Raw genomic sequence first — 56,461 nt, 5'->3', positions numbered from 1 at the left:
CAGCCGGACGATCTCGCCGACCGCCGGCGCGTCCATGCCCGGTTTGCGCAGCACCAGCGGCGTGTTGCCGATCGCGGCCGCATCGGGCGGATCGGCGTTGTTCAGAAGCCGCACCGCGACCGTGCACATCGAGCCGGCGAATTCCGATTCCGTCACTTCGCCGAACAGCATGTCCGAAGTGCCCGACATGCCCTCGCGCGACGTTCTTTTCAGCGCGATCTGCTCCGGCCGCAGCATGATGCGGGCAACGTCGCGGCTGTCGTTGGTGTCGACCGCGATGCGGCCGAGCGGCGAGCTGGCGAAGCCAGCGGATATCTTTGCCGGCAGGATGATGGCGTCGCCGAGGAATTCGGCGATCATCCTGTCCTTCGGCTTGAAATAGAGTTCGCGTGGCGTACCGATCTGCGAGAACTTGCCGTCGCGCATCACCGCGACCTGACTGGCGAAGGACAGCGCTTCGGCCTGGTCGTGCGTCACCAGGATGGTCGTGATGCCGGCGGTTTCCAGAAGCTCGGCCACCGCCTTGCGCATCGAGGCGCGCAGGCCGGTATCGAGCGCCGAGAACGGCTCGTCAAGAAGCATCAGCCTGGGCTTCATCGCCATGGCGCGGGCCAGCGCAACGCGCTGCTGCTGGCCGCCGGAGAGTTCGTGCGGGCGGCGTTTGAGGATCGCCTTGTCGAGCCCGACGATATAGGCGAGCTCGACGATGCGCTCGGTGCGCTTTTCTTCGCCACGCGCCATGCCGAAGCCGATATTGTCGCCGATGGTCAGATGCGGGAACAGGGCGCCGTCCTGCGCCACCACGCCGATGCCGCGGCGATGTGCCGGCACGGCACCGTCACCATTGGCCAGAACCTCGCCGTCGAGCATGATGCGGCCCCGATCCGGGGCCTCGAAGCCGGCGATCAGCCGCAGCAGGGTCGTCTTGCCGCAGCCCGATGGGCCGACAATCGCCGTGCGGCTGCCACTGGCGACGCTGAGGTCGACGCCAGCAAGCGCCGCGACCGGGCCGTAATGCTTGTGCAGGCCGCTGATCTCGAGAAAGCTCATCGTCCGGCCATCCGTTTCGACTGGACATAAAGCAGCCAGGTCAAGGGAAGCGACATGGCCACCATGATGAAGGCGTAAGGTGCCGCAGAGGCATAATCAATCTCGCTGCTGTAGGACCAGAACGCCATCGCCAGCGTGCGGGTGCCGTTCGGCGCCAGCATCTGGGTGGCGGTCAGTTCGTTCATGATGCCGAGTGCCACGAGCGCCATGCCGGCTGCTGCACCTGGCGCCGACAGGCGGATCGTGGTCGACCACAGCGCCTGCAGCGGCGGCCGGCCGAGGCTGGAAGCTGCCCGTTCGAGTTCGACAGGTGCCTGCGCGATCGACGCGCGCAGGCTGACCAGCGCGCGCGGCAGGAACATCAGCGCATAGGCCATCAGGATGGTGAACAGGGTCTGGTAGAGCGGAAACGCGATGCGCACGGTGATGGTGACCAGCGCCAGCGCAATGACGACCCCCGGCAACGAGCCGACGATGTAGTTGCAGCCCTCCAGCAGGCGCTGCAATGGCCCCGGCGCGCGGATCGAGATCCAGGCCATCGGCATGGCGGCGACCGTGGCGAGCAATGCGCCGGCGAGCGCCAGGAACAGCGTTTGGCCAAGCGCCAGCCCTATCTCGTCGAAGCGCCAGACAGCCGCGCCGCCGGCGGCAAGCCAGCCGCCAATGGTGACGAAAGGCACGCCAAGCGCCAGCAGCGTGGTGACGACAAGCAAGGCCAGGCAAGGTCCGGTGGCCCGTCCGAGGCTTGTGCGCTGCTGATAGCGCGCGGCGCCCGAGCCGACGCGGGCATAGCGCTCCTCGCCGCGCACCAGCACTTCGAGGCCGAGCAGCACGAAACAGCAGCTTACCAGTACGCCGGCCAGCATGTTGGCAGCCGGCCCGTTGAAGGTCGACTGGAACTGGTCGACGATCGCCGTGGTGAAGGTGTCGAAGCGGATGAAGACATAGAGGCCGTACTCAGCCAGCAGATGCAGACCGACCAGCAGCGAGCCGCCGCAGATCGCGAGCCGCAATTGCGGCAGCACGACACGCCAAAACACGCGCCGGGGCCCAAGGCCGAGTGCGGCGGCGGCGTCCTCGAGGGCGGGATCGAGACGGCGCAGCGCCGCCGACACCGGCAGATACAGGAGGGGGAAATAGGCGATCACGGAAATCAGGACGCCGGCCCACAGGCCGTGCAGTCCTGGCACCATGGTGATCCAAGCATAGCTGTGCACGAAAGCGGGAATGGCGAGCGGCGCCACGCACAGCCACGCCCAGAACCGGGCGCCCGGCAGGTTGCTGCGCTCGGTCAGCCAGGCCAGTGCAACCGACAGCACGATGGTGATCGGCACGCAGAGCAGCACCAGCAGGACAGTGTTGACCAGAAGCTCGCCGACACGTGCCCGGAAGACCAGCGCCGAGACGGTTTCCCAGCCGGTCTGCACTGCGATCCAGATGATGAAGGCGAGCGGCAGCAGCGCCAGCAGCGCAACGAAGATAGCGACGATGACCAGCCAAAGCGGTACGCGCCGCCGAGACCTTCGGCCTGTGCCCGAAGGCAGGCCCGAGCGCGCAAGATCGACCGCAGACTGCATCAGGTCAGACGCCACGCCGTTGGCGTCCAGCGGCAGCAATTGAAGGACCGCGATCGCGGTCGGGAACACAGCGTGTCGTCATCGACGAATGCCATCTCGAAAAACAAAATCACTCCCGCGGAAGGCGAATTTCCGCGGGAGCGTGGTCGGTTGTCCTTTTAGGAGGAATGTCAACTAAAGCAAGCCGGCTGCCGTCATCAGGTCGGTGACCTTCTTGGAGTTCAGCCTCGTGGCATCGACCTTTGGCGCCTGCAGATCGGCGAGCGGTACCAGCTTCGGGTTGGACTCCGCACCCTTGCCGACCGCGTATTCGAAGGAATCGCCGGTCTTCAGCACGTCCTGGCCGCCCTTGCCGGTCACCCATTTCAGGAAGGCCTGGGCTTCCTTCGGATGCTTGCTCGAAGCCAGCACACCGCCACCGGAGATCGAAACGAATGCGCCCGGATCCTGGCTCTTGAAATAGTGCAACGCGACATTCTTGCTGTTTTCGCCGGTCTTGGCCTGATCGCCGAAATAGTAATAATGGTAGATCACGCCGCCTTCGATTTCGCCGGCGTTGACCGCCTTCATCACCGTGCTGTTGCCCTTGTAGGCGGTGAAGTTGGTCTTCATCGCCTTCAGCCAGTCCGCCGTGGCGGCCTCGCCCTTGAGCTGCAGCAGCGCACTGACGATGGCCTGGAAATCGGCGCCCGATGGTGAAGCGGCCCAACGGCCCTTCCAGCTCGGATCCGCGAGGTCAAGCATCGACTTGGGTAGCTGGTCGGCGCTTAGCTTGGTCTTGTTATAGGCAAAGACCGTACTGCGCGCCGCGACGCCGACCCATTTGCCGCTGGCCGGCTGATAGTCCTGGGGAACCTGGGCCAGCGTGTCGGCTTCGACCGGCGCGAACAGGCCGGCATTTTCGACCAGCACCATGGCTGGCGAGTTTTCCGTCAGGAACACGTCTGCGGGCGAAGCAGCGCCCTCGGCGACGATCTGGTTCGAGAAATCGCTGTCGCCGCCATTGCGCACGGTTACCTTGATGCCGGTCTCCTTGGTGAAGCCTTCGGCCCACGCCTTGGTCAGGCTCTCGTGCTGGGCGTTGTAAACAATGATGCCATCATCTTCCGCCATCGCCGGACCGGCGAGCAGGATGATTGCCAGCGCGGTGGCGCCGACGAGGGTGGAAAGGGCGTATTTCATGGCATGTCCTCGTTCTGCGGGTCTTCGGTCTGTCAGGGCTGCACCTATCGATACCTGACCGGGATAGTCAACATTGCTTTGCTGATTTTGATCGAGCGCCTGCAAAGTTTCGTGATTTGCCGCTAGTTTGGCTTGGACATTATTTCGCCGGCCACGTAACAAATCAGCGCCGAGACGCGAAAATCGGGGGAGTGAACTCTTGTGAGCGGCAAGAACGAGGCCGAGCTTTCCCGGCTGATGCGGGCCGCGATCGCGGGAGATGAAAGGGCCTATGCCGACTTTCTGCACCGGATTGCCGCGCTGGTGCGCGGTTTTGTCAGGCGCAAGATCGTGCAGGGCGGGGTCGATCCCGAGGATGTCGTGCAGGAAACGTTGCTGGCCATTCATGTGAAACGACATACCTGGCGCCAGGACGCGCCGGTGTTGCCGTGGATCTATGCAATCGCCCGCTTCAAGCTTATCGACGCGTTCCGGCGGCGTGGACGGCGCATCGAGATCGATATCGACGATATCGCCGAGACATTCGCCGAGCCGGAAACGGAAACCGTCAGCGAGCGCGACATCAACCGGGCTTTGGATGGCCTGTCGCCGGCACAGCGCTCGGTGGTCTCAGCCGTATCGGTGGAAGGCCGCTCTATCGGAGAGACGGCGGCAAGGTTCGGTATCAGCGAGACGGCGGTGCGTGTGTCGCTGCATCGGGGACTTGCCGCGATAGCCAAGCGATTCGGGCGGGAATGACATGAGGACGGACGATCTCATCAAGGCGCTGGACGCCGATGCCGGTAGCAAGGCGATGCCGTTGCAATCGGCCTGGTGGATGGCCGCCGGTGCTGCAGCGGTGATCGCCGCCGTCGTTTTCCTGCTGACCATCGGCCCGCGCCCGGACTTCATGGCGGCCGCGCATACGATGCGCTTTCTCTCCAAGTTTGTTTTCACCATCGTGCTTGCCGTCAGTGCCTTTGCCCTGATCCGCGACTTGTCGACGCCGGGAGCTTCGACGCGTCGGGCAATGGCTTGGATGGCCGCGGCGCCGGTGCTGGTAGCCGTGGCGGCGGTTCTGGAGCTTTTCATGGTGCCGGAGGCGCTGTGGGGCACAAGGATGGTCGGCTCCAACATGATGATCTGCATGACATTCATCCCTTTGATCGGGATCGGACCGCTTGCCATCTTCCTGTGGATGCTGCGCTACGGCGCGCCGACACGACCGGTGCTTGCAGGCGCGGTCGCGGGCCTGCTCGCCGGCGGGCTGTCGGCGACCTTCTACGCCGCCCATTGCTTCGACGATTCGCCGCTTTTCGTTGCTACCTGGTACACGATCGCGATCGCTGTACTGGCGCTGCTTGGTGCGCTTGGCGGGCGGTTTTTCGTGCGCTGGTAGTGCGTCACCGCGAACACGGCACGTGCTCACCAATCCTTGATCATCCCGGCAACTGTTTGTCGGTCTCGATCAGAACCGGTCCCGAAAAGAGCCTGCTGCTGACGCGAATCTGATCAGCGCGTCGGAACGGGATGCTCGCCGCGATAGTCGTAGAAGCCGCGCCCGGTCTTGCGGCCGAGCCAGCCGGCCTCGACATATTTCACCAGCAGGGGGCAAGGACGGTATTTCGAATCCGACAGGCCGTCGTGCAGCACCTGCATGATCGACAGGCAGGTATCGAGACCAATGAAATCGGCAAGCTGCAGCGGCCCCATCGGATGGTTGGCGCCGAGCCGCATGGCGGTGTCGATGGCGTCGACCGAGCCGACACCCTCATAGAGCGTGTAGATCGCTTCGTTGATCATCGGCAGCAGGATGCGATTGACTATGAAGGCCGGAAAATCCTCCGAGACCGTGATCGTCTTGTCGAGCTGCTTCACAAAGGTCTTGGCCGCCTCGAAGGTCCGGTCCTCGGTGGCGATGCCGCGCACCAGTTCGACCAGCTTCATCAGCGGCACCGGGTTCATGAAATGTATGCCGATGAACCGCTCCGGCCGGTCGGTTTGCGCGGCAAGCCGCGTGATCGAGATCGACGAAGTGTTGGTCGCCAGGATGGCTTCGGGATTGAGCTGCGGACAGAGCTGGGCGTAGATCTTGCGCTTGACGGTCTCGTCCTCGGTCGCCGCCTCGATCACCAGATCGGCGCCGGCAAGATCCGCCATCGCTGGCGCGGAAGAGATGCGCGCCATCGCTTCGTTGCGCACCTTCTCTTCGAGCTTGCCGGAACCCACCTGGCGGGCCATGTTGCCGCTGATGGTGGCGATGCCCTTCTCGATGCGGTCGGGCGATATATCGTAGATCAGCACCTTGTAGCCCGAAAGCGCGGAGACATGGGCGATACCTCCGCCCATCTGGCCCGCGCCGATGATGCCGATCGTCTCGATCTTGCTCATTACACCGATCCCGTCAAAATGCCTTTGCGGCCTGCTTTTTGTGCGGTGCAAACTAAAAGGGCGGGGCGACTTCGTCTACCCCGCCCTCACTATTTAATACGCTTTGGCAGAAAGCGTCAAAGCGCCTTTTGCAACTCCGGCAGGATGACGAAGAGATCGCCGACGAGGCCGTAGTCGGCAACCTGGAAGATCGGCGCCTCCTCGTCCTTGTTGATGGCGACGATGACCTTCGAATCCTTCATGCCGGCGAGGTGCTGGATGGCGCCGGAGATGCCTACCGCGATGTAGAGATCGGGGGCGACGACCTTGCCGGTCTGGCCGACCTGCCAGTCGTTCGGCGCATAGCCGGCATCGACGGCGGCGCGCGAAGCGCCGACGGCGGCACCGAGCTTGTCGGCGACCGGCAGGATGACTTCCTGGAACTTCTCTGCCGAGCCGAGAGCGCGACCACCAGAGATGATGATCTTGGCCGAGGTCAGTTCCGGACGGTCGGTCTCCGAAAGCTTGTTTTCGACGAAGGAGGACAGGTCGGGATTGGTCGCCGCCTTGACGGTCTCGACCGCCGCCGAGCCGCCTTCGGGGGCAGCCTGGAAGGAGGCGGTGCGGACAGTGATCACCTTCTTGGCGTCGCTCGACTGCACCGTCTGGATGGCGTTGCCGGCATAGATCGGCCGCTTGAAGGTGTCGGGCGATACCACTTCGATGATTTCGGAGACCTGCGCGACGTCGAGCAGGGCAGCCACGCGCGGCGCGACATTCTTGCCCGACGAGGTCGCCGGCGCGATGATGGTGTCGTAGGCGCCTGCCAGCGACACGACCAGTGCCGCTGTCGGTTCGGCGAGACGCTCGGCGAGTTCGTCGGCTTCCGCGAGCAGCACCTTGGTGACGCCCTTCAGCTTGGCGGCAGCATCGGCTGCGCTCTTGGCGCTCTTGCCAGCCACCAGCACATGCACGTCCGAACCGATCTGCAGGGCCGCCGACAGCGCCTTGGCGGTCTGGTCGGAAAGGGTGGCGTTGTCGTGTTCGGCAATCAGAAGAATAGCCATTGATGATATTCCTGACTTTCGTTTCGCGGCTCCCTGAAATCCGGTCAGGCCGAGTCGAAAACGGTTGGTTTCGAGAACCGGAGCGGAGCGTACTTCAGTACGTGAGCACCGGAAGCGGAGAAACCGGCCGTTTGCAGGCCGGCCTCATCGGATTTCCTAGAGCACGCCGGCTTCGTTCTTCAGCTTGTCGACCAGTTCGGCGACGCTCTTGACCTTGACGCCCGCCTTGCGGCCACCTGGCTCCTCGGTCTTGATGACCTTGAGGCGCGGCTTGACGTCGGCTCCGTAGTCGGCGGGCGATTTCTCGTCGAGCTGCTTCTTCTTTGCCTTCATGATGTTGGGCAGCGAGGCATAGCGCGGCTGGTTGAGGCGAAGGTCGGCGGTCACGATCGCCGGCATCTTCAATTCCACGGTCTGCAGGCCGCCATCGACTTCGCGCGTCACCTTGGCCTTGTCGCCGTCGAGCACGACCTTGGAAGCGAAGGTGCCCTGCGCCCAGCCCAGAAGCGCCGCCAGCATCTGGCCGGTCTGGTTGGAATCGTCGTCGATCGCCTGCTTGCCGAGGATGACGAGGCCGGGCTGCTCTGCCTCGACCACGCCCTTCAGCACCTTGGCGACGCCGAGCGGCTCGGTCTGCTCGTCGGTCTTGACCAGAATGGCGCGGTCGGCGCCCATGGCGAGCGCGGTGCGCAGGGTTTCCTGCGCCTGCTGCGGGCCGATCGACACGACGATGATCTCTTCCGCCTTGCCGGCTTCCTTCAGCCGGATTGCTTCTTCCACAGCGATCTCGTCGAACGGGTTCATCGCCATCTTGACGTTGGCGAGTTCAACCGCCGAACCATCGGCCTTCACGCGAACCTTCACATTCGCATCCACAACCCGCTTCACGGGCACAAGGATCTTCATTTGCCTGTCACCTCTCTTGAGATAGTTGGGCGCGCCTATAGCAGCCTGCGCCCCTGCTGAGTTGTCGAAAGCCGACATTCCGGATGGAAATTCTGGTCTTTGACCGCCTTAGGCTGCGGCGGAGACGTTTCCGTAGTTGCGGCAACCCTGCACGTCAATACGCCGCAAGCTGCTCAAATCGGTTCAGTCCGAGCTGGACGCGTTTCCTCGCCCCCAGCGCGGTGTCGCGGCGGGTGGGTCGGGGATCAGCGGTTCCGTAGCAACCGGCTGTTGGGTGGGAGCGCTGGGCGCGACATCTTCGTCAGGGCCTGCAAACAGCGGCACACCGCGGCTGCGCAATATGAGCACCAGAACGGCGCCGGCGATGATGCCGCCGATGTGGCAGGCCCAGGAGATCTGATCCTCGCCGCCGGCGGCAAACATCACCACCTGGAACAGCACCCACAGAATGAGCGGGATGAAGGCCGGAATGCGCAACGGGATGCGGGCAAAGGCCAGCACCCAGACCTTTACTCTGGGATAAAGGATCAGATAGGCGACGACCACGCCGGCGATGGCCCCGGACGCGCCGATCAGCGGCACCTGCGAATCCCAGGCGACGAGCCCCTGGAAGGCCGCTCCCGCAACGGCGCACAACAGGTAGAAGATGAGATAGCGGACGTGGCCGAGCGCATCCTCGACATTGTCGCCAAACACCCACAGGAACAGCATGTTGCCGCCGAGGTGGAAGATGTCGGCGTGCAGGAAGGAATAGGTGAGATAGCTCAGGCTTTCGGGGATGACGACAAAGCGCGGGTCGAGTTCGGCGGTGTCATGCACGACCGAGGGGATGAAGCCGAGGCCAAGCACGGCGGCATTGGAGAAATTCTCGCCGCCGATCGCAGTGGCGAGGTAGACCAGGGCGTTGACCGCGATCAGCCCGATCGTCACATATTGCAGCCTGATGTGCCGCAGCCTGTTGGTATCGTAGAGCGGGATGAACATGCCGCAGGCCCCTTCGGCTTTCGACAATCAGCGGTTCTTGCCCGGAACCCATAACACGTCGGCGTTTCCGTTGTCATTGACCGCCCGGGCGGCGACAAACAGGAAATCCGAGACGCGGTTGATGTATTTCAGTCCGTCGCTGTTGACGTGTTCGTTCGGGTCCTGGGCCAGGGCCACCATCAGCCGTTCGGCCCGCCGTGCCACGGTGCGGGCGAGGTGCAGGGCGGCGGCCGCCGGTGTGCCGCCATTGAGCACGAAGGATTTGAGCGGCTGGAGCCCCTTGTTGAGCAGGTCGATCTCCTTCTCGACCCGATCGGTCTGCACGGCGACGATGCGAAGCGGCTCATAGCCCAGCGGCTTGCCGTCGTCGGGCACGGCGAGATCCGCGCCGAGATCGAATAGATCGTTCTGGATGCGGGAGAGCATGGCGTCGATCGCGGGGTGGCTCGATGCCGTGTGGACCCTGGCGATGCCGATGCAGGCATTGGCCTCGTCGACGGTGCCGTAGGCGTCCACCCGCAGATCGGATTTCAGTCGCCGTTCGCCGGTGCCGAGACCCGTGGTGCCGTCATCGCCGGTGCGGGTGTAGATCTTGTTGAGCTTGACCACGTCGCCTCCCGGCAGCCGATATCTCACTTGCGGGTGAAATACACCGCAAGCAGGATCAGCGCCAGCGCCACGGCCTGCAACAGAACGCGCGTCTGCATCAGCTTGTTCGAGGTGAAGCCGGAACCGCCTCGCATCATGTTGATAAGGCCGCGAACGAGGACGATCACCACGGCGACCATGACCAGGATGGCGAGGATGTTGAAGACGGATGCCATTATTGCGTTTCCAGTTGTTTGGCTTCAGGCTCGCTTGGCGAGCAGGCGATAGAGCATCGAAGCGGGCAGGATGCGTTTGAGCGCCGCACCGATTCTGGCCGGCACTGTTACCACATAGTGCGGGCGCGGGCGCCGCGACAGAAGTGCATGGCGCAGCGCCGCATGAACCACCTCCGGTCCGGGTTTCAAGGCCGATTGACTGCCGCCGGCCCGCAGCCGCTCCAGTTGCGCCGCATAGTCGAGGCGGTGGACTGAAGTCTCGTGCTCGATGTGCTTCAAGAACCAGGGCAGCGCGTTGCTGGCGATTTTCGACTTTACCGGCCCGGGCTCGATCAGAGAGACATGGATGCCGCTGCCGGCCAGTTCCTGGCGCTGGCAGAGCATCAAGGCCTCCAAGGCGTGTTTCGATGCCGAATAGGCGCCGCGAAAACGCACTGGCATCAAACCGAGGATCGACGAGCAGTGGACGATGCGGCCGTGCCCCTGGCGGCGCATCACCGGCACCAGCCGGCGGGTCAGGTCATGCCAGCCGAAGAAATTCGCCTCGAACTGCTCCTTGAGCGCGGCAACGGGCAGATCCTCGACGGCGCCGCCTTGCGCATAGGCGCCATTGTTGAACAGGGCGTCGAGCCTGCCGCCGGTGCGGTCGAGCACCGCCGCCACCAGCGCGGCGATGGAATCCGGTTCGCAATAATCGAGATAGAAAGCCTCGATACCGTCGATCTCGAGGGCGGCGATGTCCTGCGGCTTGCGCGCGGTGGCGAACACCCGCCAGCCTTCCGCCTTTAACGCACGGGCGCAATACGCACCAATTCCGGAAGATGCGCCGGTGACGATGATCGGGCGCAACTCTTGCGTTGAACTGTTCGTGGTTTCGCCAAGGGTTGCCATTTGCCGCAATCCCTTCCCATATTCCCGGCGTGGAGACAATTGGAGGGCACGGTTCTTGTTGCGGAAGATCGTTGCACTCAAACGGGTCCTCTACGACGCGCTTGGCCATTTCAACACCGATGACGGCTGGGCGATGGCCAGCCATCTGGCGATCACATCGTTGATGGCCCTGTTCCCATTCCTGATCTTTGCCACGACGCTGGCGAGCTTCCTCGGCGCGCAGGCGTTCTCAGACACGGCCGTGCACCTTGTGTTCGACACCTGGCCCGAGCAGATCGCCAAGCCGATCGCGCGCGAAGTGCTCAATGTGCTGACCGTCAGGCGCACCGATCTCTTGACCTATGGCGTGCTGCTTGCCGCCTACTTCGCCTCGAACGGCATCGAGGCGCTGCGCACGTCGCTCAACCGCGCCTATCGCGTCTCGGAAACGCGCGGCATCATCTACCGCCGGGTGCAGAGCATCATCTTCGTGCTCATCGCAACGGCCGGGTTTCTGGCGATCAGCGTGCTTCTGGTGTTCGCGCCGCTGCTGGCGCGGCTCGCCGAAGCCCATATCGACTGGATCAAGCCCTATATGGGCACCATCACGCTGTGGCGTTATGTGATCGCCTCGGCGGTCATCGTCGGCGGATTGTTCGCCGTCCATTTCTGGTTGCCGGCGGGCAAGCGCCGCCTGGTGTCGATCGTCCCGGGCATCATCTTCACGCTGTCCGGATGGCTTGTCGGCTCGACTGTCTTCGCCACCTATCTCGACCACTTCTCGTCCTACGTGACGACCTATGCCGGCCTCGCCTCGATCATGATCGCCGTGGTCTTCCTCTACATGGTCTCGGCGATCTTCATCCTTGGCGGCGAGCTCAATGCCGCGATCAGCCGCTATCTGGAGGCCCGCGCCCGGGTTGGATGACGGCTGAATTGGAGGATTTGGGAACTGGAGAATTGAAGAATTGAAGAATTGAAGAATTAAAGAAGTGGCACCCAGCACCGGATGGCCCCATTTTCCTCAATTCCTCAATTCCTCAATTCCTCAATTCCTCAATTCCTCAATTCCTCAATTCCTCAATTCCTCAATTCTACAATTCCACCCTTTGTCTGCCGTGCCCGTTGCCAGGCCGACGCCGAATGTGGTGATCGCCATGCCGGCAATCTGCAGCACGTTGAGTTGCTCGTCGAACAAGGCCCAGGCGATGATGGCCGTCACCGCCGGCACAAGATAGAACAGCGAGGCCACTTTCGACATCTCGCCGTCGCGGATCATCACCATCAGCAGGAAGATGGCGCCGAGCGACAGCACCAGCACCAGCCAGGCCATGGCGAAGATCAATTCGCCGTTGATGACGACCGAATGCGTCTCGAAGGCGAGCGAAGCCAGGAGCATCAGCGAGGCGCCGCCGACATATTGCCACATGGTCGCCGCGACGAGGTCGCCGCCGGATGCGAAGCGCTTCTGCCAGATGGTGCCGGCGCTCATGCCGAGCACCGAGACCAGCGAGGCGGCCAGTGTCGCCGCTGTTACGCCGCCGCCGAGCGCGCCGAGCTTCGGCCACAGCACGATGACGATGCCGACGAGGCCGATTCCAAGGCCAAGCCAGTGGCGTGGCAGGATCGCCTCGCCGAGAAGCTTGCCGGCAAGCACCGCCGTGATCAGCGGCTGCAGGCCGACGATCAGGGCCGAAAAGCCGGCCGGCATGCCGTGGTGGATGGCCCAGAACACGGCACCGAGATAGACGCCGTGCATCAGTATGCCGGCGCCGGTGGCATGCAATGCCTCCTCGCGGGTGGCTCTTTTCGAGCCCAGCACCAGCATCAGGACGGCCAGCAGGACGGCGGCGATGACGAAACGCGCGGCAAGGAAGGTGAACGGCTCCGCCCATGGCATGGCATAGCGCGCGCCGATGAAGCCGGTCGCCCACAAGACGACGAAGGTGGCGGGAATGAACCGCTTGATGCTGTGCATGTTCCGGAGACCGCCGTGCTGGGGAGAAGTTGAACGTGGCGCTGCTCTACTGCGCTTCAATGCGACGCGCAAAGTGAAACCGTTGATCCATACATCATCGGAATTCAACGGCCGGCGCATTTTGGCAGGCCGTTCTCTGGTCTCGTCGGGCTCAAAGCCCGACCATCCGCCTGATGTCTTCGGGTGATGCGCCGGCATGGCGCAAGGCGGCAAGGCCGGTATCGCCGAGGCTCTTGGACAGCTTTCGTCCATCCGGCCCGAGGATTAGACGATGATGGAAATAGGCAGGCTGCGGCAGCCCAAGGAGTTCCTGCAGCAGGCGCTGCACGGCGGTGGCGGAAAACAGATCCTGCCCGCGCACGACGTGGCTGATGCCTTGCAGCGCATCGTCCATGACGACGGCGAGGTGGTAGCTGGTCGGGATGTCGCGACGCGCCACGATCACGTCGCCCCAGTCCTGTGGGCGGGCTTCGATAGAGCGTGCCACAAGCAGCGTCTCGTCGGAATACTCGGTCCATGACAGGGCCTTGCCGACACGCGCCATGGCCGCGCTGACATCCAGTCGCCAGGCGAAAGGCGTGTTTTCGGCGATCCGCCGCTTGCGTTCCTTCACCGGCAGCGCCTTGTCGGCGGCGGGATAGAGCGGTACGCCGTCGGGATCGCGCGGCCAGTCGCGTCCGTGCTTTTCGCTGTCGGTGATAAAGGCGCGGATCTCGCCGCGGCTCATGAAGGCGGGATAGACGAGTTCTTCCGCGATCAGCCGGTCAAGCATCGCCTTGTACTCGGCGAAATGCTCCGACTGGCGGCGCACCGGCTCTTCCCAGGCGAACCCCAGCCATTTCAGATCGTCAAGCACGCCGGCCTCGAATTGCGGCGTGCAGCGCGTGGTGTCGATGTCCTCAATGCGCAGCAGCAGGCGGCCGCCAGCCTGTGTCGCGAGCTTCTGGTTGAGCAGCGCCGAATAGGCGTGCCCGAGATGCAGTTCGCCATTGGGGCTCGGCGCGAAGCGGAATGTCAGGAGTGTCATCTCTTGGGCGGCAATCGGGTTGTGCGGCGGTTTTGCCAATTGCTACCGTGCAGCCGGTCGAGGAACAAGAAAGCATGCAGCGTATCGTGACATCGGACGACATTGCCCGGGGGCTCGACGCGCTTTGCGTGATCGACCCACGCCTGGAAAAGGTGCGCGGCATGGCCGGCGAGGTGCCGCTGCGGCTTTCAGAGCCGGGGTTCCGAAGCCTGGCGTCGATTGTCGTTTCCCAGCAAGTGTCGCGCGCCAGCGCCGATGCAATCTTCGGTCGGCTGACCAAGCTCGTCGATCCGCTGACGCCGCAGGCTATCCTGGCTGCCGGCGAAGACATGTTTCGCGAGGCCGGCCTGTCGCGGCCGAAGCAGCGTGGCCTGATCGCAATTGCGAAAGCCGTGGTCGACGGCCTCGACCTGCATCACCTCTATTGGCTCGATGCCCAGGAGGCGATCACGACGATGACGGCGGTGCCGGGCATCGGTCCGTGGACGGCGGAAGTATACCTGTTGTTTGCCGCCGGGCATCCCGACATCTTCCCCGCGCGCGACGTCGCCTTGCAGAGCGCGGTCGGCCATGCGCTTGGCATAGACCCGCGTCCGCCGGAGAAAACACTGATCCAACTCGCCGAATCATGGAGCCCGTGGCGAGGTGTCGCATCGCGGCTTTTCTGGTCCTATTATCGCGAAACCAGAGGGCGGGACGCCGCACCACCGGCCTGAAACCGCAAAAAAGCATGAAAATCCTATCTTTTTGCTGCTTCGACGACGCGACAATCCGCTTCACATCCCTGTCATGTCGGGCTTACAGTATCCTCGCCGTTCGGTTCTAGAACCAAGGAGGTAAACACGTGACGGTTGCCGTATCTCCGGATGGGCTTCCAGCACTGGTGCTGAATGCGGATTACCGTCCGCTCAGCTATTACCCCTTGTCGCTCTGGTCCTGGCAGGACGCGATCAAGGCGGTGTTCCTCGACCGGGTGAACATCGTCGCCGAATACGAGCACGCCGTCTCCTCGCCGACCTTCTCGATGAAGCTGCCGAGCGTGGTCAGCCTGAAGGCCTATGTGAAGCCGTCAAGGCATCCGGCCTTCACCCGCTTCAACGTCTTCCTGCGCGACCGCTTCCAGTGCCAGTATTGCGGCACGCCGGAGGACCTGACCTTCGACCACGTCATCCCCCGCCACCGTGGCGGTGCCACGACCTGGGAAAACGTCGTTGCCGCCTGCTCGCCCTGCAACCTCAGGAAAGGCGGCATGATGCCGGCGCACGCCAAGATGTGGCCGCTGCAGAAGCCTTTCCAGCCGACAGTGCATGATCTGCACAATAACGGCCGCCTGTTCCCGCCCAACCATCTGCATGAAAGCTGGATGGATTATCTGTACTGGGATGTCGAACTCGAACCCTGAGATCGTTCGAGAATTCAGGAGGCCGGCCGTCTGGAGCGATTGTCTGCGCTTCCGATGCTCACGGACCCAAATGTCCGCTCCGCTTCGGTTCTCGACAATCACTCCATACGACTCAGCCTGCCGAATTCTTTGAACGATCTCGCGTCGGCGCTATCGCGCTACATCAGTCGCGCGTGAAAGCGCCGCGGAAGGCGACGGCGGCGAGGATCAGGCTGGCGATGGCGTTCCAGCCGGCCAGCGACAGGCCAAGGATGCGCAGCGCCGCCTTGTCGCAGGATGGCGGCACGAATTTGTCGAGTGCGTCGAGCACGCCCTTGCCGCCGGTGTCGACCGGTCCGGCACCCGCGGTGCAATCGGTCGGGCCGGCCCACCACTGCCATTCGACGCCGGAGTGATAGACGCCGAGATAGAGGCCATAGAGCATCAGCAGGCCGCCGACAGCCAGCAGGCCGCGCGTCAGCCAGGCCGGTGCGTGCAGCATCGAGGCAATCGCCGCCAGCACCATCAGCGGCACGCCGATATAGTAGGGTGTGCGCTGCTCCAGGCAGAGGTGGCAGGGAATGTAGCCGCCGAGATACTGGAAGCCGAGTGCCGAGCCGACGGTGGCGGCCATGGCGACGGCGAGGAACAGAGCCGTGCGCGTCCGCTGGCGCCCGGCGTCGGCATTCATGGTCGCTGTCATCTCAATCGGCTCCGTCCGGCTCGCAATGGCTGTCTTCAGAGGGCGTATTTGACGGTTATATAGAGCAAAATCAGGGCGGCCGCCGCGGTGCCTGCAATCAGGCCGAGGCGCTTTTCGATGAAATCGCGGATCGGCTCGCCATAGCGGCGCAAAAGCCAAGCGAGCAGCAGGAAGCGACCACCGCGCGCCACGATCGCCAGCACGGTGAACAGCAGCAGATTGACGCCGATGACGCCCGACAGGATCGTCACCACCTTGATCGGCGGCAAATGGGCCGCGCCCGAAGTGATCAGCATCAGGATGATGAAACCGACACCCGCGCCCGCGCGCAGCGTCTCGAACTCGTCGTATTTGCCGTAGAATTCGAGGATCGGCCGCGCCACCGCGTCATAGGCATAGTGGCCGATAAACCAGCCGGCGATGCCGCCCAGCACCGAGGCGACGGTGGCGATCAGCGCATAACGGTAGGCGCGATCCGGCCGCGACAGCGCCATCGGCAGATAGAGCACGTCGGCCGGCACCAGGAACACCGAGCTTTCGACGAAGGCGATGAAGGCCAGCCACCATTCGGCGGATTTGCGGGCCGCCAGCGACAAGGTCCAGTCGTAAAGTCCGCGAAGCATCGCCACTCCTAACGCATGTCGCCCAAAATTGCGCAGCGAACTTCTCCGGCAGCCGCGCTTTGATGCGCCGCTTGTCTAGAAAGATTTGCCGCACTGCACAATGGCAGCGCCGTCACGAAATCGAAAGACGCAGTTTGGTCGCATCCGGCATGCCGGAGAATTCATGCCGGAGAATTGGCCAGCCGGAGAATTGGCCAGTTGACGAACAGGCCCCCAACCGTATAGTCCCGCGCCATCCAGGCCGCCCGGCCTGAGCCCCTATGGCGGAATTGGTAGACGCGCTCGACTCAAAATCGAGTTCCGCAAGGAGTGCTGGTTCGATCCCGGCTAGGGGCACCACTGCCTTTTCGAACAACCGGCGTTGCAATCCGAAAAATTTGACCTTCAGCGATCAAGACGCTTTGCGCACTCCGGCGGGATCGCCGTCGTTGGCCGCGCTAAGCTCACCGGTCGCCAGCAGGTCCAATTCGTCGAATGCCCGTTCGAGATCGGCACTCACATCCGCGGCCGGTCCGCTGTGCCGGTCCTGGCGCGTCTGCGTTTCCAGCCTGTGTTGAAGCTCGCGGTTCTCATCGCGGCAACGGGCATGGGTGAGCTCGTCGGTCATGCCACGCAAGCGCAGGTCCGCGAGTTGAACCCTCACCGCGGCATAGTCCTTGCGCGCCGCGTCGCGCTCCTCGCGTAATTTCGCGATCTCGGCTTGCGAAGCGCGGCGCCAATACTCGGCTGCTTCCCCGGCACCGTCCCCGACATGGCTCGTCGGTGCGCGCACCACGGCGTGATCGACGAGCAGAGTCGTGGTCCGGCGCTGGAGCGAGCGCAATTCTCTCTCGAATCCCGCGGCCCGCTCTTGCGCGGCGGCGGCGCAATCGTTGAGAACGCCGCGCTCATGCTCGGCCGTGGACAGCCGCGCTTGCAGGTCTTGCTGCACCGCCATCTGCCGCGACAGTTTGCCGGTCAGTTGCTCGTTGAGGAGCTGGTAATCCGCGACCTTGGCATGAAGCAACATGGCCGCCTGTTCCAGGCCGGCAAGCCGCGATGCAACGTCCTCACGCGCCCGCTCGGCGGCTTGCCTGGCCATGATCTCATCGGCAAGCTGCTCGGAGACCCGCGCCAGATTGCGTCCCAGGCGCTCGACCTCGACATTCGCCTTGAGGAACCGCGCTTCGCGCTGGTTGGCGTGCCTGTCGGCCTCCGCAATGGCCTGACGGGCCCTGTCGAGTTCGACCTTCAGGTCGGCGATGGTCGCGCTCGCGATCGACAGCTCGCGCGATTTCCGCTCAAGTTCTTTCGAGGCGCGATCATGCAGGTGTTCGAGCCTGGCCGTCGCCCCTTGCAATTCCCATGTCTCGGTATCGAGCGCGTCGGCATGGCGCGTCCGCGCATCGAGCCTGACCAGATAGTCCTGCAGGGAGGACCATGCTTGACGCGACAATTCCAGCCCTTCCGCCACGCCTTTCAAATGGGCGGCCAAATCGTCACCGGAATGCAGAATCGACTGATGGCTGGACAAGGGGGAGGAAAGGTGCCTGCCCTGGCCCGTCTGAATTGAAGCGGGGGAAGCAGCCAGCGGATCCGACTGGGCCAATCTGTTGGGCTTCTCTTCGAAGAAAGGCGAAGCCGTGCCGGCTTGAATGCTTCGGATCAGCTCTTCCAGCGCGTCATCGTCGCGTCTTCGGACAACGGCACTGGCCTCTGCACTGATGTGCCGGGCGCCGTTGGCCTCATGATTCAGCGACATTTTTCTCTCATCGCTACCGAATCACTGAAGTATCGCGGATCAACAACAAGATTGCGAGTAGATTTTGCCGGCAGTCGCTGAAAAAGTGCTGTCGAAAAAATCTCGTTTTTTTATGAACAGACGTCAATATTACCATCGACTGTTGGGAATCGAAGTAAGTTCTCGGCCACCTCTATCAATTATCCACGGCTTGCAGCGAAATATGCCGTTCTCTCGGGACCGCGCCTGGCCGCCTACCGCCGTCCCAGCAAGCTCTTCATGCGGTTGCGCAGCAGGCGGGCCATGTTGCGGGTCTCGCGGTAGAGGTGCAGCTGCGAGGCGGCCTGGCGGGTGAGGCGGTCGGCGTCCGGCGTCAGGCCGATCACCAGCGTGCCCATCGGCTTGCGCTCGGCCCACAGCCGGCTCATCACCGGATGGTCGGGCACAGCGCAGGAATCGGTCATCATGATGTTGGGATCGTCGAGATGCTGCCTGGTCACCTCGATCGTCAGCAGCGTGCCCGGCGAATAGGCGGCCAGCGTCTCGTCATAGGCCGTTTTCCAGGTGTAGGCGACGCCGGTCTCGACGAACACGATCAGGCAGGCGATGGTGCGGCCGTCGAGCGTCAGCGAATGGATGCGGCACATGTCCTGCTCGGCCAGCCGGTGCACCGCCTCGCGGGCGAAGGCGGCGCGGTAGCGGTCGATCGCCATGGCGGTGCGTTCGCGGCCCTTCCAGCCGGCCGCTTCCAGCGTCAGGAAGCTTTCGATGGCGTGGCAGATATCTTCGGGTCCGCGCGCCACGACATGCTCCAGCCTGCCGAGGTTGCCAAGCCGCCGCTTCAGCCGGCGGAACTCGCGATAATGGTGCGGGCGCAGCGAGGCCTTGAGGTAATCGTCGCCGTCGGCTTCGCTCTCCAGCGCCGGGCGCTGCGTCTGGCCGGTGGTGACCAGCATCAGGCCGCGCGTCTCGGCCACGGTGGCAATCAGGCTCGCCGCCGGGCCGTCGAGCCGGATGTCGGGCAGGACGAACACTTTCGGCAGCTTGAGGTGCGGGCGCGACAGCATCGAGAAGAAATCCTCGACGACGCCGACCGGATCGTCACGGTCGACCAGCGGCGTGCCGAGCGGACCGAACGGGCTCGACCATGTGCGCATGACCGGCACGCCGAGCGGCATGGCCGGCCGCTCCACCGAGAACGGCACCAGGAGGCGCAGCCGGTTGCGGTATTCATCGCCGTCGCGGATGACCGCCAGCCGCACCTCGCGATCCTCCAGCCGCGGCATTGCGGGTGCCAGGAAGCGCGGGTTGAAGAAGACGTTGGGCTCGACCGTGCGGGCGCAGAGATAATCCAGTTCCTCGACCAGGTCGAAGCCGGCCGATGCCGGATAGATGGCGAGTTTGCGCTCGGGCCGGTTGTTGGCGAGGATCTCGATATGGGCAGGGTCGGGGTCGCGGGCCAGTCCGGCAAGGCCCGACACCATGGCGCCGGCGGTGCCGCCGCTGGTTTCCTCAAGCAACGGGATGGCGGCCATCACGCGGCTCCTTTCGCAGGCACGAAGATGAGCATGACGATGCCGAGCTTGCGCCACACCGTGAAGGACAGCGCGCTGGCTTCGAAGATCATGGCAAAGGCGGTGGCCATGGCCGCGCCCCACAGGCCGAACATCGGGATCAGCACGACGTTGAGGCCGATGTTGAAGGCCAGCGTCATGGCATAGACGGCGGCGCAGATGTTCTGGTTGCCGCTCATCGTCAGCAGGCTTTCGCACGGGCCGACGGCGGCGCGGGCGACGACGCCGAAGACGAGCAGGAATAGCAGGGGATAGCCGCTGCTGAATTCAGGGCCGAACAGCACCAGCATCGGCTCGCCGAGCGCCAGCACCAGCAGCGCCATCAACAGCGATGGCCAGAACGTCCACGACACCGTCTCGCGGGCAAAGGCGGCGAGCCTTTGCGGGTCGCCATGGGTGAACTGCGCATAGCGCTGGGCAACGCCGGCCTTGACGGCGAAATAGACGAAATGCACCAGCGCCAGCGTCTTCACCGTGGCGAAATAGACGGCGACGTCGTTGGGATCCATATAGGCGCCGACCATCAGCACGTCGGCATTGGTGAGCAGGAAGAAGAAGCTTTCGACCAGGAAGATCGGCAGCGAGACGACGAACCATTGCGCGAAATGCACTTTCATCGGCCCGGCCGGGATCTGCCGTTCCATGCGCTGGGTGACGCCGAAGAGCTGGCCAAGCGTGGTGGCGTAGGTGGCGGCGATCGAGGCGAAGATCGCCGTCCTGGCGTCGGGCGAATAGCCCGCTAAAAGCATCAGCGCCATGAACAGCAGGATCAGGATGGGTCGCACGAGATAGGTCGGCGACAGGGCAAACAGCGCCCAGCTGTTGGCGCGTGCCAGTCCCGACAAGAGGTCCGACATGGCGATCATCGGCAGGCAGATGACGCCGAGGATGAACGGGATCACATAGTAGTTTTCGATCCAGGGTGCCGCCAGCCAGACGCCGAGCGCGCCGAGCCCGGCGATGAGCGTGGAGGCGATCAGCACGAACAGGCGGCTGGCCAGCACGATGCCGCGCAGTTCGTCCATCAGGCCGCGCTCGCGGTATTCGGGAATGAAGCGGATCACCGAGGTGTGGAAGCCGAGACAGGCGAGGTTGCCGACGATCACCATCGTCACCCAGACGAGGACGAAGATGCCGTATTCGAACGAGCCCATCCAGCGCGCCATCAGCACCTGGCTGATGAAGGCGATGACGGCGCTGACGATGCGGATGGAGAAGGCGATGACCGACATGCGGCCGGCCTCGCCGCGCTCGTCGGCGGTGAACAGCACGGCATCGATGCGGCCAAGCAGCGGCCGCATGCGCAGCGCCCAACGCTGCGGCAAGAACCGCCCGGCAGTCGTGGCCGCGGAAAAGCGCACCCCGATTTCTCTCCGTTTTCCGCTTCTTTTTCAGGGTTGGGTGTAGCGGAGACACATTAAGAAACGGTTGGGTGGGGAGTGGTCCGCGCAGCGGACGAAAAGCCAACGATTTGGCTTTTCGAGCGACGAACGCCCGGAGCCATAGTGAAGGGCCGGCAAAGCCGGCGGTCCACCACACGCGTATACGTCATGCCGTTGCCATCGCCATCACGATCTGCATCGCGTGCGCTTGATGCCAGTCATGTTCCCTACCGTTCGGGTTAACCGGCCTGTCAGTACCGTATTCCCGATATTTTCCTTGCCATACCCAACGGAGCGGCGGCGTGATATCCCCAAAGATCATGTTTGTGGCTTTAGGGTATCGCGATGGCATCCATCCCCGACTTTTCGGTTCGCGACCTGAAACTGCAGGAGATCACGAAGCTTGCTCATGAAAATTGGGAATTGCCAGACATAAAGTTGCCGAGCTTAGTGCCAGTCGCCAAGGCGTTCAGAGCAAATATTGCACGCGTTCGATTTCTTATGTTGCTCCCGACTTCAATAGCCGGAGGAATGGCTCTGACCCAAAGAGTCAATGACATTGCCGAGTTCGAAGTGACGGGCTCTGTAGTGCAAGACGAGTCCTCAATTGCCTCCAACGTAGCAGTCAAAATAACAAAACGCCGTTCGGAAATTCTCGGCGCCCACAACGCCGCAACATTAGCAAGAATGGGTCAGTCTGATTGGGATGAAAAAGCAGGAGAATTTCATTTCGCCGCTGCAAAATCGCTAGATGGACTTACTGAAACGCCAATTGGCGCCTATGGATTTCTCGATATACTGGTTGCCCATACGACAGGGACATGGACAGCAATCGAGACAATGCTCGGCGACCTGTGGGAGGCCGCACTAAACGCTCATCCAGATGTTCTATCGTCGTTAAAAGGAAACGCGACGCGGACTAACTCATCCTCCAAGGGAGCCTTTGACCAGAGCAACGCAAAACTCGAACTAAAATCCATTCCGCTAAGCCTAGTTGAGAAGCATAGGTTCGATCTACGTTCCAGTATGGGTTCGATTTTCCGCCAGCAGCGCCGTTTCGAATTCACCAGGCTTTCGTCCATCAGAGAGGCATACGCCAGCGCGTTCAGCGAAAAGTTTGGTCGCATCGACAAGGCGCTCGGTAACAAGGCGCTTGATGAACTGAGCGCTGTCAGGAACGTTATGGTTCATAGAGCTGGCTTTGCAGACCCAGAATATATGGGCAAGTTGCGACGCCTAGATATCCCGAAGAGTGAACTCGGTAAGCCTGTTCTATTGGATGGAGAGAATGTTTCTAAACTAATACGCAACGCGATAGGGACCAGCAAGGATCTTATGATAGCTGTAGAGGATTGGATTACTCGGTATTAACAGGCAACGAGGCGATCAAGCGCTTTGCGACAAAGCACAGGATCTTTTCTCCATGTTCGGTCATCACGACTCCAGTGTCACCGCAATTTAATCTTTGCCGCGTTTCCAGAAATCACAGCCTGTATGGGGTTTGACGATTTTTCGCGCTGGTGTCGACGGCGGAGGCTGCATCGGCTGTAAAGCATTGTCTGCCTTTGCTGGCAATATGTCCTGTTCGAGCAGCCGCCCGGATAGGGTTTCTGTCTTCTCATCTCATTTCCAGCTGGTTCTTAAGATTGGCTAAGCAACGAACACAGCAGAAATAGCAACGTAGAGTCGAAAGAAGTTTTTAAAGTGATAAAATACCTTGCCAATACGCGGCAAGGCGTATTTTAATCAATCTGAGATCGGCTAATTGCCCGTCACTCGCCTGCCGGCACCTTCTCCCCGTGAACGGGGAGAAGGGAAAGAGGCGGCCGCGCTTACGCGAAGGCGCCGTGGCAGTGCTTGTATTTCTTCCCCGAACCGCAGGGGCAGGCTTCGTTGCGGCCGACCTTGCCCCAGGTGGCAGGGTTGTTGGGGTCGCGGTCTTCGGGGGCGACGATGGCGGTTGTCTCCGGGCGGACCAGCAGCGCCGTCTCGCCGCCTTCGAAGTCGTTCTCGCCGGTGGTGCCGTCGATATGGGTGCCGAACATGTCGGGGGCTTCGGGCGGCGGCGCTTCGGCGGCCTGGCGGACCAGTTCGACGCGCATCAGCTGCGCGGTGACGGCCTGGCGCAGATTGCCCAGCATCGCCTGGAACAGCTCGAACGCCTCGCTCTTGTATTCCTGCAGCGGATCGCGCTGGGCGTAGCCGCGGAAGCCGACGACCGAACGCAGATGGTCGAGATTGACGATGTGCTCGCGCCACAGATGGTCGAGCGTCTGCAGCACCACCGAACGTTCGACATAGTTCATCACCTCCGGGCCGAAGCGCTCGGCGCGCTCCCTGGCGGCGGCGTCGGCGGCCTGCGCGATACGCTCGCGGATGTCGTCCTCGGCGATGCCCTCTTCCTTGACCCACTCTTCGATCGGCAGGTCGAGGTTGAGGAATTCGGCGGCCTCGGCCTTCAGGCCGGCAACATCCCACTGCTCGGCATAGGCGTTTTCGGGAATGGCCTTGGCGACGATCTCGTCGATGACGCCCTCGCGCATCTCGGCGATGGTCTCGCTCAGGCCTTCGCCGTCCATCAGCTCGATGCGCTGCTCGAACACCACCTTGCGCTGGTCGTTGGAGACGTCGTCATATTTCAGCAGATTCTTGCGGATGTCGAAGTTGCGCGCCTCGACCTTCTTCTGCGCCTTTTCCAGCGCCTTGTTGATCCACGGATGGATGATCGCCTCGTCTTCCTTGAGGCCGAGCTTCTGCAGCATGCCGTCCATGCGCTCGGAGCCGAAGATGCGCATCAGGTCATCCTGCAGCGACAGGAAGAATTTCGAGCGGCCGGGGTCGCCCTGGCGACCGGAGCGGCCGCGCAGCTGGTTGTCGATGCGGCGCGATTCGTGGCGCTCGGTGGCGAGCACGTAGAGGCCGCCGGCGGCCAGCGCCTTTTCCTTCAGGCGCTCGACGTCGGCCTGGATTTCCTTTTCGCGTGCTTCGCGCTCCGGACCGGCCGGCATGTCGCCGAGTTCCTCTTCGATGCGCATCTCGGCGTTGCCGCCAAGCTTGATGTCGGTGCCGCGGCCGGCCATGTTGGTGGCAATGGTGATGGCGCCCGGCTTGCCGGCCTGGGCGACGATCGCGGCCTCGCGCTCGTGATGGCGGGCGTTGAGCACCTCGAAACCGGTGAAGCCTTCCTTGCGCAGGCGCTCGGCCAACTGCTCGGACTTTTCAATCGAAGTGGTGCCGACCAGCGTCGGCTGGCCCTTGGCACTAGCCTCGCGGATCTCCCGGACGATCGCCTTGTATTTCTCCTCGACCGTCCGGTAGACCTCGTCGTCCTCGTCGATGCGGATGACCGGCAGATTGGTCGGGATCTCGGTGACGTCGAGATTGTAGATGTTGCCGAATTCCTCGGCCTCGGTCAGCGCCGTGCCGGTCATGCCGGAGAGCTTCTTGTAGAGGCGGAAATAGTTCTGGAAGGTGACGGAGGCGAGCGTCTGGTTCTCCGGCTGGATCGCCACATGCTCCTTGGCTTCGAGCGCCTGGTGCAGGCCCTCCGAATAGCGACGGCCCGGCATCATGCGGCCGGTGAATTCGTCGATGATGACGATCTCGCCGTTGCGCACGATATAATCCTTGTCCTTCTGGAACAGCCGGTGCGCCTTCAGCGCGTTGTTGACGTGATGGACGATGGCGACGTTCTCGACGTCGTAGAGCGACTCGCCCTTGAGCAGGTCGGCGTCGCGCAAAAGGTTTTCGAGCTTCTCGGTGCCTTCCTCGGTGAAGATCGAGGTCTTCTGCTTCTCGTCGATCTCATAATCCTGCGGCTGCAGCTGGATGATGAAGGTGTCGATGGTGTTGTACATTTCCGAACGGTCCTCGAGCGGACCGGAAATGATCAGCGGCGTGCGCGCCTCGTCGACCAGGATGGAATCGACCTCGTCGACGATCGCGTAATTGTGACCGCGCTGCACCATCTGGGCGCGCTCGTACTTCATGTTGTCGCGCAGGTAGTCGAAGCCGAGCTCGTTGTTGGTGGCGTAGGTGACGTCGGACGCATAGGCGATGCGGCGTTCCTCGTCGGACAGGCCGTGCACGATGACGCCGACCGAGAGGCCGAGGAATTTGTAGACGCGGCCCATCCATTCGGAGTCGCGGGTGGCGAGGTAATCGTTGACGGTGACGACATGGACGCCGTTGCCGGCGAGCGCGTTCAGGTAGACCGGCAGCGTCGCCACCAGGGTCTTGCCTTCGCCGGTGCGCATCTCGGCAATGCCGCCATTGTGCAGCACCATGCCGCCGATCAGCTGGACATCGAAGGGTCGCATGCCGAGCACGCGGCGCGCCGCCTCGCGCGCAGTGGCGAAGGCTGGCACCAAAAGGTCATCGAGCGTGGCGCCGTTGGCGATGTCCTGGCGGAATTTCGCGGTGCGGCCGACCAGCTCCTCGTCGGAGAGCGCCCGCATCTCGTTTTCCATGGCGTTGATCGCCTCGACACGGGGCCGGGTCGATTTGACCCGACGGTCGTTGGAGGAACCGAAAACCTTACGGGCGAGACCGCCGAGACTGACCATCCAATGGTCCTTTCGATAGAATTCTCAAACATGAGATGAGCGCCGGCCGGCCCCATCAACTCCACGTGAACGTGGACAAACGCAAAAAGCGCCCGGAAAACGGTTCTGGACGCAAAGTCGTTGGACAGATAAGAGGGGGCTCAACTGATGTCAACGCCGCGCTGGGCCTGCCGGGCGCGCCAAATTCCGCCACAATCTGGCTGATCTGGAAGCCACCCGTCCTTACAATCCCCACCGGAGTCGTCTTATGTCCTTGTTGTTCCGCCGTGCGTCGCTTGCCAGCCTTGGCTTGGCCTTCGGCCTGTCGGCCCTTTCGCTGTCGCCGCTGATGGCGCAGCAAACCGCTCCCGCTCCGGCGGATGCAACTGCGCCGGCCGCGGCACCGGTCGATCCGAATACGGTTATCGCCACGGTCAACGGCCAGCCCTTGACCGAGGCCGACCTGGTGCTTGCCGAAGGCGAGCTGTCGCAGCAGTTTGCACAGCTGCCGCCCGAACAGCGCCGCGCCGCCGCTCTTTCGGCCGCCATCGAAATCCGGGTCATGGCCGCCCAGGCGGTCACGACAGGGCTCGACAAGGATCCCGACTTCCAGCGCCGCATGGCCTTCCTGCAGCAGCGCGCGCTGCATGGCGAGATGGTCGAGAAGGGCGTCGTCAACAAGGTCACCGACGCCGAGGTTCGCGCCCGCTACGACCAGGAAATCGCCAACACGCCGCCCACCAACGAGGTGCATGCCCGCCATATCCTCGTTAAGACCAAGGAAGAGGCCGATGCCATCATCAAGCAGCTCGACGGCGGCGCCGATTTCCAGAAGCTCGCCAACGAGCACACCAGCGATCCTTCAGGCAAGACCAGCGGCGGCGATCTCGGCTGGTTCGGACCCGGCCAGATGGTGCCGGAGTTCGACAAGGCGGCCTTCGCGCTCGAGGTCGGCAAATACACCGAGCAGCCGGTGCAGTCGCAGTTCGGCTGGCATGTCATCAAGCTCGAGGACAAGCGCACCAAGCAGCCGCCGGCCTTCGACGACGTCAAGGACCAAGCCAAGCAGGCGGTCATCCGCGACAAGTATTTCGCGCTGGTCAAGTCGCTGCGCGCCGGCGCCAAGGTCGAGATCCCCGACGCGAACCTGAAGAAGGCGGTCGATACGCTGGAAAGCGCCAAGTAAGCCTGCAGGAAGTTTTTTGAAGAGGGGCGCGGCAGCCAAGGGTTGCCGCGCCCTTTTTTCGGCCAGCATCGGCCGATTTTACCTTCCGGGCGCCGCTATGCCTCGCATGATGTAACCGACTGCCTTGCGTATGGTCGCTTCGTCCTCGTCGAGCCGGTTGGTCAACAGATCCTTCCAGGCAAAGGAGGCGATCAGGTCGGCGACAACAGCCGGATCGATTTCGGCCGGGATTTCGCCCCTTGCCTTGGCGCGTTCGACGATCTGACCGGTATGGGACCGTCGGCCCAGTGCATAGTCGCTGAGCGCAGCCGCCGCCGTATCATCCGACTGAGCCTCGGCGATCAGCGACCTGAACACGCTGCCCGACGATGTCTCGCGCCAGTGGGCGAACAAATTATTCACGAAGCCGACGAGATCCTCCTCCAGTCGCCCGGTATCGGGAACATCGACGCGTTTCTGGCGCTGGTAGACTTCGAGCAGCAATGCCGCCTTGCTCGGCCACCAGCGGTAGATGGTGGGTTTGCCGGCGCGGGCCCGCCGCGCCACCGCCTCGATCGAGAAACCGGCGTAGCCGGCCTCGACCAGCACGGCCTCGGCGGCCTCGAGAATGGCATCGGCGCTGTCGGGGTTGCGTCGCGCACCGATCGATCTGCGCGCCGGATCGGCGTCCTCGGCCATTTCTGTCGTCCTCGCCACCAAGTTTGCCGGCAGCATAGGTGACCTGGCGCTCAAACGAAACGCCGCGTTTTCAAACTTCTGGACGGCGGTGATGGTCGCGCCAGGCAACGAACCCGCGTTAACTTTGTCCCTTGAAGCCCCTACGTGTTGGGCGGAGAAGCTCCTAACGCAAAACCCGCCTGCGCGGCGGGTCACTGGCGCAATCAGCACCATGGCTGAATATCTAGCATAGCTGCCCTCATGGGTCAAGGAAAAAATTCCTATCTGGATGATGGGGAGAACTCGCCGATGCTATGTTCGAATTCGCGCTTGGCGAGGTCATTGCCCTCGATGACCTCATAACGCCATAGCTCCCGGCGACGCCAACAGATTTGAAATGCACGCTTAATCCCGAGTTGGCCCGTCCTGCAAAGCGAAGACAACGCCCTTGCGCCCGCGCGGCGTATCGGGCAAACCGGCCTTCCCTTGCGATTTTTGCCGCCCGAGGTCTGCATGTCCACGACGATTTCGCCGCTTGCGCCGAAGAAGTACCCCAAAATGCCGGCCATTGAGGGGGTGCGCATCGCCACCGCCGAGGCGGGGATAAAGTACAAGAACCGCACCGATCTGCTGACCATGGTTTTCGATGAAGGCACCGCGGTCGCCGGCGTGTTCACGAAGTCGAAATGCCCCTCGGCGCCGGTCGATTTCTGCCGGCAGAATCTCAGCGCCGGCAAGGCGCGGGTGCTGGTCGTCAATTCCGGCAACGCCAACGCCTTCACCGGCAAGAAAGGCCGCGAATCGACCGCATTGACGGGCGAGGCGGCGGCCAAGGCGGCCGGCTGCAAGGCAAGCGAGGTTTTCCTGGCGTCGACCGGCGTCATCGGGGAGCCGCTCGACACCAGCAAATTCAGCCATCTGCTGGCGGGGCTGGTCAGCAACGGCAAGCCCGACCTGTGGACCGAAGCGGCCAAGGCGATCATGACCACGGATACCTATCCGAAAGTGGCGACCGCGACCGTCAAGCTCGGCGACACCGACGTCACCATCAACGGCATCTCCAAGGGCGCCGGCATGATCGCGCCCGACATGGCAACGATGCTCTCCTTCGTCGCCACCGACGCGCCGATCGCCGCCCCTGTTTTGCAGGACCTGTTGTCGCGCGGCACGGCGAAGACCTTCAACGCGGTCACCGTCGACAGCGACACCTCGACCAGCGATACGCTGCTGATTTTCGCCACCGGCAAGGCCGCCAAGCGCGGCGCGCCTGATATAACCGATCCCAAGGATGCCCGCCTTGGAGCGTTCCGCCGGGCGCTCGGCAAGGTGCTGAAATCGCTGGCGCTGCAAGTGGTGCGCGACGGCGAGGGCGCCCGCAAGCAGGTCGAAGTCACCGTCACCGGCGCCAAATCGGCGCGCTCGGCCAAGCGCATCGCGCTGTCGATCGCCAATTCGCCGCTGGTCAAGACGGCGGTCGCCGGCGAGGACGCCAATTGGGGCCGCGTCGTCATGGCCGTCGGCAAGGCCGGCGAGCCCGCCGATCGGGACCGGCTGTCGATCTGGTTCGGCGACAACAGGCTGGCGCATGAAGGCGAGCGCGATCCTGCCTATTCCGAGCAGGCGACGTCAGCCTACATGAAGCGCGACGATATCCGCATCCGCGCCGATATCGGCATCGGCCGGGGCAAGGCGACGGTGTGGACCTGCGATCTCACCAAGGAATACGTCGCCATCAACGGCGATTACCGGAGCTGATGGTCTTGGGCTCCAGGCATCCGGCAAGCATGCTCGCGATCGTGCGCCGCTACGAGGCGGCCGGCTTTCGCGCCTGGCCTGCAGCGGCCGTCCACTATGACGGCACCTGGGTGGTGCGGCTGACCGCCGGCCATCCGGCCAAGCGGCTGAACTCGGTCAACCCGCTCGATCCCGGTGACACCCAGCACATTGCCGACCGTATCGGCCGGGCCAGCCGCCGTTTCGATGCCTATGGCAGGCCGCTGACGTTTCGCATGTCGCCGCTGTCGGGTCCCGAGCTCGCCATCCATCTCGACAAGGAAGGCTGGAGCCGGTTCGACGAGTCGCTGGTGATGCGGCTGCCGCTGGCCGACGCGCACCTCGACGCCGCCATGGACCAGATTCCGCTGAAAGACATCAGCCGCTTTATCGGCGCCTCGCTCAAGGTCAGCGGTTCGGATGTGTCGCTGCGGCCTGGGCTGTCGGAGATCATCGGTGCCATCCAGCCCGAGGCCGGCCTGTTCGCGCTCGAAGATGGAACCGAGTCGCTGGCAACGCTTATCTGCGTGCATGACGGCGATCTCGCCGGCCTGTTCGAGGTCGCCACCGACAAGTCGGCGCGCAACAAGGGCCACGGCCGCAACCTGATCCTGTCGGCGCTGAAATGGGCGCGGTTGCGAGGCGCACGGGAAGCCTGGCTGCAGGTCGAGGCCGGCAATGTGCCGGCGCTGGCGCTCTACCATTCGCTCGGCTTCGACGAGGTCTACCGCTACCACTACCGCCGGCCGCCTGTTTATGGGTGAAGGTGGCATGGGTGAAGTTGGTCATGAGTGATGTGATGATCGCCGGCAAGCGCATGCTCCTGGTCGCCGCCTGCGCGCTGGTCGATGCCGACGGGCGCGTGCTTTTGGCGCAGCGGCCCGAGGGCAAGCAACTTGCCGGGCTGTGGGAATTTCCAGGTGGCAAGGTCGAGCCCGGCGAGACACCCGAACAATGCATCATTCGCGAACTGCATGAGGAAATCGGCGTCGAAACCGACATTCCGTGCCTGGCGCCGCTCACCTTCGCCAGCCATTCCTACGACGATTTCCACCTGTTGATGCCGCTTTTCATCTGCCGCCGCTTCCGCGGCATTGCCCAGCCGAGGGAAGGGCAGGCGCTGAAATGGGTGCGGCCGAAGCAGATGCGAGACTACCCGATGCCGCCGGCCGATGCGCCTCTGATCCCGTTCCTCATCGACCTTCTTTGAGCGCGCTCCCGTCCGATTGCCGATCGAGCCCTCGTATCAGCCAGCGTTAATGGAAGATTTATCTCATCGTGAAAAATTGAAGCATGGCCGTTTCACGGTCGCGCCGCCGATTTGCTGGGGAGCGATAGCATGAGCCTAGACAGGGATTGGGACTCGATCCGGCCAGAGCGCGGCTTTCGCGCCGCCGATGCGGGCATGGGGATATTGCGCATCACGCTGCTGTTCGGTTCGGCTGCGGTGGCGCTGGCGCTGATCGCGACTTCTTTCCTCGACAACCAGACACGCCCGCTGTCTGCCCGCGACGGTCTTGCCGGGCTCGACATGACGGCCACCGGCTCACTGAGTCATCGCGAAACCTATACGCTGCGCCGCAGTGTGCTGCAGCCGCAGCCCGGTTCGGTCTGCATCATCAGGTCCAATGGCAGAAGCAGCGGCGATTGCTGACATGGTTAAGACTTTTCGCGAACGCGGCTGTTTCACGGCCTGTTAAGCCTTTGCCGTTAACCTTTCTTAACAGATCGCCGGTAAGGTCCGGGCCAGAGGGGTTCAGGCCATGAAAGCAGTGCTGCTGCGTTTTCTGAAAGACGAGACCGGCGCCACGGCCGTCGAATATGGCGTGATTATCGCTGTGCTGTCGCTGGCCATCGTCGGCGGCATCGGTCAGGTCCGCGACGGGATCATCTGGCTGTTCAGCGACAACAGCAGCAGGCTTGCGAACGCTTTCGCACCCACCCCCTGATCCAATTCTTCCGCGATTGCGGGCAGGATCATTGCCCGTCTGGCGCCTCCAGGATCGCCTTCAGCGAAACCTTGGCCGAACCCGGCTTCAGCGGTTTTTGCTGCGATGCGTCGGGCGCCCAGCCGGACATCCAGACAATCGAGAAACTTGCCCTCACGCGGCCGTCGGGGTCGGAGAACCGCTCTGCGTAGATTTCCGCCGCGCGGGCAAACAGCGTGCGCGAGCCCGGCCGCCGGCTGCGATCGGTGAGCGCATTGGTCTCGCCCATGGCCCGCAAATCCGCCATCAGGTTGAACAGGCTGGCGTAGCGCACCGTCACCGTCTCGACATCGGCGACCGGCAGAGCAAGGCCGGCGCGCTGCAGAAGCGCACCGGCCTCGCGCACGTCGGTGAACGGGATCACACGCGGGCTGGCGCCGCCATAAAGCTCGGTCTCTGCCGCAAGCAGGCTTTCGCGCAACTCGAAAAGCGTGCCGGCGCCGGCAAAGGCGCCGAGGAAAAGCCCGTCCGGCCGCAATGCGCGGCGGATCTGGATCAGCATGCCGGGAATGTCGTTCATCGCCTGCAGCGACAGAAGCGAGACCGCCAGATCGAGGCTCTCCGCCTCGAACGGCACGGTTTCGAGTGGTGCGATCATGCCGGCGCCGCCATCGTTCAGGAACGTCCTATCCGTCTCGACGCGGACAATGTCGGCGACCTTGCCGCTTTGGGCGAGCATTTCGGTTGCAGCCGGTGTCTGGCAGAACAGCACGGCGGCCTTGCCGAACCGGCGCTCGACGGCACCAAGGCGGTCGGCAAGGTCCTCTGCGGTGCGGCGCATGAGGAAGTCCGCGCCGTCGACCGGATGGGCAAGCGCGCGCCGCTTGTGCGCCAGCCACAGAGAGGTATCCATTATCGGCTGCAACGGGCAGATCCTTGTTTGTCCACGCCTATAGATCGTTGATATAGTGATCGCAGGACCAACCACGTGGCCGATCCGATGCCCAAGATCAAGTCCGTCGAGATCCGTAGTTTCGCCCGATCGGCTCTCGGCTGGCCTGCGCGCATCCTGTTTCCGCCGGTCTGCGCCGGCTGCCGAAGGCATGTCTCGCAGCCCGGCGTGCTGTGCGGCGCCTGCTGGCCGAAGCTCAGGCTGCTGGAACGGCCATGGTGCCCGGTGATGGGCACGCCGTTCACCCACCATATGGGCGAGGGCTTTCTGTCCGCCGAGGCCATTGCCGATCCGCCGCCTTTCGAGCGGGCGCGGGCGGCTGTGGCCTATTCCGGCGTTGCCCGCCAGATGGTGCAGGGGCTGAAATACCAGGATCGCACCGATCTCGCGCCATGGATGGCACGCTGGATGGTGCGCGCCGGTGCCGATCTCATCGCGCAGGCGGATGTGGTGGTGCCGGTGCCGCTGCACTGGCGGCGCTTTTTCAGGCGGCGGTTCAATCAATCGGCGGAATTGGCGAGGGCGGTCTCGGCGCTCAGTCATTTGCCGTTCGCGCCCTCGGCGGTGCGGCGCGTAAAACTCACCCGGCAGCAGGTTGGGCTGGAGCGCAGCGAGCGCGAGGAGAATGTGCGGGCCGCCTTTCGCGTGCCCGCCGAGGCGGAAATCGAGATCGCCGGCCGCCGCGTGCTTTTGATCGACGATGTCTACACCACCGGCGCCACCGTGCGTTCCGCCACCAAGGCGCTCAAAAGGGGAGGTGCGGCCGCCGTCGACGTGCTGACCTTCGCGCGTGTGTTGCCGGGGGACTTCCGGGCGGACGAGTCCGTGACTATATAAGTCGGCAACGACAGCGGAAATTCGTCATGGCCGAAGTTACCATCTACACCCGCATGATGTGCGGCTATTGCACGGCAGCCAAGCGGCTGCTCGAACGCAAAGGCGTTGCCTTCACCGAGCACGATGCCTCCTTCTCGCCGGAACTGCGCCAGGAGATGATTTCCCGCGCCCGTGGCCGCTCGACCTTTCCGCAGATTTTCGTCGGCGACACGCATGTCGGCGGTTGCGACGACCTCCATGAGCTGGAAGCCGAAGGCCGGCTGGACAAACTGCTCGCCAATGGCGCGACGAATTGAGGAAGATGGCGATGGGTGTTTTCAAGGCCGCTGCAATCCAGATGCGTTCAGGCGAAAGCCCCGAGCGCAACGCCGTCGATCTCGAGCGGCTGGTGCGTGAGGCTGCTGGCCAAGGTGCGACTTACATCCAGACGCCGGAGATGACCGGCGCGCTGATCCGCGACAGGCAAGCCCGCGCCGCGTCCTTCACGTCCGAGGACAAGGATGTCGTCGTCGCGACCGCGCGCAGACTTGCCAAGGAGTTCGGCGTCTTCCTGCATATCGGCTCGACCGCCATCGCGCGCGCCGACGGCAAGCTCGCCAACCGGGCGCTGCTGTTTGGCCCGGATGGCGCTACGCTCGCCACCTACGACAAGATCCACATGTTCGACGTCGATCTCGACAATGGCGAGAGTTGGCGCGAATCCTCTGCCTATGAGCCGGGGACCGAGGCTGTCGTTGCCGAGATCGAGGGCGCGAAACTGGGCTTCGCGATCTGCTACGATCTGCGCTTTCCGCAATTGTTCCGCGCCGAGGCACTGGCCGGCGCCGATCTGCTTTCCGTACCTGCCGCCTTCACCCGCCAGACCGGTGAGGCGCACTGGCATGTGCTGCTCAGGGCGCGCGCCATCGAGAACGGCGCCTATGTCGTCGCCGCCGCGCAAGGCGGCTTGCATGAAGACGGCCGTGAGACCTATGGCCATTCGCTGGTCGTCGATCCGTGGGGCCGTATCATCGCGGAAGCCGCACATGATGAGCCGGCAGTGATCGTCGCCGAAATCGACCCGGCGCAGTCGCTTGCCGCGCGCAAGAAGATCCCCAATTTGAAAAATGCGCGGGATTTTGCCGTCAACGGCTCGGGCGAGGCGCCGCGTCTCAGGGGTGCAGCCTCTTGATCCGTTTTTCCCTGATCTGCGAGCATGAGCACGAATTCGAAGGCTGGTTTCGCAGCAACGAAGATTTCGATACCCAGAAGAAGCGCGGCTTTGTCGATTGCCCGACCTGTGGCTCGCACAAGGTGCAGAAGGCGCTGATGGCGCCGGCCGTCTCCACGGCGCGCAAGCAGGAAACGATCGCGCTCGCCATGGGCGAGGCGCAGAAGCAGGCTTTGGCGCAACTGAAGGCGATGGCCGAGAAGGTGCGCGAGAATGCCGACTATGTCGGCGACAAATTCGCGGAGGAAGCCCGAAAGATCCATTTCGGCGAAAGCGACCCGCGCGGCATCTATGGCGAGGCGACGCTGGACGAGGCCAAGAGCCTGGCCGAGGACGGCGTCGAGTTCATGCCGATCCCGGTGTTCCCGGACGACCGCAACTGAGCGGCTAGCTGACGCTGCCGATCAGCTTTTCAAGCAGCCGAGAGAGCGTTTCCTTTTCTGCCTGCGTCAGGCTCGCCAGAATCTTGTGCTCGTTGGCAACATGGGCGGTAACTGCCTCGTCGATCAAAGCCAGCCCCTTTTCGGTCAACCGCACGACGATGCCGCGCCGATCGTTGGGGTGTGGCCCGCGCAGGATCAATCCGGACGTTTCGAGCCGGTCGAGCCTGTTGGTCATGGCGCCGGACGTCACCATCGTCGCTTCATAGAGGGCGGTCGGCGTCAGCGCGTAAGGCGAGCCAGAGCGGCGCAGTGTGGCCAGCACGTCGAATTCCCCGGACTGCAATCCATAACGGGCAAACAATGGACCGAGGTGCTCGCGGGCGATCAGCGAGGCGGCCTCGTTCAGCCGCCCGAGCACTGCCATGGGCGAGACATCCAGATCGGGCCGCTCCCGCTTCCATTGCTCGATCGCCCTTGCTGCCCTGTCCAACTGTCTCACCATCATATATCTTGACGTTAAGAATCTTTCCATTATCTTACCTCAAGATGCAATGCCGGCCAAGGGCCGCTCGCAACAGGGTTCGATGATGAAATTTCTCTGGGATTCGCCGCTCGGACTGCTGGTCGTCACCGGCGGTTTGCTCGGCCTGACGCTGCCATTCGGCAAACTCGCCACCGCTGCCGGCGTGCCGGCCATGGTCTGGGCTTTCGTCATCTCGCTTGGCGCCGGCGGCGTGCTGTTGTGCGCCTTGCTGCTACGCGGCCAGCGTGTCCGGGTCACGGCGCACGAACTGCGCTATTTCTTCGTCACCGCGGCGGTGTCCTATGCCGTGCCCAATCTCCTGATGTTCTCGGCCATTCCGCATCTTGGCGCCGGCTATACCGGCATCATGTTCACCCTGTCGCCGGTCATCACGCTGGTGTTCTCCATCCTGCTGCGTGTCCGGCGCCCGAACATGCTGGGCATTGTCGGCATTGCCGTCGGCTTTGTCGGCGCCGTCATGGTGGCGGTGACGCGCGGCGAGGCCGGCCAGCCGGCCGATCTGGTCTGGGTGGTGATGGGGCTGCTCATCCCGGTCAGCCTTGCCGCCGGCAACATCTACCGCACGGCCGACTGGCCCCACGGCACCGGCCCCATCGAGCTTGCCGTCGGCAGCCACCTGGCATCGGCGGCGATACTGCTTGTCGGCATTCTGGCTGTGTTCGGCGTCAAGGCCTTCGCTCCCCTGAGCGGCGTGCCGATGGTGGTCGTCGCGCAGGCTGCGTCGGCGTCGGCGATGTTCGCCTTCTTCTTTAGGCTGCAGGCGGTCGGCGGTCCGGTCTACCTCAGCCAGATCGGCTACGTGGCGGCGGCCGTCGGCCTGTTTGCCGGCACGATCTTCCTCGGCGAGCAGTATCAGTTGCTGACCTGGGCGGGCGCGGTCATCATCACCGCCGGCGTTTTCATCACCACCAGTGCACAAAATCAGATCAGCACGAAGTCGCAAAGCCAGCCTGCGTGAGCGGCTTCGCCACCGGGTATCGGCCGAGCCGCCCAGGGCGATCTATTGGCGCGGTGGCTATCGGCCGCTCGATTCCGAACAGGGTCAGACCGAGCTTTTTTCCGCCAGCACCATGTAGTTGACGTCCATGTCCTTCGAGCGCGCCCAACGGTCGGCGAGCGGATTGTAGGTGACTCCGGTGCGGTCGATGACGGTGAGGCCAGCGCTGCCAAGTGCCTTCTCAAGCTCTTCCGGGCGCACCAGCTTGCCGAATTGGTGGGTGCCGCGCGGCAACCAGCGCAGCACGTATTCGGCGCCGATGATGGCCAGTCCGAGCGCCTTCAGCGTGCGGTTGATGGTGGCCACGAACATGATGCCGCCCGGCCGGACCATCTCGCCGCATTTGGCGACAAACAGGTCGATGTCGGCGACATGCTCGACCACTTCCATGTTGAGGATGACGTCGAATTTCTCACCGGCGTCCGCAAGGTCCTCGGCAGTCGTGGCGCGATAATCGACGCTGACATTGACCTCGGCCGCGTGCAGCTTGGCCACTTCGATGTTTGTTTCGGAGGCATCCGCGCCAACGACTTCGGCGCCAAGCCGCGCCATCGGCTCGCACAACAGGCCGCCGCCGCAGCCGATGTCGAGGATGCGCAGACCCTCGAAAGGCCTCGCGGCGCGTGGATCACGGCCAAAGCGCGTCGCTATCTGGTCGCGGATATAGGACAGCCGGACCGGATTGAATTTGTGCAGCGGACGGAACTTGCCGTTCGGGTTCCACCATTCGGCGGCTAGGGCGGAAAAGCGTTCCACCTCTCCGGCATCGATCGTCGATCGTCGGGGCTCTGGCATCGATTGGTCTCCTCGAACGCTAGGAAGTCGGGCGTGAGACCGCGAATGTCAAGGCAGCATTTTTCGATGCAGTCGAAGCGACAGGTTCTGTCAGCACATGTCACCTGTCGGGCATCTCGTCGAAACACAATTGGCCCGCCGGGCGAAAAGAGGACAGGGTTGAAGTTCGAGGAGATGACGATGAAAGAGGAAACGGCTTCGATCCTCTGGCGCCGGCTGGACCTGGAGGGCCACGACGCCTGCCTGCTTTCGCCGACCGACGACGGGCACAGCCTCAAGGGGCAGGCCATCTTCATCCAGGACGGCAAGCCATGCTGCCTTGCCTATGAGGTGGATTGCGATGCCGGCTGGCGCACACGGGCGGCGCGGGTCGACGGCTTTCTCGGCACGCGCGAGCTGCATTATGCGATCGAACGCGGTTCGGATGGCCGCTGGATGCTGAACGGCGAAGTCCAGCGGGATGTCGCCGGCCTCGTCGACGTCGACCTCGGGTTCACGCCGGCATCGAACCTTCTGGCGATCCGCCGGTTCGATCTCGGCATCGGCGAGGCGACGCCCGCCCCCGCCGCCTACCTGACCTTTCCGGAGCTCAAGCTGGCGCGCCTCGAACAGAGCTACCGTCGTCTCGATGAGGCTCGCTACGCCTACGCCGCGCCCATGTTCGGCTATGACGAGGTCCTTCAGGTTTCGCCGCGCGGGTTCGTAGTCGATTATCCGGCCTGTGGGCAAGCTCGGCTGCATCAGGCTGAAGCGATCAAGATCATTCCGATGTGGCCTATTTCGTGTCCAGCACGTCGCGCAGTTTCGTCGCCAACTGCTCGATGGTGAAGGGCTTGGCCAGGAAATGCACGTCATGGTCGAGCACGCCATTGTGCACCACGGCGTTCCTGGTGAAGCCGGTGGTGAAGATCACCTTCAGCCGCGGCATGCGCGCGACCGCCTCTTGCGCCAGCTTGCGGCCGTTCATCACCGGCATGACGATATCGGTGAACAGAAGTGCGACGCCGGGGTTTTCCGCCAGCTTCTGCAACGCTTCCTGGCCACTCGCCGCGTCGATGACGGCGTAGCCGAGTTCGCGCAGGGCATCCGTGGTGGAGGCACGCACGCCGGCATCGTCCTCGACGACAAGGATCGTTTCGGTGACCGGCGCGGCGGGATTCTCGCCGCGCCCGCCCGACACGACAGGTCCCTGCGGGTCGAAGAATCGCGGCAAGTATATCTTGACCGTCGTGCCTTCGCCGGGTTCGGAATAGATCTTGACGTGGCCACCCGACTGTTTGACGAACCCGAATACCTGGCTCAGTCCCAGGCCGGTCCCCTTGTTGACCGGCTTGGTGGTGAAAAAGGGCTCGAAGGCCCTGGCTATGATTTCGGGGGCCATGCCCGAACCGGTGTCGCTGACGGCGATCATCACATACTGGCCGGCCTCGACATCGGCATGTGCTGCGGCGTAGTTGTCGTCGAGATGGCTGTTGGCGGTTTCGATGGTCAGCTTGCCGCCATCTCCCATGGCGTCGCGTGCATTGACGGCGAGGTTGAGAATGGCGTTCTCGATCTGGCTCGGGTCGGCATGGATCTTCCACAAGCCGCCCGCCAGCACGGTTTCGATGCGGATGGCTTCGCCGAGTGCCCGCCGGATCAGGTCCGACATTCCGGTCAGCAGACGGTTGGCGTCGACGATCTGCGGCGCCAGTGGCTGCTGACGCGAGAAGGCGAGCAGCCGGGCCGTCAGATTGGCGGCACGGGTCGCTGCGTCGACCGCCGCTTCGAGGAATTTTTCGATGTCGTGTTCGCCGCGCGCCAGCTTGCGCTGGGCGAGGTTCATGGCGCTGATGATCACAGCCAGCATGTTGTTGAAATCGTGGGCGATACCGCCCGTCAGCTGGCCGACTGCCTCCATCTTCTGCATCTGGCGTATCTGGGATTCGGCCTTTTCGCGCGTCTGGATCTCATGGCCGAGCGCGATGTTCTTGCGCATCAGTTCTTCCTGGACGACGACCACGTCGTGAAAGCGGCGACGCGATTGCCTGATCGTGTAGGCGGCAAGCAGGAAGATCGCCAGCAGCGCCGCCAGCGAACCGATGCGCAGCCAGGCCTCGACCTGGTCGGTATGGCTGTCGCGCGCAGCGAGGGCGGCGGCGCTGATGCGTCGGATCGCATCCATGCTTGTCCGGATTTCGTCCATGGCGGCCTTGCCCTGGCCGCTGCGGACCAGATCCAGCGCCTTTGTCGCATTGCCTTGGTCATACAGCGCAATCGTCTCGGCCATTTCAGCCTGCTTTTGCGAAAGCGCCTCCTTGATGTGGTTGATTTGCTGGACGACCTGGTCGTCGGGGGCGGTCATGCCTTCGATATGCGCAAGTTGCTCGGGAATTGCGTCGACGGCTTGCCGATAGGGTTCGAGATAGGATTTCTCGCCGGTCAGCAGGTAGCCGCGCTGACCGCCCTCCGCGTCTTGCGCCAGCGAAAGCAGCTCGGAAAGCAATTGCTGATACTCGATTGCTTCGCGCGCGGCGGCGCGATTGGCCCTCTGGCCCTCGACCAGCATGGCACGGCTTCCGACGATCAGCGCCAACACTGCGAAGCCGATGATGAGCGGGAGCGATTGCCACCGCATGGCACGCCGAAGACGAGTAATCATCTGCAATGCTGAACCAAAAGGAGTTCCCCTGGGCCATATTTCGTAAGCGGCGGCGGGGCGGAACGCAATATGCCGTCTTCTTGAAGGCGGCAATCCGCCGCCAGCCTTGCGAAACCTTCATCATTTGGCTAAGGAGGCCGCGCATTCAGCGGCCGGCGTCAGCCGGCCTTCCACTTTTTGGGATTCCCGCCTTTTTTGGCTGGATCCGGCTTCAGTCAAAGGCATTTCGCTTCCATGGCGCGCATCGTGATGAAATTCGGCGGAACCTCCGTCGCCGACATCGCCCGCATCCGCAACGTGGCGCGTCATGTGAAACGCGAGGTCGACGCCGGCCATGAGGTGGCGGTGGTCGTTTCGGCGATGTCCGGCAAGACCAACGAACTGGTCGGCTGGACCCGCGAGGCCTCGCCGATGCACGACGCACGCGAATATGACGCGGTCGTCGCTTCCGGCGAACAGGTCACGGCCGGCCTTCTGGCAATCACCTTGCAGAACATGGGCGTGCATGCACGCTCGTGGCAGGGCTGGCAGATCCCGATCAAGACCGACAATGCGCATGGCGCGGCGCGCATCCTCGACATTGATGGTGCGTTCCTGATCAAACGCTTCGGCGAGGGCCAGGTGGCGGTGATCGCCGGATTCCAGGGCATCGGTCCGGACAATCGCATCTCCACGCTTGGCCGCGGCGGCTCCGACACCAGCGCGGTCGCCATTGCGGCGGCGGTCAAGGCCGATCGTTGCGACATCTACACCGATGTCGACGGGGTCTATACCACCGACCCGCGCATCGAGCCCAAGGCGCGGCGTCTGGCCAAGATATCGTTCGAGGAAATGCTTGAAATGGCCTCGCTCGGTGCCAAGGTTCTGCAGGTGCGTTCGGTCGAGCTTGCCATGGTGCACAGGGTGCGTACCTTCGTGCGGTCGTCCTTCGACGATCCCAATGCGCCCGGAATGGGGGATTTGCTCAATCCGCCCGGAACGCTCATTTGCGACGAGGAAGAGATCGTGGAACAACAGGTCGTCACCGGAATTGCCTATGCCAAGGACGAGGCGCAGATTTCGCTGCGCCGGGTCGGCGACCGGCCGGGCGTTGCCGCCGGCATCTTCGGGCCGCTGGCCGAGGCCAACATCAATGTCGACATGATCGTCCAGAACATATCCGAGGACGGAAAGTCTACCGACATGACATTCACCGTGCCCTCGGGCGATGTCGACAAGGCGCTGGCCGTGCTGGAGCGCCTCAAGGCGTCGATCGGCTACGATGTCGTGCAGTCGGAAGCCGGCATGTCGAAAGTTTCCGTCATCGGTATCGGCATGAGGAGCCATGCCGGCGTCGCCGCCACCGCTTTCAAGGCGCTGGCCGACAAGTCGATCAACATCCGTGCCATCACGACTTCGGAGATCAAGATTTCGATCCTGATCGACGGTCCGTACACCGAACTTGCGGTTCGCACTTTGCATTCCGTCTACGGTCTGGATAAGCAGTAGCGAGAACGATTTGAGTTGTTGCGTGTGCGCCGGTCGCAGTGGAAACTGTGGCGGGCAGAATGCCCATTGGAGAACAAGCCGCGATGCGTGATCAGGCCAGTGGCCCGCGCGTTTTGCTGAAACGGCTCCGCGAGCTCATGCAGGAGCCGCTGGAGCCGCAGGAGCGGCTTGACCGGATCGTGCGCGACATCGCCTCCAATATGGTCGCCGAAGTCTGCTCGCTCTATGTGCTGCGCTCCGATTCGGTGCTCGAACTCTACGCCACCGAGGGTTTGAACCCGAACGCCGTCCATCTGGCGCAGTTGCGATTGGGGCAAGGCCTGGTCGGCACGATCGCGGCCAGCGCGCGGCCGCTCAATCTCTCGAATGCGCAGGAACACCCGGCCTTCGCTTATCTGCCGGAGACCGGGGAAGAGATCTACAATTCCTTCCTCGGCGTGCCGGTGCTGCGGGCAGGGCGCACATTGGGCGTGCTTGTGGTGCAGAACAAGACCATGCGTCACTATCGCGACGATGAGGTCGAGGCGCTGGAAACCACCGCCATGGTGATCGCCGAGATGATCGCCACCGGCGATCTGGCGCGGCTGACCAGGCCCGGTCTCGAACTCGATCTGCGCCGCCCGGTCAGCTTCACCGGCCTGTCCTTCAATGACGGCGTCGGGCTTGGCCATGTCGTGCTGCACGAGCCGCGCATCGTCGTCACCAATCTGTTCAACGAGGACAGCGAGGAAGAGGTCCGCCGGCTCGAAACCTCGCTCGGCTCGCTCAGGCTGTCCATCGACGACATGCTGGAGCGCCGCGATGTTGCCTTCGAGGGCGAGCATCGCCAGGTTCTGGAAGCCTATCGCATGTTCGCCAACGACCGCGGCTGGGTGCGGCGGCTTGAGGAGGCGATCCGCAACGGCCTGACGGCCGAGGCTGCCGTGGAAAAGGTGCAGAGCGACATGCGCGCCCGCATGCTGCACATGACCGATCCGTATCTGCGCGAACGGATGAGCGACTTCGACGACCTCGCCAACCGGCTGCTGCGCCAGCTGATGGGACGTGGGCCGGAGGATGTCGCCGCATCGCTGCCGAAGGACGCCATCATCGTTGCCCGTTCGATGGGGGCCGCCGAACTGCTCGATTATCCCCGGGACAAGATGCGCGGGCTGGTGCTCGAGGACGGTGCCGCGACCAGTCACGTCGTCATCGTCGCGCGTGCCATGGGCATCCCTGTCGCCGGCCAGATGAAGGGCGCCGTTTCCATGGCGGAAAACGGCGACGCCATCATAGTCGATGGCGAAGAGGGCGTGATCCATTTGCGGCCGCAGGCCGATCTCGAAGCCGCCTATGCCGAAAAGGTGCGTTTCCGGGCGCGCCGGCAAGAGGTCTATCGCGAGCTGCGCAAGAAGCCGTCGACGACCAAGGACGGCGTCCAGGTCGACCTGCTGATGAACGCCGGTCTTGCGGTCGACCTGCCGCAGCTCGCCGAGGCGGGTGCGGCCGGTATCGGCCTGTTTCGCACCGAATTGCAATTCATGGTCGCCTCGACATTTCCCCGGGCCGAGGCCCAGGAAAAGCTTTACCGCGACGTGCTTGAGGCAGCGCGCGGCAAGCCGGTTACCTTCCGCACCATCGATATTGGCGGCGACAAGGTGCTGCCCTACTTCAAGGGCTCTATCCAGGAGGAGAATCCGGCGCTCGGCTGGCGGGCGATCCGCCTGACGCTGGATCGGCCGGGCTTGCTGCGCACCCAGATCCGCGCCTTGCTCAAGGCCAGCGGCGGGCGCGAATTGAAGCTGATGCTGCCGATGGTGACCGAACTCGGCGAGATCGCCCAGGCGCGCGAGATCATCGATCGCGAGGTGCGGCATCTGTCGCGTTTTGCCCATCATTTGCCGACCAGCCTCAAGCTGGGCGCCATGCTGGAAGTGCCGTCGCTTTTGTTCCAGCTCGACGAATTGATGAAGGCCGTCGATTTCGTCTCGGTCGGTTCGAACGACCTGTTCCAGTTCGTCATGGCCGTCGACCGCGGCAACACGCAATTGGCCAACCGTTTCGACACGCTGTCGGCGCCGTTCCTGCGGGTGCTCAAGCAGATCGCCGATGCCGGCGTCCGCAACCACACGCCGGTGACCCTGTGCGGCGAACTCGCCGGAAAACCTATCTCGGCGATGGCGTTGATCGGCCTCGGCTTCCGCTCCATCTCGATGTCGCCGGCCTCGATCGGCCCGGTCAAGGCGATGCTGACGGAACTGCCGCTGGATGAGCTGGAGGCGTTCTTCGACGACAATCTGATGGCGCCGGCGCAGGGGTTGCCGATGCGGGCGCTGCTGCAGGCCTTTGCCGACGACCGTTCGATTCCATTGTAGCAGCCTCATCATGGTCAACCTGCCCCGCGATCGTATGGATCAAGTCGTCAAGCGTTTCGAGATGCTCGAAGCGCAGATGTCGGCTGGCCCGGCGCCGGATGCCTATGTACGGATGGCGTCCGAATATGCCGACATCCAGGACATGGTGGCCAAGGTCAGGGCACTGCGCTTGGCCGAGCATGAGCAGGCCGACCTCAAAGCCATGCTTGCCGACAAGGGCACCGATGCCGAGATGCGGGCGCTTGCCGAGGCCGACCTGCCGGAGGTCGAGGAACGCATCGAGGCGCTGCAGAGGGACATCCAGATCCTGCTGTTGCCCAAGGATGCCGCCGACGACAAGAACGCCATTCTCGAAATTCGTGCCGGAACCGGCGGCGATGAGGCCGCCCTTTTCGCCGGCGATCTGTTTCGCATGTATGAGCGCTACGCTGCCGAACGTGGCTGGCGTTTCGAGACGGCTTCGGCCAGTGAAGGCGATGCCGGCGGCTACAAGGAAATCATCGCCACGGTGTCGGGCAAGGGCGTCTTTGCGCATCTGAAATTCGAATCCGGCGTGCACCGCGTGCAGCGCGTGCCGGCGACCGAGGCGAGCGGGCGCATCCACACGTCGGCGGCAACCGTCGCAGTGCTGCCGGAAGCCGAAGAGGTCGACATCGACATCAGGGCCGAAGACATCCGCATCGACACGATGCGCGCCTCGGGTTCAGGCGGCCAGCACGTCAACACCACCGATTCGGCCGTTCGCATCACCCATTTGCCAACCGGCATCATGGTGGTGCAGGCGGAGAAGTCGCAGCATCAGAATCGGGCGAAGGCCATGCAGATCCTGCGCGCCCGGCTCTATGACCTGGAGCGCGGCAAGGCCGACGAGGAGCGTTCCGAATCGCGCAAGTCGCAGGTCGGTTCCGGCGACCGCTCTGAACGCATCCGCACCTATAATTTCCCGCAAGGCCGCGTCACCGACCACCGCATCAACCTGACGCTCTACAAGCTCGACCGGGTAATGATGGGCGAACTCGACGAGATCATCAACGCGCTGATCGCCGATCACCAGTCGAAGCTGCTTGCCGACATCGGCATCGATGGCTGATCAACTGCCCGAGACGCTCGGGCCGCTGCTGCGGGAAGCGCAGGCTCGGCTTGCCGCTGCCGCTTCCAATGATCCGGCGCTCGATGCGCGGCTGATCGTCGAGCATTTTTCCGGCACCACGCGTACGCAAGCCATCGCGGACCCCGAACGCAAGGTCGACGCCGATATTGTTGTCGAAATCGACGCCGCCTTGCGGCGCCGCGCCGGCGGTGAGCCGGTGCACCGCACCCTTGGCTATCGTGAATTCTACGGTTTGCGCCTGTCGCTGTCGCCGGAAACGCTGGAGCCGCGGCCGGATACCGAAACGCTGGTCGAGGCGGTGTTGCCCTTCGTCAAGGCAATCGCGGCGCGGGAGGGCGTATGCCGGATCCTCGATCTTGGCACCGGCACCGGCGCCATTGCGCTGGCGCTGCTCAGCGCCGTGCCGACAGCTACGGCCACCGGTGTCGATCTGTCCGCGGGCGCGTTGGCGACGGCGACCCGCAATGCCGGGCAGTTGGGCCTTGCAAGGCGGTTCACAGCGCTCCAGTCGGACTGGTTTGAAAAAGTTTCGGGCCGGTACCATGTAATTGCCGCAAACCCTCCCTATATACCCTCTGAAGACATAGGAAATCTGCAGGACGAAGTCCGCAATTTCGACCCGCGCTTGGCCTTGGATGGCGGCGCGGATGGTCTGAACCCCTATAGGATCATCGCCGCGGAGGCGGCGAGGTTTTTGGAAACTGAAGGCAGGATTGCGGTCGAGATCGGCCACACGCAGCACGATCAAGTCTCGAAGACATTCACAGTTGCCGGCTACGTGCCGGGTGGTGCTTTTCGGGATCTTGGCGGAAACGACAGGGTTCTTGTCTTTGAAAGGATAAAGCCTTGATGCAGTGCAAAAAAGCGCTTGGCAATGCCGGGGAATGCGGCTAGGGTCGCCTTAACCGGATGAGACGAAGCAGGCAGTGCTCTTAGCGATTCGGTTTTCCTTGGAAATAGCTGCCTTCTTGCGCAAACGATGCCCAAGCTTCGTGCGGGAATCGTCCGGCAAGTGATGTAACCGGAACAGGATGGCACGTGGCGCCAACGCAATTGATGCGGGCGAACGCCGGTGAAGAGACGAAGCGGCTGGCTGCATGAGCGCCTCCGTTCGTGAAGAGTTTTCGAAAATTTCAAGATGAAGAGAGTTTGATGAGGCCACAACAGCAGAACAGGCGCATGCGCGGTCGCAACAACAATGGCGGCGGCAGCAACAATAACAACAATAACAACAACAACCGCAAGGGGCCGAACCCCCTGACGCGCAACTACGAGAGCAATGGCCCGGACGTCAAGATCCGCGGTTCGGCTCAGCAGATCGCCGAAAAATACGCCACCCTTGCCCGCGACGCGCAAAGCTCCGGCGATCGGGTCATGGCGGAGAATTATCTCCAGCACGCCGAACATTACAATCGCATCATCGCGGCCGCGCAGGCGCAGATGCCGATCCAGAACACGCAGCAGAATCGCGATGATTTCGACGATGACGGCGACGAGGATCGCGACGATTTCGACAATGCCAGCAACAACAGCAATACCGTTTCCGATGCCCAAGTGCCGGTGATCAACCATGGCGCCGGCCCGCAGCCGGTCATCGAAGGCATGCCGGCCGAGGTTGCGCTCAACCGGGAAGGTGGCCGCGACAATCGTGATAATAGCGGGCGTGACAATAGCGGGCGCGACAATAGCGGGCGCAACAGTGGTGGCCGCGACAACAGTGGCGCACGCCATCGCGATCGTCGCCCCAATGGCGGTTACGGCCAGCGGGATTATTCATCGTCCGCCGAGCAAGGTGGTCAGCCCCGGAGCAACGAGGCTCCGGTTCAGGCCGAAACCGCTTCGCCGACCGAGTCCGTTGCGGCGGCCGAACCCGCTCCGTTGTTCGAGAACCTTTCGCCGGCGGATCTTGCCGCCCGGGCCGAGCTCAATGAGGCGGCCGCCGAAAGCGGTGCTGCCCGTCGCCCGAGGCGTCCGCGCCGTCCGCGCGTCAACGCCAATCAGGTCGATGGCGGTGGCGACAGAGCCGAAGGTGGCGAGGTGACTGCGGCCCCGGCCGACAGCGGCAACGCTGAACCGGCCATTGTCGACATCGACAACTGATCGAACGACATTTCAATACATTGAGCGGCGGGGATAAATCTCCGCCGTTTTTGTTTTGTGCCGCGATGGAATATTATGCATTGACCGACATCAAGGCGTCTTGAGACAGCATGGCCTATGCACCATATCTCGGCTGAACAGGATCCGGCTCGAATGGGCGGATTCGTCACCGCAATCTGATCCGGTGCCGCAAAGCGGGCCGGTGATGGAAGGAGACAGATATGAACCTTGAGAAATACTCCGAGCGCGTGCGCGGCTTCATCCAGTCCGCGCAGACCATGGCGCTCTCCCGCAACCACCAGCAGTTCACGCCTGAACACATCCTGAAGGTGCTCGTCGACGATGACGAGGGCCTGGCCGCATCACTGATCGAGCGCGCCGGCGGTAATGCCCGCGACGTCAAGCTTGGCGTCGAGACGGCGCTCGAGGCGATGCCCAAGGTCGAGGGCGGCAATGGCCAGCTCTATCTGGCGCAGCCGCTGGCAAAAGTGTTCTCGACCGCCGAGGAACTGGCCAAGAAGGCCGGCGACAGTTTTGTCACCGTCGAGCGGCTGCTGCAGGCGCTCGCCATGGAGAAATCGGCCAAGACCGCCGACATCCTTTCCAAGGCCGGCGTCACCGCGCAGGCACTCAACCAGGTCATCAACGACGTCCGCAAGGGCCGCACCGCCGATTCAGCGAGTGCCGAACAGGGCTACGACGCGCTGAAGAAATATGCGCGCGACCTGACCGCGGATGGGCGTGCCGGCAAGCTCGATCCGGTGATTGGCCGTGACGACGAGATCCGACGCACCATCCAGGTGCTGTCGCGCCGCACCAAGAACAATCCGGTGCTGATCGGTGAACCGGGCGTCGGCAAGACAGCGATCGCCGAAGGCCTGGCGCTGCGCATCGTCAATGGCGACGTGCCGGAATCGCTGAAGGACAAGCAATTGATGGCGCTCGACATGGGCGCGCTGATTGCCGGCGCCAAATACCGCGGCGAGTTCGAGGAGCGGCTGAAGGCCGTGCTCTCCGAAGTCACCTCGGCCAGCGGCAACATCATCCTGTTCATCGACGAGATGCATACGCTGGTCGGCGCCGGAAAGGCGGATGGCGCCATGGATGCGTCGAACTTGTTGAAGCCCGCGCTTGCGCGCGGTGAACTGCACTGTGTCGGCGCCACCACGCTCGACGAGTACCGCAAGCATGTCGAGAAAGATGCAGCCCTTGCCCGCCGCTTCCAGCCGGTGTTCGTCGATGAGCCGACGGTGGAAGACACCGTTTCAATCCTGCGCGGCCTGAAGGAAAAATACGAGCAGCACCACAAGGTGCGTATCTCGGATTCGGCGCTGGTGGCGGCGGCGACGCTGTCCAACCGCTACATCGCCGACCGCTTCCTGCCGGACAAGGCGATTGACCTCGTCGACGAAGCCGCATCGCGGCTGCGCATGCAGGTCGATTCCAAGCCCGAAGCACTGGACGAGATCGATCGCCGCATCATGCAGCTCAAGATCGAGCGCGAAGCGCTGAAGGTCGAGACGGACGATGCCTCAAAGGACCGGCTCGCCCGCCTGGAAAAGGAACTCGTCGGCCTCGAAGAGGAATCGACCGAGATCACCGCCAAATGGCAGGCCGAGAAGCAGAAGCTCGGGCTCGCCGCTGACCTCAAGAAGCAGCTCGACGAGGCGCGCAACGACCTTGCCATTGCCCAGCGCAAGGGTGAGTTCCAGCGCGCCGGCGAGCTGGCCTATGGCAAGATCCCGGAACTGGAAAAGAAGCTGAAGCAGGCCGAGGCCCAGGACGGCAAGGTCGGCATGGTCGAAGAGGTGGTCACCCCCGACCACGTCGCCCATATCGTCTCGCGCTGGACCGGCATTCCAGTCGACAAGATGCTGCAGGGCGAGCGCGACAAGCTGCTGCGCATGGAAGACGAGATCGGCAAGCGCGTCGTCGGCCAGGGCGAAGCGGTGCAGTCCGTCTCGAAGGCCGTGCGTCGGGCGCGTGCGGGCCTGCAGGATCCGAACCGGCCGATCGGCTCGTTCATGTTCCTCGGACCGACGGGTGTCGGCAAGACCGAACTGACCAAGGCGCTGGCTAACTTCCTGTTCGACGACGAAAGCGCGATGGTGCGGATCGACATGTCGGAGTTCATGGAGAAGCACTCGGTTGCCCGGCTGATCGGCGCGCCTCCCGGCTATGTCGGCTATGAGGAAGGTGGCGCGCTGACCGAAGCGGTGCGGCGGCGGCCCTATCAGGTCGTGCTGTTCGACGAGATTGAAAAGGCACATCCCGATGTCTTCAACGTGCTGTTGCAGGTGCTCGACGACGGCCGCCTGACCGATGGCCAGGGCCGTACCGTCGACTTCCGCAACACGCTGATCATCATGACCTCGAACCTCGGTGCTGAATATCTCGTCAATCTCGGCGAGGACCAGGATGTCGATGTGGTTCGCGACGAGGTGATGAATGTCGTCAGGGCATCGTTCCGGCCGGAGTTCCTCAACCGCGTCGACGAGGTGATCCTGTTCCACCGGCTGCGCCGGCAGGATATGGGCCGCATCGTCGAGATCCAGCTCAAGCGGCTGGAGAGCCTGCTTGTCGACCGCAAGATCACGCTGTCGCTGGATCAGGAGGCGATCGACTGGCTGGCAGCCAAGGGTTACGACCCGGCCTATGGCGCGCGGCCGCTGAAGCGCGTGATGCAGAAGGAGTTGCAGGATCCTCTGGCGGAGAAGGTCCTGCTTGGCGACATCCTCGACGGCTCGACCGTCAAGGTGACAGCCGGTTCCGACCGGCTGAACTTCCGCTCGAAGCCGACGATCGTCGCGGCGGAAGCGGCAGCCTAATCCAACGCCGCGCGTCCATTCTGGACGCGCGGCGTCTTAGGTCTTTGACATATGCATGTCATTCTCCCAAAACTGGCGCCACTTTTGGGCGACATACACCTAAAAACCTGAGAGCACTGATGACGCTGGACGACTATAACGACTTCTGCGCTTCATTGCCGTCGACGACCCATGTCGTCCAGTGGGGCGGTGCCCATGTCTGGAAGGTCGGAGCCAAGGTCTTTGCGATCGGCGGCTGGGGCCAGGGTGGCCAACTCTTCGTGACCTTCAAATGCTCCGATATCGCCTATGATGTGCTCAAGGAGCAGCCGGGTCTGCGGCCCGCGCCCTATCTTGCGTCGCGCGGCATGACATGGATCCAGCGTCAGACAAGCCACAGCATGGATGATAGTGCGCTGAAGGACTATCTGCGCGAGAGCTATCGTCTTGTCGCCCTGAAGCTGACCAAGCAGGCGCGCAAGGAATTGGGTCTTGCCGCAAGCTAGATAATATTCGCCGATGCGCCGGAAACCGCCATCTTCATGCCCGGTTCATATTGGAACCATATGGTGATTGACTTGTTTGCTGGCGAAGGGGTTCGCCTTACAGGGACACTGCCGGGCGGCGGCAATTACGGACCGGAGAGCTTCGCCACCATGCTGCGCACGATCTTCACCCTCTCGGCACTTGCCGGCGGGTTCTTGTCTGCCAATGCCGTCGCTGCCCCGACGCAGGACAGCGCACCACCGATTGTCCGCGCCATCAACGACGGTGCCATCCTGCTCGCACAGGACGGCAATCTGGACATCTACTATGACGCCAGGGGCAATCGCGTCATCGTTGACGCCGAAACCGGCAAGGTCATCGCCATTCAGCCGCCGAAGTCGCGACTCGATCGCCGCGCGCTGCGTCGCGAGACACGGTTGCGAGAACTGGGCCGCGTCCCCGATGACAATGATCGCTATTATCTCGACAATCCGGAAGATATGGCGCGGTTCCGTCGCAAGCAACTGGAAGAGGAGGGCCGGGTCATCCCGCCGCCGGCCGACGAATACGATCCTAACGGTGACAATTCCGTGGAAGTCTATCCGCCGGCACCGCAGGACGATGGCAGCTACGACAACAATTTTCCCGATGCACCCCAGCCGGCAGAGCCGCAAATCATAACGCGTCAGCCATTGGACGAGGCCTCGATAGACCCTGGTCAGCCTGCGGCACCGACCGAACAGACCATGCCCGGGGATCAGGCGGCACTGCCGCCGAAGATCGGCGGCAAGACCGTCGAGCCGTCGCTTTCGCTGGGAGCGCGCGAGGACGTCGCAGCGCTGCAGGTGCTGCTCGACCGGGGTGGCGCTTCGCCTGGCGTCATCGACGGGCGATTCGGTTCGAATGTCGACAAGGCACTCGCCGCCTACAACCAGATCACCGGAAGCAATCTGCGATCGACCGATGCTGTCGGCATCCAGTCAGCGCTGGCGCAATCCGGCGGCGACGCTTTCGCCAACTACACGATCACGCCGGAGGATGCGGCCGGCCCGTATGTCGCCTCGATCCCGGAAGACTACAGCCAAAAGGCGCAGCTCGATCGCATGGGCTATACGTCTGTGACCGAAGCGCTGGCGGAGCGCTTCCACATGGACGAGAATTATCTCAAGGCGCTCAACCCGGACGTCAACTTCAATCGCCCCGGCACGATCATCAAAGTCGCCAATTTCGGCAGGTTGGTCTCGACGCCGGTGGCCCGCATCGTCGCCGACAAGGACAAGAAAGAGGTTTTCGCCTATGATGCCGGCGGCAAGCTGGTGGCAGCCTATCCCGCCACCATTGGCTCGTCGGATACGCCGTCACCGTCCGGCACGCATGCGGTATCGCGCGTCGCGCTCGATCCGAACTACACGTACAACCCCAGCATCAATTTCAAGCAGGGTCAAAACAACAAGATCCTGACCATTCCGCCAGGCCCGAACGGTCCTGTCGGCTCGGTTTGGATCGCGCTGGACAAGCCGACCTACGGCATTCATGGCACACCCGACCCCTCCAAGATCGGCAAGACTGAAAGCCATGGCTGCGTGCGCCTGACCAACTGGGATGCGCGTGAGCTGGCCAAGCTGGTTTCGCCGGGTGTGACGGTTGAGTTTGTCGGCGGACCTTCAGCCGATGACTTTGCGCAGCAGTGAACTCCGAAGTGCGGCGGCATAGATCAGCTGCACGACCAGGATGAAGCCGATGCCGAGCAAGGCATTGACGAATGACAATGCGGCGCCGATCGCCCACAGGATTTGCGCCTTGACGATGCGCAGATAAACCGTGCGTTTCGTTTCCGCGTCGACGCCCTCTGCCAGGAAGCCGTTCTTCTCCGCATAGCGCCAGCTCGCGAACAGGGTGACGCCGAGCATCAGCAGATTGAGCCAGTAGACCAGCACGGCGATTCTGAACTCGAGGAAGTCAGCCAGAAGGTCGGTCGAGAACGGCAACAAGGCGATGAAGGCGAGAAAGCAGAGGTTCAACGTCGCAAGCCGTCGGTCGGATCTGGCGATCAGGCCATGCTGTGCCTGCTGGCCGAACCAGAAGATGGTCAGCGTCAGGAAACTCAAGGCGTAAGTCAGGAAGCGTGGCGCCAGTGCTACGATCGCGGCAAGCAGTTCGCCTTCTGAATGGATCGCCTCGCGTGCCGGCACCCTGATTTCGAGGACAATCAAGGTGAGCGCGATCGCGAACACCCCGTCAGTGATGCCGACGATGCGGCCACGTCCCTCCGCCGATGCTTCAAGTGGCCGCTTCATCGATTTCTCCCCGTTGCAATTTGCAGGAAACCTAACATGGCTGCCGCCGTTTGCGTCAGAGCAGGCGCAATCCCGGCAATGTGGCTGGTTTCAACGACAGCAAGCCGCTGGCCGGTTGTTGCCATTACACCCGAAGTCTAAGCAAGGTTCCATGCATTCACCAAGTGCCGCCGCCGCCGTCCCCCTGACCAGTCCGGTCACGAATGGAACCTTCTGCCCGCAAGCGCAGCGGCGATTTGTGCTGATCGCGGCAATCCTGGCCTCGGCGCTCGGCTTCATCGACGGTTCGATCCTTGCCATCGCCATGCCGGCGATCCGCGTCAACCTCGGCGCCAGCCTGGCGCAAGCGCAGTGGATTTCCAACGCCTATGCGTTGACGCTGTCGGCGCTGATCCTTGCCGGGGGTGCCGCCGGTGACCGATTCGGGCTGCGCCGCGCCTTCGTGGCGGGCATTGCGCTGTTCATTGCCGCTTCGCTTGCCTGTGCGCTGGCGCCGAATGCAATTGTGCTGATCGCATTTCGCGCCGTGCAGGGCATTGGTGCTGCGATCATGGTGCCGGGCAGTCTCGCCATCATCGCCAAGGCCTACCCGAAGAAGGAACGCGGCCGCGCCATCGGAGTCTGGGCTGCGGCCTCGGCACTGACCACGGCACTTGGCCCGGTGTTCGGCGGCTTCGTACTGTCGGCTTTCGGCGACGGCATCTGGCGGGCGATCTTCGCCATCAACCTGCCGCTCGGCTTGATCTCGATCTATCTCCTGCTGGCCAAGGTTCCAGCCGATACGCCGACGGAGAAACGCAGCCTGGACCTCGCCGGCGCCGCGCTCGCGACATTGGCGTTCGGCGCGCTCGCCTATGGGCTGACCTCGATGAGCGCCAGCGACGAGAGCCACATGTCGGGGCCGAGCATTGCAGCCGGCGCCGTATTGCTTGTCGTTTTCATCTTTTTCGAACTTCGACAGCGCGAGCCGATGATCGATCTGTCGCTGTTTCGCGTCGGCGCCTTCGCCGGCGCCAATGTGGCGACGTTTTTCCTCTATTTCGCGCTGTCGGCCAATCTTTTCTATCTGCCGATGTTGCTGATAGCCGGCTGGGGCCTGAGTACGGCCGAGGTCGGCTTCATCTTCTTGCCGCTGTCGGCATTGATCGCACTCCTGTCGGGACCGGTCGGCCAGCTGTCGGACCGGATCGGCCCGCGTTTTCCGATCGCCTGCGGCAGCCTCGTCGTGGCTTTCGCCTTCGCCGGACTTGCCTTGCTCGCCCATGCCGGCATTCATAATTTCTGGACGGGGACATTTCCGCTGATGGCGCTGATGGGGCTCGGCATGGCGCTGGTCGTATCGCCATTGTCGACAGCGATCATGACGGCGGTTGAAGACAAGGATACGGGTGCGGCCTCCGGCATCAACAATGCCGTCTCGCGCATCGGCGGTCTGATCGCGGTGGCGGCGATGGGCTCGCTTGCCGCTTGGGTCTACGCGCACGCGCTGGATGGCAATGCAACGCCCGGCGTGCCTGGCTTTGGCGAGCCGGCGACGGTTGGCCTTGCGCCCGCCGTCGATGCGGCAAGGCTCGCCGCGAGCGACGCCGCGTTTGCCGCCGTCTCTGCGGTGACGGCGCTGCTTTGCCTGCTTTCGGCTGTCATCGCCTGGACGACCATTTCCGGGCAACCGCTGCCATGGCCGCGGGGTTCAGAAAATCCGCAAGGCTGAGAAATTCAGCAAGGTTGGACCGACGGATCAACCGTCGATCTTGGCACTCGCAACCTTCAGCGAATCACTGTCTTCCTGCTTCAGCAGATCGTCGATGCGCTCGCGCTCGCGCTTGAAGGCGACGAGGTCGTCGCCCTTCAGCACCTTGCCGACCGGCAGCCGGACGCGCATCGAATCAACTTTGGTGCCGTTGACGATCAGCTCGTAGTGGAGGTGCGGACCGGTGGAGAGACCGGTCTGGCCGAGATAACCAATGATCTGGCCCTGGCGCACGCGCACGCCGGGTTCGATGCCTTTGGCAAAGGCGCTCTGGTGATTGTATGACGTCTCGTAGCCATTGGCATGGCGCAGGATGATCTGCTTGCCATAGCCGCCGGCCCAGCCCGCCTTCTCGACGACACCATTGCCAGCGGCGATGATCGGCGATCCGATGGGAGCGGCCCAATCGGTGCCGGTGTGCATGCGGACATAGCCGAGGATCGGATGTTTGCGGGCACCAAACCCGGAGGTAAATCTGCCGTTGGGCAGCGGGTTGCGCAGCAGGAACTGCTCGGCGCTCGAGCCGTTCTCGTCGAAATAGTCGGTGCTGCCGTCCTGCATCTGGAAGCGGTAGAAGTTGCGCGTCTGGCCGCCGAAGGTCGCCGAGACGTAGAGAAGCTCGGAGCTGTCCGAGGTCTGGTCGTCGCCATCGGGCTGGGAAAACAGCACTTCGATGCGGTCGGCGGGGTTGAGCCGGGACTGGAAGTCGACGCCAGACGCCAGCAGCTTGATCAGCTGCTTGGTCATCGCCTTGGACATGCCGTAGGAATAGGCGGTGCGGTAGATGCCGTCATAAATGTTGGGCAAGTTGCCGCGCACCACCACCGGAGCCGACGAATCATCGAAGGCCGTCAGCAATTCGGGATTAGGATCTGGTTCCTGCGCCGGCACATACTGGCCGCGATCGTCGAGCGCGATGGTGACGATGTGCTGTGTCCTGTCGTAGACGCTGGTGCGCACGACCTTGGCGGCATCGCCGCGAACCTCAAGCCCGACACGCAGCACGGTTCCGGCCTTGAGCGCTGTCGCGTTCAACAGCTTGGTGATGGCTTCGGCCATGCCGGTGGCGTCTTCACCCGTGTAGCCCGAATCAGCAAAAGCCTCAGTGACGTCGAGATCCTTGGTGAAGGGGATGATCTCCTCGGCGAAAGCCGGCGCCTGGTCGTCGGCGGCGCGCGGCGCAACCGAGACGTTTTCCGGCACGATCTTGACGTCGTAGGAGCCTGCCATGCTCTCGGCAAAGGCTTCGCCGAACCGCTGCGGGTCGACATAGTGAAGTGAAGCGACCTGCACGGCGCCGTCGCTGAGGTCGGTGCCGGCTTCGCGCACCACCTTTTCCACCTCGTCGGCGGACAGGTCGCTCTTTTCGTCGAAGGAAGCCGTCTCGATCGGGAAATCGACGGTCTTCAGGCTCATCTCGCTTTCGACCTTGGCGCCGTAGATCTGGCCAGAGGCGGCCGAGGCTGTCGCGGGCTGAGCACTGTCGTCGCTGTCGTCGCCGAACACCTGCATCGGATCGAAGGGCGGGTAGGCGCGGCTGGTGGTGTGGCCCGCGCCAAGCGCCATCTTGATCTGCACGAAAGGCATGGTGTGGATGACGTCGCGGTCGCCGACCTTGGTCACCATCGACACTTCCATGCGGCGACGGTCCTTGGCCTTGGCGATCTGACGCGGCGCCACCAGCCTTGTCGTCTTGGCGACTTCGCCGGAATCGCCGTTACCGGCAAGATTGATCAACTCGGCGATCTCGGGCGGGGTGGCCAGTTGCTGGCGGCCGTCAAGGGCGGCGAACAGCGCGACGCCCATCAGTACGCTTGAGGTCACGCCGGTGAGAAAGGTTCCCGACAGCCAGCGTGCAGAAACCTCGCGCCGATCGGGCGGGCCGCTGCGGCCGTCCGCGATAAGCGGCGGCTCATTGCCGAGTTCGGCTATGACATCTTCCGTGTCTGGCATCCAGAAAGGCTGCTTCTTCCCCGGGCGGAACGGCTTGTCGCTTTTGTTGTGGCCGTGACATTTGCCTGTCATGGCAGGTGAAGTCAACGAAGCGCCAGGCTCCGACCGAATTCCCCCCAAGCACTTCTCTTATAGAGCGCTCTATCGGAAGGGGCGGTGTACCTTCCCTGCAAGGCTCGCCGCGCGCTCCTCTATGAAGCCCTCAAAAAGAGGCACCGCTCCATCGCGCGGCGCCGCTTTCGTCGGGTTTGGTGTCGAACGGCAATGCGGCGGCAATAGGGCTCTTTCGTGGGTGTCCAACCCGTACGGTCCATGTTCCCTTGGGGCAGTCGGCTACCAACAGACCGGGCCCGAGATTTCTGTCGCAAAAAGTTCAAAAACTTTGAGATCGCTGTTGACAGTTCTCGTTGGTGGCGACTATATACGCCTCACGAACGAGGGCGGCTCGCCGCTGGCGACGAAGAAGTTTGC

General features: G+C 63.1%; 52 protein-coding genes and 1 tRNA gene (1 of these 53 cut by a window edge). 28 read left to right on the top strand and 25 right to left on the bottom strand.

Annotated features, from left to right (window positions below; translation table 11 throughout):
- The 3 genes from NKJ90_RS16290 to NKJ90_RS16280 form a co-directional block, all read right to left on the bottom strand.
- On the bottom strand, positions 1–1,050 hold the 5' portion of the coding sequence (locus tag NKJ90_RS16290; protein ID WP_023757218.1) for an ABC transporter ATP-binding protein. The gene continues 33 nt to the left of window position 1, outside the view; only the first 1,050 of its 1,083 coding nucleotides appear in the window; it begins with the start codon at positions 1,048–1,050; the stop codon falls past the left edge of the window.
- On the bottom strand, positions 1,047–2,627 hold the full coding sequence (locus tag NKJ90_RS16285; protein ID WP_023757217.1) for an ABC transporter permease: 1,581 nt from the start codon (positions 2,625–2,627) through the stop codon (positions 1,047–1,049). The genes NKJ90_RS16290 and NKJ90_RS16285 overlap by 4 nt, the downstream gene beginning before the upstream one ends.
- Before the next feature lie 174 nt (positions 2,628–2,801).
- Complete coding sequence (locus NKJ90_RS16280; RefSeq protein ID WP_023757216.1) at positions 2,802–3,809, bottom strand: iron ABC transporter substrate-binding protein; 1,008 nt, start codon at positions 3,807–3,809, stop codon at positions 2,802–2,804.
- A 201-nt stretch (positions 3,810–4,010) separates the two neighbouring features.
- Between NKJ90_RS16280 and NKJ90_RS16275 the strand changes: the two genes are divergently transcribed.
- Both NKJ90_RS16275 and NKJ90_RS16270 read left to right on the top strand, forming a co-directional pair.
- Complete coding sequence (locus tag NKJ90_RS16275) at positions 4,011–4,547, top strand: sigma-70 family RNA polymerase sigma factor (RefSeq protein WP_023757215.1); 537 nt, start codon at positions 4,011–4,013, stop codon at positions 4,545–4,547.
- A gap of 1 nt (position 4,548) precedes the next feature.
- Complete coding sequence (locus NKJ90_RS16270) at positions 4,549–5,187, top strand: NrsF family protein (RefSeq protein ID WP_023757214.1); 639 nt, start codon at positions 4,549–4,551, stop codon at positions 5,185–5,187.
- 113 nt (positions 5,188–5,300) lie between these two features.
- On the opposite strand, the gene NKJ90_RS16265 is transcribed toward NKJ90_RS16270, so the two are convergent.
- The 7 genes from NKJ90_RS16265 to NKJ90_RS16235 form a co-directional block, all read right to left on the bottom strand.
- On the bottom strand, positions 5,301–6,179 hold the full coding sequence (locus tag NKJ90_RS16265; protein ID WP_023757213.1) for a 3-hydroxybutyryl-CoA dehydrogenase: 879 nt from the start codon (positions 6,177–6,179) through the stop codon (positions 5,301–5,303).
- A gap of 116 nt (positions 6,180–6,295) precedes the next feature.
- Positions 6,296–7,225, bottom strand: a complete 930-nt coding sequence (locus tag NKJ90_RS16260) for an electron transfer flavoprotein subunit alpha/FixB family protein (protein ID WP_352486350.1) — start codon at positions 7,223–7,225, stop codon at positions 6,296–6,298.
- 156 nt (positions 7,226–7,381) lie between these two features.
- Positions 7,382–8,131: an electron transfer flavoprotein subunit beta/FixA family protein gene (locus NKJ90_RS16255; protein WP_023757211.1), complete on the bottom strand. Its 750-nt coding sequence runs from the start codon at positions 8,129–8,131 to the stop codon at positions 7,382–7,384.
- 183 nt (positions 8,132–8,314) lie between these two features.
- Positions 8,315–9,115, bottom strand: coding sequence for a rhomboid family intramembrane serine protease (locus NKJ90_RS16250; protein ID WP_023757210.1), 801 nt, complete (start codon positions 9,113–9,115; stop codon positions 8,315–8,317).
- A gap of 27 nt (positions 9,116–9,142) precedes the next feature.
- Positions 9,143–9,724, bottom strand: a complete 582-nt coding sequence (locus NKJ90_RS16245) for a cob(I)yrinic acid a,c-diamide adenosyltransferase (RefSeq protein WP_023757209.1) — start codon at positions 9,722–9,724, stop codon at positions 9,143–9,145.
- Positions 9,725–9,747: 23 nt separating this feature from the next.
- The gene (locus tag NKJ90_RS16240; protein WP_023757208.1) at positions 9,748–9,939 is read right to left on the bottom strand and encodes a twin transmembrane helix small protein; all 192 of its coding nucleotides are present in this window, start codon (positions 9,937–9,939) and stop codon (positions 9,748–9,750) included.
- A 24-nt stretch (positions 9,940–9,963) separates the two neighbouring features.
- Positions 9,964–10,830 (bottom strand): SDR family oxidoreductase, encoded by an 867-nt coding sequence (locus NKJ90_RS16235; protein WP_352486349.1) that lies wholly within the window; start codon positions 10,828–10,830, stop codon positions 9,964–9,966.
- Between the two features lie 55 nt (positions 10,831–10,885).
- Between NKJ90_RS16235 and NKJ90_RS16230 the strand changes: the two genes are divergently transcribed.
- A complete protein-coding gene (locus NKJ90_RS16230) occupies positions 10,886–11,737 on the top strand; it encodes a YihY/virulence factor BrkB family protein (protein ID WP_032906951.1) in 852 nt (283 codons plus the stop codon).
- Between the two features lie 144 nt (positions 11,738–11,881).
- Here NKJ90_RS16230 and NKJ90_RS16225 read toward each other — a convergent pair whose 3' ends face one another.
- Both NKJ90_RS16225 and gluQRS read right to left on the bottom strand, forming a co-directional pair.
- Positions 11,882–12,787 (bottom strand): DMT family transporter, encoded by a 906-nt coding sequence (locus tag NKJ90_RS16225; RefSeq protein WP_023757205.1) that lies wholly within the window; start codon positions 12,785–12,787, stop codon positions 11,882–11,884.
- Positions 12,788–12,938: 151 nt separating this feature from the next.
- Positions 12,939–13,814: a tRNA glutamyl-Q(34) synthetase GluQRS gene (gene gluQRS / locus NKJ90_RS16220; protein WP_023757204.1), complete on the bottom strand. Its 876-nt coding sequence runs from the start codon at positions 13,812–13,814 to the stop codon at positions 12,939–12,941.
- Positions 13,815–13,888: 74 nt separating this feature from the next.
- Between gluQRS and NKJ90_RS16215 the strand changes: the two genes are divergently transcribed.
- Positions 13,889–14,530 (top strand): DNA-3-methyladenine glycosylase family protein, encoded by a 642-nt coding sequence (locus NKJ90_RS16215; RefSeq protein WP_023757203.1) that lies wholly within the window; start codon positions 13,889–13,891, stop codon positions 14,528–14,530.
- Between the two features lie 128 nt (positions 14,531–14,658).
- Entirely contained in the window at positions 14,659–15,216 is a 558-nt protein-coding gene (locus tag NKJ90_RS16210) for an HNH endonuclease (protein WP_006328497.1), read from the top strand.
- A 163-nt stretch (positions 15,217–15,379) separates the two neighbouring features.
- Here the strand turns inward: NKJ90_RS16210 and NKJ90_RS16205 are convergent, their stop codons facing one another.
- Positions 15,380–15,898 carry a disulfide bond formation protein B gene (locus NKJ90_RS16205; protein WP_023757202.1) on the bottom strand — a complete coding sequence of 173 codons (519 nt, stop codon included), beginning with the start codon at positions 15,896–15,898 and terminating at the stop codon, positions 15,380–15,382.
- Between the two features lie 35 nt (positions 15,899–15,933).
- Positions 15,934–16,521, bottom strand: coding sequence for a YqaA family protein (locus tag NKJ90_RS16200; RefSeq protein ID WP_023757201.1), 588 nt, complete (start codon positions 16,519–16,521; stop codon positions 15,934–15,936).
- A gap of 254 nt (positions 16,522–16,775) precedes the next feature.
- Between NKJ90_RS16200 and NKJ90_RS16195 the strand changes: the two genes are divergently transcribed.
- Positions 16,776–16,860, top strand: a tRNA-Leu gene (locus tag NKJ90_RS16195).
- A 52-nt stretch (positions 16,861–16,912) separates the two neighbouring features.
- Here NKJ90_RS16195 and NKJ90_RS16190 read toward each other — a convergent pair.
- From NKJ90_RS16190 to NKJ90_RS16180, 3 genes are all read right to left on the bottom strand, one after another.
- Complete coding sequence (locus tag NKJ90_RS16190) at positions 16,913–18,262, bottom strand: coiled-coil domain-containing protein (protein WP_023757200.1); 1,350 nt, start codon at positions 18,260–18,262, stop codon at positions 16,913–16,915.
- A gap of 233 nt (positions 18,263–18,495) precedes the next feature.
- Positions 18,496–19,776 (bottom strand): GNAT family N-acetyltransferase, encoded by a 1,281-nt coding sequence (locus NKJ90_RS16185; RefSeq protein ID WP_023757199.1) that lies wholly within the window; start codon positions 19,774–19,776, stop codon positions 18,496–18,498.
- On the bottom strand, positions 19,776–21,176 hold the full coding sequence (locus tag NKJ90_RS16180; protein ID WP_023757198.1) for a lipopolysaccharide biosynthesis protein: 1,401 nt from the start codon (positions 21,174–21,176) through the stop codon (positions 19,776–19,778). The genes NKJ90_RS16185 and NKJ90_RS16180 overlap by 1 nt, the downstream gene beginning before the upstream one ends.
- A 366-nt stretch (positions 21,177–21,542) precedes the next feature.
- On the opposite strand from NKJ90_RS16180, the gene NKJ90_RS16175 reads away from it, so the two are divergent.
- The gene (locus tag NKJ90_RS16175; RefSeq protein WP_023757197.1) at positions 21,543–22,568 is read left to right on the top strand and encodes a hypothetical protein; all 1,026 of its coding nucleotides are present in this window, start codon (positions 21,543–21,545) and stop codon (positions 22,566–22,568) included.
- 461 nt (positions 22,569–23,029) lie between these two features.
- Here NKJ90_RS16175 and secA read toward each other — a convergent pair whose 3' ends face one another.
- Complete coding sequence (gene secA, locus NKJ90_RS16170; RefSeq protein WP_023757196.1) at positions 23,030–25,762, bottom strand: preprotein translocase subunit SecA; 2,733 nt, start codon at positions 25,760–25,762, stop codon at positions 23,030–23,032.
- A 247-nt stretch (positions 25,763–26,009) separates the two neighbouring features.
- On the opposite strand from secA, the gene NKJ90_RS16165 reads away from it, so the two are divergent.
- Entirely contained in the window at positions 26,010–26,927 is a 918-nt protein-coding gene (locus NKJ90_RS16165) for a peptidylprolyl isomerase (protein ID WP_023757195.1), read from the top strand.
- Between the two features lie 78 nt (positions 26,928–27,005).
- Here NKJ90_RS16165 and NKJ90_RS16160 read toward each other — a convergent pair whose 3' ends face one another.
- Positions 27,006–27,605, bottom strand: a complete 600-nt coding sequence (locus NKJ90_RS16160) for a TetR/AcrR family transcriptional regulator (RefSeq protein ID WP_023757194.1) — start codon at positions 27,603–27,605, stop codon at positions 27,006–27,008.
- Positions 27,606–28,097: 492 nt separating this feature from the next.
- Here NKJ90_RS16160 and argJ point away from each other — a divergent pair, with 492 nt between their 5' ends.
- From argJ to NKJ90_RS16135, 5 genes are all read left to right on the top strand, one after another.
- Positions 28,098–29,339 (top strand): bifunctional glutamate N-acetyltransferase/amino-acid acetyltransferase ArgJ, encoded by a 1,242-nt coding sequence (gene argJ / locus NKJ90_RS16155; protein ID WP_023757193.1) that lies wholly within the window; start codon positions 28,098–28,100, stop codon positions 29,337–29,339.
- Between the two features lie 29 nt (positions 29,340–29,368).
- Positions 29,369–30,121, top strand: a complete 753-nt coding sequence (locus NKJ90_RS16150; protein WP_031259569.1) for a GNAT family N-acetyltransferase — start codon at positions 29,369–29,371, stop codon at positions 30,119–30,121.
- Between the two features lie 23 nt (positions 30,122–30,144).
- The gene (locus NKJ90_RS16145) at positions 30,145–30,567 is read left to right on the top strand and encodes a (deoxy)nucleoside triphosphate pyrophosphohydrolase (RefSeq protein WP_023757191.1); all 423 of its coding nucleotides are present in this window, start codon (positions 30,145–30,147) and stop codon (positions 30,565–30,567) included.
- A gap of 129 nt (positions 30,568–30,696) precedes the next feature.
- The gene (locus NKJ90_RS16140; RefSeq protein ID WP_023757190.1) at positions 30,697–31,011 is read left to right on the top strand and encodes a hypothetical protein; all 315 of its coding nucleotides are present in this window, start codon (positions 30,697–30,699) and stop codon (positions 31,009–31,011) included.
- A gap of 109 nt (positions 31,012–31,120) precedes the next feature.
- Positions 31,121–31,306 carry a Flp family type IVb pilin gene (locus tag NKJ90_RS16135; protein WP_023757189.1) on the top strand — a complete coding sequence of 62 codons (186 nt, stop codon included), beginning with the start codon at positions 31,121–31,123 and terminating at the stop codon, positions 31,304–31,306.
- Positions 31,307–31,334: 28 nt separating this feature from the next.
- Here NKJ90_RS16135 and NKJ90_RS16130 read toward each other — a convergent pair whose 3' ends face one another.
- Positions 31,335–32,210: a methyltransferase domain-containing protein gene (locus tag NKJ90_RS16130; RefSeq protein WP_023757188.1), complete on the bottom strand. Its 876-nt coding sequence runs from the start codon at positions 32,208–32,210 to the stop codon at positions 31,335–31,337.
- A 63-nt stretch (positions 32,211–32,273) separates the two neighbouring features.
- On the opposite strand from NKJ90_RS16130, the gene NKJ90_RS16125 reads away from it, so the two are divergent.
- From NKJ90_RS16125 to NKJ90_RS16110, 4 genes are read left to right on the top strand one after another with little or no spacing between them, the layout of a single operon-like run.
- Complete coding sequence (locus NKJ90_RS16125) at positions 32,274–33,074, top strand: ComF family protein (protein ID WP_023757187.1); 801 nt, start codon at positions 32,274–32,276, stop codon at positions 33,072–33,074.
- A 26-nt stretch (positions 33,075–33,100) separates the two neighbouring features.
- Positions 33,101–33,370, top strand: coding sequence for a glutaredoxin 3 (gene grxC / locus NKJ90_RS16120; RefSeq protein WP_023757186.1), 270 nt, complete (start codon positions 33,101–33,103; stop codon positions 33,368–33,370).
- A gap of 11 nt (positions 33,371–33,381) precedes the next feature.
- Positions 33,382–34,245, top strand: coding sequence for a carbon-nitrogen hydrolase family protein (locus NKJ90_RS16115; RefSeq protein WP_023757185.1), 864 nt, complete (start codon positions 33,382–33,384; stop codon positions 34,243–34,245).
- Positions 34,242–34,667, top strand: coding sequence for a DUF1178 family protein (locus NKJ90_RS16110; protein WP_023757184.1), 426 nt, complete (start codon positions 34,242–34,244; stop codon positions 34,665–34,667). Before NKJ90_RS16115 ends, NKJ90_RS16110 begins: the two co-directional genes overlap by 4 nt.
- A gap of 4 nt (positions 34,668–34,671) precedes the next feature.
- Here NKJ90_RS16110 and NKJ90_RS16105 read toward each other — a convergent pair whose 3' ends face one another.
- On the bottom strand, positions 34,672–35,157 hold the full coding sequence (locus tag NKJ90_RS16105; protein WP_023757183.1) for a MarR family winged helix-turn-helix transcriptional regulator: 486 nt from the start codon (positions 35,155–35,157) through the stop codon (positions 34,672–34,674).
- Between the two features lie 97 nt (positions 35,158–35,254).
- On the opposite strand from NKJ90_RS16105, the gene NKJ90_RS16100 reads away from it, so the two are divergent.
- On the top strand, positions 35,255–36,169 hold the full coding sequence (locus tag NKJ90_RS16100) for a DMT family transporter (protein WP_023757182.1): 915 nt from the start codon (positions 35,255–35,257) through the stop codon (positions 36,167–36,169).
- A gap of 84 nt (positions 36,170–36,253) precedes the next feature.
- Here the strand turns inward: NKJ90_RS16100 and ubiG are convergent, their stop codons facing one another.
- Positions 36,254–37,003, bottom strand: a complete 750-nt coding sequence (gene ubiG / locus NKJ90_RS16095; RefSeq protein ID WP_023757181.1) for a bifunctional 2-polyprenyl-6-hydroxyphenol methylase/3-demethylubiquinol 3-O-methyltransferase UbiG — start codon at positions 37,001–37,003, stop codon at positions 36,254–36,256.
- A gap of 159 nt (positions 37,004–37,162) precedes the next feature.
- Here ubiG and NKJ90_RS16090 point away from each other — a divergent pair, with 159 nt between their 5' ends.
- Complete coding sequence (locus NKJ90_RS16090; protein WP_352486347.1) at positions 37,163–37,831, top strand: putative glycolipid-binding domain-containing protein; 669 nt, start codon at positions 37,163–37,165, stop codon at positions 37,829–37,831.
- Here the strand turns inward: NKJ90_RS16090 and NKJ90_RS16085 are convergent.
- Positions 37,779–39,620 carry a CHASE3 domain-containing protein gene (locus tag NKJ90_RS16085; protein ID WP_352486345.1) on the bottom strand — a complete coding sequence of 614 codons (1,842 nt, stop codon included), beginning with the start codon at positions 39,618–39,620 and terminating at the stop codon, positions 37,779–37,781. The two genes, NKJ90_RS16090 and NKJ90_RS16085, sit on opposite strands and share 53 nt — an antisense overlap.
- A 258-nt stretch (positions 39,621–39,878) precedes the next feature.
- Here NKJ90_RS16085 and NKJ90_RS16080 point away from each other — a divergent pair, with 258 nt between their 5' ends.
- The 8 genes from NKJ90_RS16080 to NKJ90_RS16045 all read left to right on the top strand — a co-directional run bounded on the left by NKJ90_RS16080 (position 39,879) and on the right by NKJ90_RS16045 (position 51,681).
- Entirely contained in the window at positions 39,879–41,132 is a 1,254-nt protein-coding gene (locus tag NKJ90_RS16080; protein WP_023757178.1) for an aspartate kinase, read from the top strand.
- 83 nt (positions 41,133–41,215) lie between these two features.
- Complete coding sequence (gene ptsP / locus NKJ90_RS16075) at positions 41,216–43,486, top strand: phosphoenolpyruvate--protein phosphotransferase (RefSeq protein WP_023757177.1); 2,271 nt, start codon at positions 41,216–41,218, stop codon at positions 43,484–43,486.
- 10 nt (positions 43,487–43,496) lie between these two features.
- Positions 43,497–44,576 carry a peptide chain release factor 1 gene (prfA, locus tag NKJ90_RS16070; protein ID WP_023757176.1) on the top strand — a complete coding sequence of 360 codons (1,080 nt, stop codon included), beginning with the start codon at positions 43,497–43,499 and terminating at the stop codon, positions 44,574–44,576.
- Entirely contained in the window at positions 44,569–45,447 is an 879-nt protein-coding gene (prmC, locus tag NKJ90_RS16065) for a peptide chain release factor N(5)-glutamine methyltransferase (RefSeq protein ID WP_023757175.1), read from the top strand. The genes prfA and prmC overlap by 8 nt, the downstream gene beginning before the upstream one ends.
- A 302-nt stretch (positions 45,448–45,749) precedes the next feature.
- The gene (locus NKJ90_RS16060) at positions 45,750–46,697 is read left to right on the top strand and encodes a DUF4167 domain-containing protein (RefSeq protein ID WP_023757174.1); all 948 of its coding nucleotides are present in this window, start codon (positions 45,750–45,752) and stop codon (positions 46,695–46,697) included.
- A 221-nt stretch (positions 46,698–46,918) separates the two neighbouring features.
- Positions 46,919–49,525 carry an ATP-dependent chaperone ClpB gene (clpB, locus tag NKJ90_RS16055; RefSeq protein WP_023757173.1) on the top strand — a complete coding sequence of 869 codons (2,607 nt, stop codon included), beginning with the start codon at positions 46,919–46,921 and terminating at the stop codon, positions 49,523–49,525.
- Positions 49,526–49,644: 119 nt separating this feature from the next.
- A complete protein-coding gene (locus NKJ90_RS16050) occupies positions 49,645–50,010 on the top strand; it encodes an MmcQ/YjbR family DNA-binding protein (protein WP_023757172.1) in 366 nt (121 codons plus the stop codon).
- Between the two features lie 150 nt (positions 50,011–50,160).
- Entirely contained in the window at positions 50,161–51,681 is a 1,521-nt protein-coding gene (locus NKJ90_RS16045) for a L,D-transpeptidase family protein (RefSeq protein ID WP_023757171.1), read from the top strand.
- Here NKJ90_RS16045 and NKJ90_RS16040 read toward each other — a convergent pair.
- Complete coding sequence (locus NKJ90_RS16040; RefSeq protein WP_023757170.1) at positions 51,655–52,287, bottom strand: TMEM175 family protein; 633 nt, start codon at positions 52,285–52,287, stop codon at positions 51,655–51,657. The two genes, NKJ90_RS16045 and NKJ90_RS16040, sit on opposite strands and share 27 nt — an antisense overlap.
- Before the next feature lie 151 nt (positions 52,288–52,438).
- Between NKJ90_RS16040 and NKJ90_RS16035 the strand changes: the two genes are divergently transcribed.
- A complete protein-coding gene (locus NKJ90_RS16035; RefSeq protein ID WP_023757169.1) occupies positions 52,439–53,998 on the top strand; it encodes an MFS transporter in 1,560 nt (519 codons plus the stop codon).
- Positions 53,999–54,025: 27 nt separating this feature from the next.
- Here the strand turns inward: NKJ90_RS16035 and NKJ90_RS16030 are convergent, their stop codons facing one another.
- Positions 54,026–55,990 (bottom strand): M23 family metallopeptidase, encoded by a 1,965-nt coding sequence (locus NKJ90_RS16030; RefSeq protein ID WP_023757168.1) that lies wholly within the window; start codon positions 55,988–55,990, stop codon positions 54,026–54,028.
- Positions 55,991–56,461: the final 471 nt, after the last annotated feature.

The organism is Mesorhizobium sp. M0051 (genome assembly GCF_040323235.1).
In the GTDB taxonomy this organism is placed as follows: Bacteria; Pseudomonadota; Alphaproteobacteria; order Rhizobiales; family Rhizobiaceae; genus Mesorhizobium.
The sequence above is the reverse complement of the archived record's forward strand: the minus strand, read 5'-3'. Positions and strand labels throughout refer to the sequence as shown.

Bases quoted from the DNA above. Each gene is read 5' to 3' on its own strand.
- NKJ90_RS16285 (WP_023757217.1), bottom strand. From the start codon at position 2,627: ATGCAGTCTGCGGTCGATCTTGCGCGCTCGGGCCTGCCTTCGGGCACA.
- NKJ90_RS16280 (WP_023757216.1), bottom strand. From the start codon at position 3,809: ATGAAATACGCCCTTTCCACCCTCGTCGGCGCCACCGCGCTGGCAATC.
- NKJ90_RS16270 (WP_023757214.1), top strand. From the start codon at position 4,549: ATGAGGACGGACGATCTCATCAAGGCGCTGGACGCCGATGCCGGTAGC.
- NKJ90_RS16265 (WP_023757213.1), bottom strand. From the start codon at position 6,179: ATGAGCAAGATCGAGACGATCGGCATCATCGGCGCGGGCCAGATGGGC.
- NKJ90_RS16260 (WP_352486350.1), bottom strand. From the start codon at position 7,225: ATGGCTATTCTTCTGATTGCCGAACACGACAACGCCACCCTTTCCGAC.
- NKJ90_RS16255 (WP_023757211.1), bottom strand. From the start codon at position 8,131: ATGAAGATCCTTGTGCCCGTGAAGCGGGTTGTGGATGCGAATGTGAAG.
- NKJ90_RS16250 (WP_023757210.1), bottom strand. From the start codon at position 9,115: ATGTTCATCCCGCTCTACGATACCAACAGGCTGCGGCACATCAGGCTG.
- NKJ90_RS16240 (WP_023757208.1), bottom strand. From the start codon at position 9,939: ATGGCATCCGTCTTCAACATCCTCGCCATCCTGGTCATGGTCGCCGTG.
- NKJ90_RS16235 (WP_352486349.1), bottom strand. From the start codon at position 10,830: ATGGCAACCCTTGGCGAAACCACGAACAGTTCAACGCAAGAGTTGCGC.
- NKJ90_RS16225 (WP_023757205.1), bottom strand. From the start codon at position 12,787: ATGCACAGCATCAAGCGGTTCATTCCCGCCACCTTCGTCGTCTTGTGG.
- gluQRS (WP_023757204.1), bottom strand. From the start codon at position 13,814: ATGACACTCCTGACATTCCGCTTCGCGCCGAGCCCCAATGGCGAACTG.
- NKJ90_RS16215 (WP_023757203.1), top strand. From the start codon at position 13,889: ATGCAGCGTATCGTGACATCGGACGACATTGCCCGGGGGCTCGACGCG.
- NKJ90_RS16205 (WP_023757202.1), bottom strand. From the start codon at position 15,898: ATGACAGCGACCATGAATGCCGACGCCGGGCGCCAGCGGACGCGCACG.
- NKJ90_RS16200 (WP_023757201.1), bottom strand. From the start codon at position 16,521: ATGCTTCGCGGACTTTACGACTGGACCTTGTCGCTGGCGGCCCGCAAA.
- NKJ90_RS16190 (WP_023757200.1), bottom strand. From the start codon at position 18,262: ATGTCGCTGAATCATGAGGCCAACGGCGCCCGGCACATCAGTGCAGAG.
- NKJ90_RS16185 (WP_023757199.1), bottom strand. From the start codon at position 19,776: ATGGCCGCCATCCCGTTGCTTGAGGAAACCAGCGGCGGCACCGCCGGC.
- NKJ90_RS16175 (WP_023757197.1), top strand. From the start codon at position 21,543: ATGGCATCCATCCCCGACTTTTCGGTTCGCGACCTGAAACTGCAGGAG.
- secA (WP_023757196.1), bottom strand. From the start codon at position 25,762: ATGGTCAGTCTCGGCGGTCTCGCCCGTAAGGTTTTCGGTTCCTCCAAC.
- NKJ90_RS16165 (WP_023757195.1), top strand. From the start codon at position 26,010: ATGTCCTTGTTGTTCCGCCGTGCGTCGCTTGCCAGCCTTGGCTTGGCC.
- NKJ90_RS16160 (WP_023757194.1), bottom strand. From the start codon at position 27,605: ATGGCCGAGGACGCCGATCCGGCGCGCAGATCGATCGGTGCGCGACGC.
- argJ (WP_023757193.1), top strand. From the start codon at position 28,098: ATGTCCACGACGATTTCGCCGCTTGCGCCGAAGAAGTACCCCAAAATG.
- NKJ90_RS16150 (WP_031259569.1), top strand. From the start codon at position 29,369: ATGCTCGCGATCGTGCGCCGCTACGAGGCGGCCGGCTTTCGCGCCTGG.
- NKJ90_RS16145 (WP_023757191.1), top strand. From the start codon at position 30,145: ATGAGTGATGTGATGATCGCCGGCAAGCGCATGCTCCTGGTCGCCGCC.
- NKJ90_RS16140 (WP_023757190.1), top strand. From the start codon at position 30,697: ATGAGCCTAGACAGGGATTGGGACTCGATCCGGCCAGAGCGCGGCTTT.
- NKJ90_RS16135 (WP_023757189.1), top strand. From the start codon at position 31,121: ATGAAAGCAGTGCTGCTGCGTTTTCTGAAAGACGAGACCGGCGCCACG.
- grxC (WP_023757186.1), top strand. From the start codon at position 33,101: ATGGCCGAAGTTACCATCTACACCCGCATGATGTGCGGCTATTGCACG.
- NKJ90_RS16115 (WP_023757185.1), top strand. From the start codon at position 33,382: ATGGGTGTTTTCAAGGCCGCTGCAATCCAGATGCGTTCAGGCGAAAGC.
- NKJ90_RS16100 (WP_023757182.1), top strand. From the start codon at position 35,255: ATGAAATTTCTCTGGGATTCGCCGCTCGGACTGCTGGTCGTCACCGGC.
- ubiG (WP_023757181.1), bottom strand. From the start codon at position 37,003: ATGCCAGAGCCCCGACGATCGACGATCGATGCCGGAGAGGTGGAACGC.
- NKJ90_RS16085 (WP_352486345.1), bottom strand. From the start codon at position 39,620: ATGCGGTGGCAATCGCTCCCGCTCATCATCGGCTTCGCAGTGTTGGCG.
- NKJ90_RS16080 (WP_023757178.1), top strand. From the start codon at position 39,879: ATGGCGCGCATCGTGATGAAATTCGGCGGAACCTCCGTCGCCGACATC.
- ptsP (WP_023757177.1), top strand. From the start codon at position 41,216: ATGCGTGATCAGGCCAGTGGCCCGCGCGTTTTGCTGAAACGGCTCCGC.
- prfA (WP_023757176.1), top strand. From the start codon at position 43,497: ATGGTCAACCTGCCCCGCGATCGTATGGATCAAGTCGTCAAGCGTTTC.
- prmC (WP_023757175.1), top strand. From the start codon at position 44,569: ATGGCTGATCAACTGCCCGAGACGCTCGGGCCGCTGCTGCGGGAAGCG.
- NKJ90_RS16060 (WP_023757174.1), top strand. From the start codon at position 45,750: ATGAGGCCACAACAGCAGAACAGGCGCATGCGCGGTCGCAACAACAAT.
- clpB (WP_023757173.1), top strand. From the start codon at position 46,919: ATGAACCTTGAGAAATACTCCGAGCGCGTGCGCGGCTTCATCCAGTCC.
- NKJ90_RS16050 (WP_023757172.1), top strand. From the start codon at position 49,645: ATGACGCTGGACGACTATAACGACTTCTGCGCTTCATTGCCGTCGACG.
- NKJ90_RS16045 (WP_023757171.1), top strand. From the start codon at position 50,161: ATGCTGCGCACGATCTTCACCCTCTCGGCACTTGCCGGCGGGTTCTTG.
- NKJ90_RS16040 (WP_023757170.1), bottom strand. From the start codon at position 52,287: ATGAAGCGGCCACTTGAAGCATCGGCGGAGGGACGTGGCCGCATCGTC.
- NKJ90_RS16035 (WP_023757169.1), top strand. From the start codon at position 52,439: ATGCATTCACCAAGTGCCGCCGCCGCCGTCCCCCTGACCAGTCCGGTC.
- NKJ90_RS16030 (WP_023757168.1), bottom strand. From the start codon at position 55,990: ATGCCAGACACGGAAGATGTCATAGCCGAACTCGGCAATGAGCCGCCG.